The 56,126-nt window shown below is 65.3% G+C and carries 49 protein-coding genes and 6 tRNA genes (1 of these 55 only partly in view); 29 read left to right on the top strand and 26 right to left on the bottom strand.

Annotated elements, in window-relative coordinates; translation table 11 throughout:
* Positions 1-126: 126 nt before the first annotated feature.
* Both cobS and MTR65_RS05030 read right to left on the bottom strand, forming a co-directional pair.
* On the bottom strand, positions 127-1,104 hold the full coding sequence (gene cobS / locus MTR65_RS05035) for a cobaltochelatase subunit CobS (protein ID WP_413465125.1): 978 nt from the start codon (positions 1,102-1,104) through the stop codon (positions 127-129).
* 120 nt (positions 1,105-1,224) lie between these two features.
* Positions 1,225-1,962, bottom strand: a complete 738-nt coding sequence (locus MTR65_RS05030; RefSeq protein ID WP_243797745.1) for a winged helix-turn-helix transcriptional regulator — start codon at positions 1,960-1,962, stop codon at positions 1,225-1,227.
* Between the two features lie 206 nt (positions 1,963-2,168).
* Here MTR65_RS05030 and MTR65_RS05025 point away from each other — a divergent pair, with 206 nt between their 5' ends.
* Complete coding sequence (locus MTR65_RS05025) at positions 2,169-2,801, top strand: glutathione S-transferase family protein (RefSeq protein WP_243797742.1); 633 nt, start codon at positions 2,169-2,171, stop codon at positions 2,799-2,801.
* 30 nt (positions 2,802-2,831) lie between these two features.
* Positions 2,832-3,314 (top strand): GFA family protein, encoded by a 483-nt coding sequence (locus MTR65_RS05020; protein ID WP_243797740.1) that lies wholly within the window; start codon positions 2,832-2,834, stop codon positions 3,312-3,314.
* Positions 3,315-3,477: 163 nt separating this feature from the next.
* Here the strand turns inward: MTR65_RS05020 and MTR65_RS05015 are convergent, their stop codons facing one another.
* Positions 3,478-4,077, bottom strand: coding sequence for a J domain-containing protein (locus MTR65_RS05015; RefSeq protein WP_243797737.1), 600 nt, complete (start codon positions 4,075-4,077; stop codon positions 3,478-3,480).
* A gap of 40 nt (positions 4,078-4,117) precedes the next feature.
* Here MTR65_RS05015 and MTR65_RS05010 point away from each other — a divergent pair, with 40 nt between their 5' ends.
* From MTR65_RS05010 to MTR65_RS04985, 6 genes are all read left to right on the top strand, one after another.
* A complete protein-coding gene (locus MTR65_RS05010; RefSeq protein ID WP_243797735.1) occupies positions 4,118-4,390 on the top strand; it encodes a BolA family protein in 273 nt (90 codons plus the stop codon).
* 107 nt (positions 4,391-4,497) lie between these two features.
* Positions 4,498-5,154, top strand: a complete 657-nt coding sequence (gene hisG, locus MTR65_RS05005) for an ATP phosphoribosyltransferase (protein WP_039393002.1) — start codon at positions 4,498-4,500, stop codon at positions 5,152-5,154.
* Positions 5,154-6,443: a histidinol dehydrogenase gene (gene hisD, locus MTR65_RS05000; RefSeq protein WP_243797732.1), complete on the top strand. Its 1,290-nt coding sequence runs from the start codon at positions 5,154-5,156 to the stop codon at positions 6,441-6,443. Before hisG ends, hisD begins: the two co-directional genes overlap by 1 nt.
* Entirely contained in the window at positions 6,443-6,886 is a 444-nt protein-coding gene (gene nusB, locus MTR65_RS04995; protein WP_243797729.1) for a transcription antitermination factor NusB, read from the top strand. The genes hisD and nusB overlap by 1 nt, the downstream gene beginning before the upstream one ends.
* Positions 6,887-6,939: 53 nt before the next feature.
* Positions 6,940-7,899: a thiamine-phosphate kinase gene (thiL, locus tag MTR65_RS04990; protein WP_243797727.1), complete on the top strand. Its 960-nt coding sequence runs from the start codon at positions 6,940-6,942 to the stop codon at positions 7,897-7,899.
* 118 nt (positions 7,900-8,017) lie between these two features.
* The gene (locus tag MTR65_RS04985) at positions 8,018-10,120 is read left to right on the top strand and encodes a sodium-translocating pyrophosphatase (RefSeq protein ID WP_243797724.1); all 2,103 of its coding nucleotides are present in this window, start codon (positions 8,018-8,020) and stop codon (positions 10,118-10,120) included.
* Between the two features lie 16 nt (positions 10,121-10,136).
* Here the strand turns inward: MTR65_RS04985 and uvrC are convergent, their stop codons facing one another.
* Together uvrC and MTR65_RS04975 are read right to left on the bottom strand one after the other, a co-directional pair.
* A complete protein-coding gene (uvrC, locus tag MTR65_RS04980; RefSeq protein WP_243797721.1) occupies positions 10,137-12,080 on the bottom strand; it encodes an excinuclease ABC subunit UvrC in 1,944 nt (647 codons plus the stop codon).
* 76 nt (positions 12,081-12,156) lie between these two features.
* Positions 12,157-14,874 carry a TonB-dependent receptor gene (locus MTR65_RS04975; RefSeq protein WP_243797719.1) on the bottom strand — a complete coding sequence of 906 codons (2,718 nt, stop codon included), beginning with the start codon at positions 14,872-14,874 and terminating at the stop codon, positions 12,157-12,159.
* A 228-nt stretch (positions 14,875-15,102) separates the two neighbouring features.
* On the opposite strand from MTR65_RS04975, the gene infA reads away from it, so the two are divergent.
* The 9 genes from infA (at position 15,103) to MTR65_RS04930 (ending at position 24,361) form a co-directional block, all read left to right on the top strand.
* Complete coding sequence (gene infA / locus MTR65_RS04970) at positions 15,103-15,354, top strand: translation initiation factor IF-1 (RefSeq protein WP_039392992.1); 252 nt, start codon at positions 15,103-15,105, stop codon at positions 15,352-15,354.
* Between the two features lie 18 nt (positions 15,355-15,372).
* Positions 15,373-15,969 carry a Maf family protein gene (locus MTR65_RS04965; protein ID WP_243797717.1) on the top strand — a complete coding sequence of 199 codons (597 nt, stop codon included), beginning with the start codon at positions 15,373-15,375 and terminating at the stop codon, positions 15,967-15,969.
* Between the two features lie 7 nt (positions 15,970-15,976).
* Complete coding sequence (locus MTR65_RS04960) at positions 15,977-16,951, top strand: ribonuclease (RefSeq protein ID WP_243797715.1); 975 nt, start codon at positions 15,977-15,979, stop codon at positions 16,949-16,951.
* Positions 16,948-17,139 (top strand): DNA gyrase inhibitor YacG, encoded by a 192-nt coding sequence (gene yacG, locus MTR65_RS04955; protein ID WP_243797713.1) that lies wholly within the window; start codon positions 16,948-16,950, stop codon positions 17,137-17,139. The genes MTR65_RS04960 and yacG overlap by 4 nt, the downstream gene beginning before the upstream one ends.
* Before the next feature lie 98 nt (positions 17,140-17,237).
* Positions 17,238-17,313, top strand: a tRNA-Phe gene (locus MTR65_RS04950).
* A gap of 665 nt (positions 17,314-17,978) precedes the next feature.
* Complete coding sequence (locus MTR65_RS04945) at positions 17,979-19,061, top strand: efflux RND transporter periplasmic adaptor subunit (RefSeq protein WP_243797710.1); 1,083 nt, start codon at positions 17,979-17,981, stop codon at positions 19,059-19,061.
* Positions 19,062-19,067: 6 nt separating this feature from the next.
* Positions 19,068-22,280, top strand: coding sequence for an efflux RND transporter permease subunit (locus MTR65_RS04940; protein WP_243797708.1), 3,213 nt, complete (start codon positions 19,068-19,070; stop codon positions 22,278-22,280).
* Positions 22,277-23,719 carry an efflux transporter outer membrane subunit gene (locus tag MTR65_RS04935; protein WP_243797705.1) on the top strand — a complete coding sequence of 481 codons (1,443 nt, stop codon included), beginning with the start codon at positions 22,277-22,279 and terminating at the stop codon, positions 23,717-23,719. The genes MTR65_RS04940 and MTR65_RS04935 overlap by 4 nt, the downstream gene beginning before the upstream one ends.
* A gap of 129 nt (positions 23,720-23,848) precedes the next feature.
* Positions 23,849-24,361, top strand: coding sequence for a MarR family winged helix-turn-helix transcriptional regulator (locus tag MTR65_RS04930; RefSeq protein ID WP_243797702.1), 513 nt, complete (start codon positions 23,849-23,851; stop codon positions 24,359-24,361).
* 93 nt (positions 24,362-24,454) lie between these two features.
* On the opposite strand, the gene MTR65_RS04925 is transcribed toward MTR65_RS04930, so the two are convergent.
* From MTR65_RS04925 to cysD, 3 genes are read right to left on the bottom strand one after another with little or no spacing between them, the layout of a single operon-like run.
* A complete protein-coding gene (locus tag MTR65_RS04925; RefSeq protein WP_419145031.1) occupies positions 24,455-25,186 on the bottom strand; it encodes a 3'(2'),5'-bisphosphate nucleotidase CysQ in 732 nt (243 codons plus the stop codon).
* Positions 25,187-25,191: 5 nt separating this feature from the next.
* The gene (cysN, locus tag MTR65_RS04920; RefSeq protein ID WP_243797698.1) at positions 25,192-27,129 is read right to left on the bottom strand and encodes a sulfate adenylyltransferase subunit CysN; all 1,938 of its coding nucleotides are present in this window, start codon (positions 27,127-27,129) and stop codon (positions 25,192-25,194) included.
* Positions 27,129-28,139 carry a sulfate adenylyltransferase subunit CysD gene (gene cysD / locus MTR65_RS04915; protein ID WP_268739257.1) on the bottom strand — a complete coding sequence of 337 codons (1,011 nt, stop codon included), beginning with the start codon at positions 28,137-28,139 and terminating at the stop codon, positions 27,129-27,131. The genes cysN and cysD overlap by 1 nt, the downstream gene beginning before the upstream one ends.
* Positions 28,140-28,149: 10 nt before the next feature.
* On the opposite strand from cysD, the gene MTR65_RS04910 reads away from it, so the two are divergent.
* Positions 28,150-29,256, top strand: coding sequence for a helix-turn-helix transcriptional regulator (locus MTR65_RS04910; RefSeq protein WP_243797690.1), 1,107 nt, complete (start codon positions 28,150-28,152; stop codon positions 29,254-29,256).
* Between the two features lie 26 nt (positions 29,257-29,282).
* On the opposite strand, the gene thiE is transcribed toward MTR65_RS04910, so the two are convergent.
* The 6 genes from thiE to tkt all read right to left on the bottom strand — a co-directional run bounded on the left by thiE (position 29,283) and on the right by tkt (position 35,946).
* A complete protein-coding gene (thiE, locus tag MTR65_RS04905) occupies positions 29,283-29,936 on the bottom strand; it encodes a thiamine phosphate synthase (RefSeq protein ID WP_243797688.1) in 654 nt (217 codons plus the stop codon).
* A 142-nt stretch (positions 29,937-30,078) separates the two neighbouring features.
* The gene (locus MTR65_RS04900; RefSeq protein WP_243797686.1) at positions 30,079-30,990 is read right to left on the bottom strand and encodes a fructose bisphosphate aldolase; all 912 of its coding nucleotides are present in this window, start codon (positions 30,988-30,990) and stop codon (positions 30,079-30,081) included.
* Between the two features lie 266 nt (positions 30,991-31,256).
* Positions 31,257-32,456: a phosphoglycerate kinase gene (locus tag MTR65_RS04895; protein WP_243797683.1), complete on the bottom strand. Its 1,200-nt coding sequence runs from the start codon at positions 32,454-32,456 to the stop codon at positions 31,257-31,259.
* Positions 32,453-32,929, bottom strand: a complete 477-nt coding sequence (locus MTR65_RS04890; protein WP_243797814.1) for an MOSC domain-containing protein — start codon at positions 32,927-32,929, stop codon at positions 32,453-32,455. Before MTR65_RS04890 ends, MTR65_RS04895 begins: the two co-directional genes overlap by 4 nt.
* 5 nt (positions 32,930-32,934) lie before the next feature.
* Entirely contained in the window at positions 32,935-33,942 is a 1,008-nt protein-coding gene (gene gap, locus MTR65_RS04885; RefSeq protein WP_226636982.1) for a type I glyceraldehyde-3-phosphate dehydrogenase, read from the bottom strand.
* A 15-nt stretch (positions 33,943-33,957) separates the two neighbouring features.
* Positions 33,958-35,946 (bottom strand): transketolase, encoded by a 1,989-nt coding sequence (gene tkt / locus MTR65_RS04880; RefSeq protein ID WP_243797681.1) that lies wholly within the window; start codon positions 35,944-35,946, stop codon positions 33,958-33,960.
* A 213-nt stretch (positions 35,947-36,159) separates the two neighbouring features.
* Between tkt and MTR65_RS04875 the strand changes: the two genes are divergently transcribed.
* From MTR65_RS04875 to MTR65_RS04855, 5 genes are all read left to right on the top strand, one after another.
* Positions 36,160-36,387 carry a hypothetical protein gene (locus MTR65_RS04875; protein ID WP_243797678.1) on the top strand — a complete coding sequence of 76 codons (228 nt, stop codon included), beginning with the start codon at positions 36,160-36,162 and terminating at the stop codon, positions 36,385-36,387.
* Entirely contained in the window at positions 36,384-36,737 is a 354-nt protein-coding gene (locus MTR65_RS04870) for a cell division protein ZapA (RefSeq protein ID WP_243797676.1), read from the top strand. The genes MTR65_RS04875 and MTR65_RS04870 overlap by 4 nt, the downstream gene beginning before the upstream one ends.
* Positions 36,738-37,367: 630 nt before the next feature.
* Positions 37,368-37,628, top strand: coding sequence for a hypothetical protein (locus MTR65_RS04865; protein WP_243797673.1), 261 nt, complete (start codon positions 37,368-37,370; stop codon positions 37,626-37,628).
* Between the two features lie 232 nt (positions 37,629-37,860).
* Positions 37,861-38,457: a 5-formyltetrahydrofolate cyclo-ligase gene (locus MTR65_RS04860; RefSeq protein WP_243797670.1), complete on the top strand. Its 597-nt coding sequence runs from the start codon at positions 37,861-37,863 to the stop codon at positions 38,455-38,457.
* A 3-nt stretch (positions 38,458-38,460) separates the two neighbouring features.
* Positions 38,461-38,676 carry a DUF2842 domain-containing protein gene (locus MTR65_RS04855; RefSeq protein ID WP_243797668.1) on the top strand — a complete coding sequence of 72 codons (216 nt, stop codon included), beginning with the start codon at positions 38,461-38,463 and terminating at the stop codon, positions 38,674-38,676.
* 13 nt (positions 38,677-38,689) lie between these two features.
* Here MTR65_RS04855 and MTR65_RS04850 read toward each other — a convergent pair whose 3' ends face one another.
* From MTR65_RS04850 to thyA, 9 genes are all read right to left on the bottom strand, one after another.
* Positions 38,690-40,000: an Hsp70 family protein gene (locus MTR65_RS04850; RefSeq protein ID WP_243797666.1), complete on the bottom strand. Its 1,311-nt coding sequence runs from the start codon at positions 39,998-40,000 to the stop codon at positions 38,690-38,692.
* Positions 40,001-40,101: 101 nt separating this feature from the next.
* Positions 40,102-40,178 (bottom strand) — tRNA-Asp (locus MTR65_RS04845).
* 100 nt (positions 40,179-40,278) lie between these two features.
* Positions 40,279-40,355: transfer RNA gene (locus MTR65_RS04840), tRNA-Asp, on the bottom strand.
* A 100-nt stretch (positions 40,356-40,455) separates the two neighbouring features.
* Positions 40,456-40,532 (bottom strand) — tRNA-Asp (locus tag MTR65_RS04835).
* Positions 40,533-40,632: 100 nt separating this feature from the next.
* Positions 40,633-40,709, bottom strand: a tRNA-Asp gene (locus tag MTR65_RS04830).
* 357 nt (positions 40,710-41,066) lie between these two features.
* A complete protein-coding gene (locus tag MTR65_RS04825) occupies positions 41,067-42,398 on the bottom strand; it encodes a dihydrolipoamide acetyltransferase family protein (protein ID WP_243797664.1) in 1,332 nt (443 codons plus the stop codon).
* A gap of 4 nt (positions 42,399-42,402) precedes the next feature.
* Entirely contained in the window at positions 42,403-43,407 is a 1,005-nt protein-coding gene (locus MTR65_RS04820) for an alpha-ketoacid dehydrogenase subunit beta (RefSeq protein ID WP_419145030.1), read from the bottom strand.
* 44 nt (positions 43,408-43,451) lie between these two features.
* Positions 43,452-44,780 (bottom strand): thiamine pyrophosphate-dependent enzyme, encoded by a 1,329-nt coding sequence (locus tag MTR65_RS04815; RefSeq protein WP_243797658.1) that lies wholly within the window; start codon positions 44,778-44,780, stop codon positions 43,452-43,454.
* 135 nt (positions 44,781-44,915) lie between these two features.
* Positions 44,916-45,899, bottom strand: a complete 984-nt coding sequence (gene thyA, locus MTR65_RS04810; protein ID WP_268739256.1) for a thymidylate synthase — start codon at positions 45,897-45,899, stop codon at positions 44,916-44,918.
* A 125-nt stretch (positions 45,900-46,024) separates the two neighbouring features.
* Here thyA and MTR65_RS04805 point away from each other — a divergent pair, with 125 nt between their 5' ends.
* From MTR65_RS04805 to MTR65_RS04795, 3 genes are all read left to right on the top strand, one after another.
* Complete coding sequence (locus MTR65_RS04805; protein ID WP_243797655.1) at positions 46,025-46,369, top strand: hypothetical protein; 345 nt, start codon at positions 46,025-46,027, stop codon at positions 46,367-46,369.
* On the top strand, positions 46,366-47,901 hold the full coding sequence (locus tag MTR65_RS04800) for a methyl-accepting chemotaxis protein (RefSeq protein WP_243797653.1): 1,536 nt from the start codon (positions 46,366-46,368) through the stop codon (positions 47,899-47,901). The genes MTR65_RS04805 and MTR65_RS04800 overlap by 4 nt, the downstream gene beginning before the upstream one ends.
* A 98-nt stretch (positions 47,902-47,999) precedes the next feature.
* A tRNA-Pro gene (locus MTR65_RS04795) sits at positions 48,000-48,076 on the top strand.
* A gap of 67 nt (positions 48,077-48,143) precedes the next feature.
* On the opposite strand, the gene MTR65_RS04790 is transcribed toward MTR65_RS04795, so the two are convergent.
* Both MTR65_RS04790 and MTR65_RS04785 read right to left on the bottom strand, forming a co-directional pair.
* Positions 48,144-49,472, bottom strand: a complete 1,329-nt coding sequence (locus MTR65_RS04790) for a sigma-54-dependent transcriptional regulator (RefSeq protein ID WP_243797650.1) — start codon at positions 49,470-49,472, stop codon at positions 48,144-48,146.
* Positions 49,469-51,217, bottom strand: coding sequence for a sensor histidine kinase (locus MTR65_RS04785; RefSeq protein ID WP_243797647.1), 1,749 nt, complete (start codon positions 51,215-51,217; stop codon positions 49,469-49,471). Before MTR65_RS04785 ends, MTR65_RS04790 begins: the two co-directional genes overlap by 4 nt.
* Before the next feature lie 232 nt (positions 51,218-51,449).
* Between MTR65_RS04785 and MTR65_RS04780 the strand changes: the two genes are divergently transcribed.
* The 3 genes from MTR65_RS04780 to MTR65_RS04770 all read left to right on the top strand — a co-directional run bounded on the left by MTR65_RS04780 (position 51,450) and on the right by MTR65_RS04770 (position 55,358).
* Positions 51,450-52,793 carry a dicarboxylate/amino acid:cation symporter gene (locus tag MTR65_RS04780; protein ID WP_243797645.1) on the top strand — a complete coding sequence of 448 codons (1,344 nt, stop codon included), beginning with the start codon at positions 51,450-51,452 and terminating at the stop codon, positions 52,791-52,793.
* Positions 52,794-52,930: 137 nt separating this feature from the next.
* Positions 52,931-54,397, top strand: a complete 1,467-nt coding sequence (locus tag MTR65_RS04775) for an alginate export family protein (protein WP_243797642.1) — start codon at positions 52,931-52,933, stop codon at positions 54,395-54,397.
* Positions 54,398-54,644: 247 nt separating this feature from the next.
* On the top strand, positions 54,645-55,358 hold the full coding sequence (locus MTR65_RS04770) for a cistern family PEP-CTERM protein (RefSeq protein WP_213502269.1): 714 nt from the start codon (positions 54,645-54,647) through the stop codon (positions 55,356-55,358).
* Between the two features lie 77 nt (positions 55,359-55,435).
* Here MTR65_RS04770 and MTR65_RS04765 read toward each other — a convergent pair whose 3' ends face one another.
* Positions 55,436-56,126 carry the end of a tetratricopeptide repeat protein gene (locus tag MTR65_RS04765; protein WP_243797639.1) on the bottom strand. 848 nt of this gene lie beyond the right edge of the window, so only the last 691 of its 1,539 coding nucleotides appear in the window; the start codon falls outside the window, past its right edge — the gene reads right to left on this strand; the stop codon is at positions 55,436-55,438.

The raw sequence follows: 56,126 nt of genomic DNA, 5'->3' as shown, positions 1-56,126 counted from the left end.
GTATTTTTCACCATGCGGCCGACGCAATTGCGCCCCGGACCGAGAGGTTTCCCTCCCGCTCCGGGGCGCAATTGCGATGTATCTTTGTCTTTCAAAGCCTTTGCCGCACCAAGGTGCGGCCTAAGATCAGGCCTTGCCGACGACGCTTTCGGGAAGGTCGTTGCCAAAGACGCGCTGGTAGTATTCGGCCACCAGCATGCGTTCGGTCTCGTCGCACTTGTTGAGGAACGAGAGTCGGAAGGCGAACCCCACGTCGTTGAAGATCGCGGTGTTCTGCGCCCAGGTGATGACGGTACGCGGGCTCATCACGGTGGAGATATCCCCATTCATGAAGCCCTGGCGCGAGAAGTCCGCCACCTTGACCATCTGCGCGATGACTTCGGGGGCGACCTGCGTGACCTTCTTGCTCACGATGTCGACTTCGGTTTCCGACGGGAGATAGTTGAGGCCGACAACCAGATTCCAGCGGTCCATCTGGCCCTGGTTGATCTGCTGCGTACCGTGGTAGAGGCCCGACGTGTCGCCAAGGCCCACGGTGTTGGCCGTCGCGAACAGGCGGAAGTGCTTGTCCGGACGGATCACGCGGTTCTGGTCGAGCAGCGTCAGCTTGCCCTCGGTCTCCAGGATGCGCTGGATCACGAACATCACGTCGGGACGGCCCGCGTCATATTCGTCGAAGACCAGCGCGACCGGGTGCTGCAGCGCCCAGGGGAGCAGACCTTCGCGAAATTCGGTAACCTGCATGCCATTGCGCAGCACGATCGCGTCACGGCCGATAAGGTCGATACGGCTGATGTGGGCATCGAGGTTGATGCGAATGCACGGCCAGTTGAGGCGGGCTGCGACCTGTTCGATATGGGTCGACTTGCCGGTGCCGTGATAGCCCTGGACCATCACGCGGCGGTTATAGGCAAAGCCGGCCAGGATCGCGAGCGTGGTGTCCGGATCGAACACGTAGGTCTCGTCAAGATCGGGAACGCGCTCGTCCGCCTCGGAGAAGGCAGGCACCTTCATGTCGATGTCGATCCCGAAGGTTTCGCGAACATCAAGTTCGATATCGGGTGCGGCGAGCACGGTGGCTTCGCGGTTCTCGGCTTGGGTCATCGCTGTCTCTGTCATCGCGCTACCCGACTAAAGGACAGAGCACCGCACCGCAACATGCTTTGCACCGCAAAGGCTTTTTCCCGGTCCACCGGTGTCTGCCACCCGTCGCGGTACGAGTGATCAGTGTGTTTCGGGAACCGGTTGCGCAAAAAGTCCTGCGAAGCGGTCTGCCAGAGCCGGATCGCCCTCACAGCGCAGGCCCTTGTCCGGCACATCACGCTCCCCGCGCGAAAAAAGCACCTCGTGCAGATCGCGGGCACTTCGCGCCGTGAAGCGCAGGTCCGGTGCGCGCAAGGCCGCACCTCCGGGATGAATGGTCATGCCGGAAGCGCGAACGCGCGCGGCAAACCGCTGCTCGGCAATGTCGAAAGCGACCCAAAGATCGAGCTCTCCAAAGCGTTCGGGAACCAGCCAGGCCCGCAAGGCGAGCATCAAGGCGACCGGGGTTAGCGGGAGTTCATCGCCCTGCACTTCCCCGTCGTGGTGCGCCCAGCGCACAAGCGAGCACAGCACGTCCTCAAGCCCCTGCCCCCATTGCGTGAGCCCGTAGGCACGCGCGGAGACCGGAGGCGGCAGCAGGCAAGGCTGGACCACGCCACTAGCTTCCAGCGTCTCCAGCCGCTCGCTCAGGATCTTCGCCGAGAGCCCCGGCAAGGCCGCGCGAATCTCGTTGAAGCGCCGCGCCCCCAGCAGGAGTTCACGCGCGATCAGCAGTGACCAGCGCTCCCCCATGAGCTCCAGCGCCTGCGCAGCTCCGCAGCCATCCTGGTACCAGCGCCGGGCCTTGTGGGCCGGAGCCTGCGCCAGTGCTGCCCCCGACGCGCCATCCTTTTCCCGCGAGATGTCCTGAAGTCCCATGGTTGCAATTGGTAACTCTCCGACAGACGCGGACAAAACAGGACTGTCTCCGGATCGGAGCGAAAAGGTCCGCTTTACCCCCGCGATATCCCGGCACGTCCACACCTTCGGTCCGCCGCGAAGCGATTGACGGCAGGGGCGCCATGCCGCAGCTTGCCCGAGACGAGGCGTGGCGCCAGCTGTGCGCCGGGCAAGGAGAGCGGTTCTTGGCTGACTACACGTTCTACACCAATCCCATGTCGCGCGGGCAGATCGCGCGCTGGGCCCTGCACGAAGTCGAAGCCGACTACGATCAGGAACTGGTCGACTGGAGCGCCAAGAGCGCGGATTTCCTTGCCGCGAACCCGATGGGCAAGGTACCCACCCTCATCCATCACGCCAACGAAGGCCCGCGCGTGGTGAGCGAGGCCGCCGCCGTCTGCCTCTATCTTGCCGAGATGCACCCCGAAGCCGAACTGTTACCCGACGACACGCAAATGGCGGATTACTATCGCTGGACCTTCTTCTGCGCAGGCCCCGTCGACCAGGCCCTCACCGCCAAGGCGCTGGGCTTCAGCCCCTCCGATGCACGGCAGGAGGGCCTCGTCAGCTTCGGCAATTTCGAGCGCCTGATCGCAACGCTCGATCACCTTCTCGTAGACCGCATGTGGGTGTGCGGTGAGCGCTTCACGATGGCCGATGTCTACGTCGGCAGCTCGATCGACTGGGGGCTCAATTTCGGACTGCTACCCCCCAACGAATCCTTCGTCGCCTATACCGAGCGTTGCCAGGCCCGCAGCGCCTACAAGGAGGCCAAGGCCATCGACGGCGCGCTGATCGCCAAGTCCGACAAGGCATGAGACACCCGTCGATCAAGGGAGTGTGATGCCATGCTGAGCGGAGAGGAAGGCGGCTGCGACTGTGGCAAGGTGCGCTATCGGCTCGAAGCCGAACCCATCGTCACCAAGTGCTGCCACTGCCATGCCTGCCAACGCCAGACCGGCAGCGCCTTTGCCCTCAACCTTGTGATCGAAACCGTGCACATCACCCTGCTCGGCGAATCCCCCGAAGCGGTGGAAATGCCCACCCAAAGCGGCCACGGGCAGGCGAACTTCCGATGCCCCCACTGCCGCATCTCGCTGTGGTCCACCTTCCACCAGGCCGGAGACAAGGCGCGCTTCGTGCGGGCTGGCACCCTCGACAGCACGCACGCCGTGGTTCCCGACCTCCATATCTTCACCAAGGCCAAGCAGTACTGGGTCGTCATCCCGGAAGGCGCCGAAGCCTTCGAGGCCTTCTACCGCGGCAAGGACGTCCCGCGCGTCTTCGGCGAGGCCAATGCCGCACGCTGGAAAGCCGTGCTGGAGCGGTAAATCCAAGAAGTATGTTTCAAGGGGCCATCGCCCCTTGACCCCAGAATGGGCGACCTCACCTCTCTCGGCCCACGCAGCTGGTGAGAGGTGAGCTCGACGGTATGGGGAGCCCGAGGGCGATGACCCTCGGAAATCATTTCTTCACACTATCCTGAACTTGCCCTCAGGCGAAAGCCGCCGCCTTCTTGAGCAGGTTGTAGGCCTCGACCACCTTCTGCAGCTTTTCGGCGTGGCCGTGATCGCCGCCGTTCTGGTCGGGATGGTACTGACGCAGGAGGCGGGTGTAGCGCATGCGCATCGTCTTGCGGTCGACATCGAGTTCGAGGCCGAGCACCTTCAGAGCGCTGCGTTCGGCCACCGTAAAGCGGGCGTTGGCGCGCATCTCGTCCTGGACCTCGCTGCGGCGGCGCTTGACGTGCTGGCGGGCACGGGCCTGGATCGCCTCCAATGGATCGGAGAAATGCGCCCAGTGCGGCGCACCGTCGACCGTCTCATCAGGGCGGAAGGCGCGCGCGGTGTGCTCCCAGCCGTGCAGCGGGGACTGCGCGCGGAAGATTTCCTCGGCCTCCATCCCCTCGAAATAGTCGTAGCCCGCGTTGAACTCGCGCACGTGCTCAAGGCAGAACCACCGGTAGTCGCCCGGCCCGTCGAAACTGGGCGAACGCGAGCCCGGCGCGCGAAATTCGCCCGCCTCTTCACATCCCGGCCAGCTGCATTCGCGCCCGTCGGAATCGTATCTTCCATGAAATCTATGCTGTCTCACCCGCTTCAAGATGGGCGAAACAGTCGCTAAATGAAACCCCATGACCGGACCTATCGCCCAGGAAATCGCCCAGCGCCTGACCGCTGCCCTTGCTCCCACCCAGCTCGAGATCGTCAACGACTCGGCCCATCACGCGGGCCACATGGGCGATGACGGTACGGGCGAATCGCATTTCACGATCCATATCGAAAGTGCAGAATTTGCAGGCGTTTCGCGCCTCCAGCGCCAGCGCATGGTGAACGCTGCGCTGGGCGACATTCCCGGCGAGCGGGTCCATGCCCTTGCCATCAAGGCGCGCGCGCCCGGCGAGTGATCGCGTCCTGCGAATTTGCCTCGCGATTTTGGCGATGAGCGCCATCGCCAAAATCGCGGGCTTCTGCAGGTTGCCCTTTGGCCTGCGTGCGCCTAAATGCGCGCACCATGCCGACACCTTTGACCTTTGCCGTGCCCAAGGGGCGTATTCTCGATGAAGCTCTGCCGCTGATGGCGCGCGCAGGCGTTGTTCCCGACGCCGAGTTTCATGACAAGAAGTCGCGCGCGCTTTCCTTTGCGTGCGAGAACAGCGACATGCGCCTCATCCGCGTGCGCGCGTTCGACGTCGCGACATTCGTCGCGCACGGCGCTGCGCAGGTCGGCATCGTCGGCTCGGACGTGGTCGAGGAGTTCAATTACCCCGATCTCTACGCGCCGGTCGATCTCGATATCGGGCACTGCCACCTCTCGGTCGCCGAGATCAAGGGCGAGCAGACCGACACGCTGCCCTCGCACCTGCGCGTTGCCAGCAAGTATCCCAACCTCACCCGCCGCCACTTTGAAAAGCTGGGCGTGCAGGCTGAGGTCGTGAAGCTCAATGGTGCGATGGAACTGGCCCCGACGCTCGGCCTTTCCAGCCGCATCGTCGATCTTGTCTCGACGGGCCGGACCCTGAAGGAAAACGGTCTGATCGAGACGAGCAAGATCCTCGAGATCTCCGCGCGCCTCATCGTCAACCGCGCCGCGCTCAAGACCGACGAGCGCGTGGCCGCCCTCGTCGATGCCTTCCGCGCCGCCGTCGCGCGCGAGAAGGAAGCCGCCTGATGCAGCGCCTTTCCACCCGCGATCCCGGCTTCGAGGAGGCGTTCGCACGCGTCGTCGATGACCGGCGCGAAAGCGCGACCGACGTTGCCGCCGATGTCGCCGCGATCCTCAAGGATGTGCGCACGCGCGGTGATGCTGCGCTCGCTGAACTGACCGCGAAGTTCGACGGCCACGACCTGGATGCCTCAGGCTGGCAGGTCTCGGCGCAGGACTGCAAGGCCGCCTTCGACGCACTCGAACCCGACCTTCGCACCGCGCTCGAACTCGCCGCAGCGCGCATCCGCGCCTACCACGAGGCCCAGCTGCCCGAGAACCGCGACTACACCGATGCAGCGGGCGTGCGCCTGGGCGCGGTCTGGCGCGGGGTCGATGCCGCCGGGCTTTACGTGCCGGGTGGCCGTGCCGCCTACCCCTCCTCGATGCTGATGAACGCCATTCCCGCCAAGGTTGCGGGCGTGGAGCGCCTCGTCGTTGTCACCCCGACGCCCAGGGGCGAAGTGAATGCGCTGGTGCTCGCCGCCGCGCACCTCGCCGGTGTCGACGAAGTCTGGCGCGTGGGCGGTGCCCACGCGGTGGGCGCGCTTGCTTATGGCACCGAGCGCATTGCGCCGGTCGACGTCATCACCGGCCCGGGCAACGCCTGGGTCGCCGAAGCCAAGCGCCAGCTTTACGGCGTCGTCGGCATCGACATGGTTGCAGGGCCAAGCGAAATCCTCGTGATCGCGGATGGCCAGAACGATCCGGTCCACACCGCCGCCGACCTTCTCAGCCAGGCCGAGCACGACCCGACCTCGCAGTCGATCCTCATCACCGACGACGCCGCCTTCGCCGATGCTGTCGCCAATGCCGTCGAGAGTGAGCTCACGAAGCTGTCGACCGAAGGCACCGCGCGCACTTCGTGGAACGACAATGGCGTCATCGTCGTGGTCGAAAACTTCGACGAAGCGCCTGCGCTTGCCAATCGCCTTGCCGCCGAGCACGTCGAGATTGCCACCGACGATCCCGAAGCGATCTTTGCCAGGATCCGCCACGCAGGCTCGGTGTTCCTCGGGCGCATGACCCCCGAAGCGGTCGGGGACTATGTCGCTGGCCCCAACCACGTTCTTCCCACCGGGCGCCGCGCGCGCTTCTCCTCGGGGCTTTCCGTGCTGGACTTCATGAAGCGCACCAGCTTCATCCAGCTTGACGAAGCCGCCCTTGGCGCCGTCGGCCCCGCCGCCGTGGCGCTGGCCGAGGCCGAGGGTCTTCCCGCGCACGCCCGCTCCGTTTCCGTAAGGCTTGAAAAGTAATGTCCGGTTCCAAGAAATCGCGGGCTGCCGCCCGTCTCGCCGCCGTCCAGGCGCTTTACCAGTTCGACATGGAAGGCACGCCCCAGGCCAGCCTCCTCGACGAATTCCGCCGCCATCGCCTCGGCATGGAAATCGACGACGAGAAGTTCGCCGATGCGGACATTCCCTTCTTCGACGACGTGGTGAAGGGCGTGATCGCGCGCCGCGACGAGATCGACGAAGCGCTCTCGGCCAAACTGGCCGAAGGCTGGGCCCTTACCCGCCTCGACAAGACCATGCTGCAGATCCTGCGCGCCGGTGGCTACGAGCTGATGGCCCGCGCCGACGTGCCGACCGGTGCGGTCATCACGGAATACGTCGATGTCGCCCACGCCTTCTTCGACGAGCGCGAAGCCAAGTTCGTGAACGGCGTCCTTGACGCGGTCGCGAAGTCGGTCCGCTAAGCCCGCTACCCGGATTGACCGGAACCCCGCGTTCCGGTCTATCCTCTCATCCCATGAGCTCCGAAACCGCCTTCATCTCGGCGCTGCGCAACCTTGCCTCCAGCACCGCTGCGCGCGGATTGATGGACGATGCCGCCGTCCTGAACGTGGGCGGCGCAGACCTGGTCCTGACCATGGACACCGTGGTCGAGAGCGTGCATTTCCTCCCCGACGATCCGGCGCAGGACGTGGCTTGGAAGCTGGTCGCGGTCAACGCGTCGGACCTTTCGGCCAAGGGGGCATCCCCGCTCGGCTGCCTCTATTCGCACGCGCTGGGCGAGGACGCATGGGACACCGCCTTCCTGGAAGGACTGGCCGAGGCCTGCCGCCATTTTGCGCTACCGCTGCTGGGCGGCGATACCGTCCGCATGCCCGAGAGTGCGCCGCGCAGCTTTTCGCTCACCGCACTTGGCCAAGGCCCCAAAGGCACCGAGCCGCCCGCGCGCACGATGGCGCGCGTCGGCGATATCGTGTGGGTCAGCGGAACGATCGGCGATTCCGGGCTCGGCCTCGACATCCTCTTGGGAAAACGAACGGCAACCGGGCCAGAAGCGGACTGGCTGAAGGCGCGCTACCGCCGCCCCATGCCCCTCACCCCGCTCGGCCCGGCGCTTGCGCCCTACGTTCATGCGATGATGGATGTCTCGGACGGCCTCCTCGTCGACCTCTCGCGCCTGGCGGCCGCCAGCCATGTCGGCGCCCGGATCGAACTTGAAGCCGTGCCGCTGTCTTCGGCCTATGCGGCGATTGCCGGAACCACGCGCGAAGCCCGCATGAAAGCAGCCTGTGCGGGCGATGACTATGTCCTGCTTTTCACCGCGCCGCCGGAAAACACGGCCGACATCGAAGCGATCACCAAGGCCACGGGCGGCGCGGTTCATGCGCTCGGCGCGATCCAGGCCGAGGCAGTCCTGCGCCTCACCTGCGAGGGCACGGATATCCCCCTCCCGGCCCACCTTGGCTACGAGCACTGAGCCCACTCCCTGTGACAAGCAACTTGCCAGTTTCCCGGCACAGGCGTAGCTCTGAGAACACCTGAGCGGGCAAAACCCGCCGCAAGAACGATAATAACAGTGGGAAGGGGACAATCGCGTGAATGCACTCACGATTGCAATCGCCCTGGGTGGGATGGCGCTGATCTACGGCTTCGTCACCAGCCGGTTCGTGCTCGGCGCCGATGCGGGCAACACCCGCATGCAGGAAATCGCCGCCGCCATCCAGGAAGGCGCACAGGCCTACCTCAAACGTCAGTACACCACCATTTCCATCGTCGGCGTGGTCGTCGCCGTGATCCTCTTCCTGACACTGGGCGCGATTTCGGCGACCGGCTTCGTGATCGGCGCGGTGCTGTCCGGAACGGCGGGCTTCATCGGCATGACCATATCGGTGCGCGCCAATGTGCGCACCGCCTCGGCCGCACAGGACGGTTTGCAGGAGGGTCTTACCCTTGCCTTCCGGGCAGGTGCCATCACCGGCCTTCTGGTGGCGGGCCTTGCCCTTCTCGCGATAGCCGTCTTCTCCTGGTACCTGACCGGGCCCGCCGGCCATGCCTGGAGCGGCGAGGACCGCAGCGTCGTCAACGGCCTCACAGGCCTCGCCTTCGGGGCCTCGCTCATCTCGATCTTCGCGCGTCTGGGCGGCGGCATATTCACCAAGGCCGCAGACGTGGGCGCGGACCTGGTCGGCAAGGTCGAGGCCGGCATTCCCGAAGATGACCCGCGCAACCCTGCTGTCATTGCCGACAACGTGGGCGACAATGTGGGCGACTGCGCGGGAATGGCCGCCGACCTGTTCGAAACCTACGTCGTGACCGTGGGCGCGACAATGATCCTCACCGCGCTGCTGCTGGGCGATATCGGCCTGCAGCTCCCCTCGCTCATGGCGCTTCCGCTGCTGATCGGCGGGGCCTGCATCGTCACCTCGATCGTGGGCACCTTCTTCGTCAAGCTGGGCCGTAAGGCCAATATCATGGGCGCCATGTACAAGGGCTTCCTGGTCTCGGCCGTACTCTCCGTCCCGGCGATCTGGCTTGCCATCTCCTATGCCCTTGGCGGCATGGCGAGTGAGTTCCAGGTCGGCGCGCGCGAAGTTCATGGCTTCGACCTGTTCCACAGCGCGATGGTGGGCCTTGCCATCACAGGGCTCATCATCTGGATCACCGAGTACTACACGGGCACCGGCTTTCGCCCCGTCAAGTCCATCGCCAAGGCCTCGGTCACGGGGCACGGCACCAATGTCATCCAGGGCCTTGCGATAAGCCTGGAGGCGACGGCCCTCCCCACCCTGCTGATTGTCGCCGGGATCATCATGGCCCACCAGATCGCAGGCCTCTTGGGCATTGCCTATGCGGCGACCGCCATGCTGGCGCTGGCGGGTATGGTCGTGGCGCTCGACGCCTATGGGCCCGTCACCGACAACGCAGGCGGTATTGCCGAGATGGCGGGGCTCGATGACAGCGTGCGCGCCAAGACCGACGCGCTCGATGCGGTCGGCAACACGACCAAGGCCGTCACCAAGGGCTACGCCATCGGTTCGGCCGGCCTTGCCGCGCTGGTGCTCTTCGCCGCCTACACCACGGACCTGCGCGAGTTCTTCCCCGAACTCACCGTCGATTTCAGCCTGGAGAACCCCTACGTCATCGTTGGCCTGCTCCTGGGCGCGCTCCTGCCCTACCTCTTCGGCGCGATGGGCATGACCGCTGTCGGGCGCGCCGCGGGCGATGTCGTGCGCGACGTGCGCGAGCAGTTCAAGGCGAACCCGGGCATCATGACCCACCAGACCCGCCCCGACTATGCACGCACGGTCGATCTGGTCACCAAGGCCGCGATCAAGGAGATGATCGTACCTTCGCTGCTCCCGGTGCTGGCGCCCATCGTGGTCTATTTCGCGATCACGCTGGTGGCAGGCCGGGAGAACGGCTTTGCCGCGCTCGGCGCGCTGCTGCTGGGGGTCATCGTCGGCGGCCTGTTCCTCGCGCTGTCGATGACCTCGGGCGGCGGGGCCTGGGACAACGCCAAGAAGTACATCGAGGACGGCAACTTCGGGGGCAAGGGCTCTGAAGCCCACAAGGCCGCCGTCACCGGCGACACCGTGGGCGACCCTTACAAGGACACCGCCGGACCGGCCGTGAACCCGATGATCAAGATCACCAACATCGTCGCGCTCCTGCTTCTTGCCGCGCTCGCGGCAGGTTAGGCGCGCGCCGCTTCGATCACCCGCCGGGGTGGTAGAAATCGTAGATTGTGCGCGCCACGGCCGCACTGACGCCCGGCGCACGCTGCAGGTCTTCCAGGCTCGCCGCGCGCACCTTACCCGCCGTCCCGAAGTGAAGCAGCAGCGCACGCTTGCGCGCCGGGCCGATACCCGGGATCTCGTCGAGCGGGCTCGCCGTGATGGCGCGGCTGCGCTTGGCGCGGTGCGCCCCGATGACGTAGCGGTGAACCTCATCGCGCAGGCGCTGGAGATAGAACAGCACCGGAGAATTGACCGGCAGCATCTTCTCGCGCCCATCGGGGAAATGGAACACCTCGCGGCCCTCGCGCCCGTGGTGGGGACCCTTGGCGATGGCGATCAGCGTCACGTCCTCGACGCCCAGTTCCTCCAGCGCCTCCTTGACCGCGCTCATCTGCCCCTTGCCACCGTCGATCAGGACAAGATCGGGCCAGGTGCCGCTTTCACGGTCCGGGTCCTCCTCCATCGCGCGCCCGAAACGGCGGGTCATGACCTCGCGCATCATCGCATAGTCGTCGTTCGACTGCGCCTCGCGGATGTTGAACTTGCGGTACTGGTTCTTGATGTAGCCCTCGGGCCCCGCAACGACCATCGCGCCCAGGGCCTTGGTGCCCTGGATGTGCGAGTTGTCGTAGACCTCGATGCGCTGCGGGATCTCGGGAAGTTCCAGGAACTCGGCCATCTCGCGCATGACCTTGGCCTGCGTGCCGCGTTCGGCCAGCCGCCGCTCCAGGGCCTCGACCGCGTTGCGCGTCGCCTGTTCGATCAGGCGGCGGCGCGATCCACGCTGGGGGACCGAGATTTCCACCTTGTGCCCGGCCAGTTCGCGGAAGGCTTCGGAGAGCAGGTCGTTCTCGGGAACTTCGCGGTCAACCAGGATCACCTTGGCGGGCGGTACTTCCTCATAGAACTGGGTGAGGAAGCTCTGCAGCACCTGCTCGTCGGTAAGGCCCTCGGTGTGGGTCGGGAAGAAGGCGCGGTGGCCCCAGTTCTGCCCGCCGCGGATGAAGAAGGCCTGGATGCCGACCTGTCCATTGTTCACCGCCATCGCGAAGATGTCGGCGCTGTCGAGCCCCTCGGCGTTGATCGCCTGGCTGCCCTGGATGAAGGTCGCCGCGCGCAGGCGGTCACGCAGCATGGCGGCGCGCTCGAAGTCGAGCGCTTCGGCCGCCTCGGCCATCTGCGCTTCGATCTTGCGCTGTACCGCGTTGGATTTGCCACCCAGGAAGTCCTTCGCCTCGCGCACCAGTTCACCGTAGCCCGCCTCGTCTATGCGGCCCACGCACGGCGCCGAGCAGCGCTTGATCTGGTAGAGCAGGCAGGGACGATCACGACGTGCAAAAAAGCTGTCCGTACAGCTCCTTAGAAGAAATAGCTTCTGAAGCGCATTAATCGTGGTGTTGACCGATCCCGCGCTGGCGAAAGGGCCATAGTAGTTGCCCTTGGCCTTGCGCGCGCCGCGGTGCTTCATGATCCGCGGATACTCGTGATCGGCGCGCAGAAGGATGAAGGGGAACGACTTGTCGTCGCGCAAGAGCACATTGTAGGCGGGCCGGTAGCGCTTGATGAGCTGCGCTTCCAGGAGCAGCGCCTCGGCCTCGGAATTGGTCGTGACGATGGTCATCGAGCGGGTCTGGCTGACCATGCGCTGGAGACGCGAGGGCAGGCGTTCCCACTGCGTGTAGTTGGCAACGCGGTTGCGCAGCACACGGGCCTTGCCGACGTACAGGACCTCGCCGCGCGAATCCTGCATACGGTAGACGCCCGGGCGCGTGGGCAGCGTGCGCACGGTATCGCGGATCACCTCGACACCGGCTTCCAGGTCGGGCTTGTCCGACCCACGCACGGTGGAGGTGGCCCGATCCTCGTTGAAGCGTTCGGTGCCCTGGGGTGTTTCCGGAGTTCCGGCCGGTGTTCGCGACATGTCCTCCAGATAGGGGCACGGACGGCGCTTCTCCAGCCCCGTCCGCGTCCTATCCGCAGTTAAGCGGTGCCTGGCATCAGAACAGCTTGCGGAAGTCGATACCGATGACGCGCCCTTGCGGGTCGCGGTAGCCGCGCTGGTAGGCAATCGGGATCTCGCCCCCGGCATTGGTCACCTTCTGGCGCGAATCGAGGATGTTATCGACCGTAAAGGAGAGGCGCGAACCCTTGAGGAAGGGCATCTTCTGAACCAGGCTTTCCTTGCCCCCCAGGTCCACGAAGATGCGCAGGTCGAGCACGAAGGTGCTGCCAAAGCGCAGGTCCGAGCTGCCCGGCGCGCCGGTCCCGTTGACGTGTGCGGGCGCGCTCCATTCGCCCTTCAGGCGCGCGCCGTTGCCGTTGAGGAAAAACCCGCCCTCGGCCTCGATCGAATGGCGCGGCGTGCCGCCAGCGGCCAGCGATTCGCCCGACAGCTGGTCGAGCACGGGGCTGTTCGGGCCGATGCGCACGTCTTCGGACAGGCGCCAGGTGTGGTAGAGCGAGAGGTTCCAGCGCCCGCCCGGAGGACCGCGACGTGCGGGCGGCGGCGAGGCGGGCGCAGCAGCTCCTCCGGCGCGCGACGGCGGACCGTCCGAATTGCAGATCCGCTCACGCATCGCGGCGAGGCGTTCCTTGTCGATCGAGCCGTCTTCCTTGCGCAGACGCGCCAGCATCGGTTCGGGCAGCGCGGAAAGGTCAGGCTCCTGTCCTTCCGTGCACAGCGCCGCCTTGATCGCCTCGAAACGGGCCGGATCGAAGTTGCGCCCGCCGCCAGGACGACCAGGACCGCGCCGGGCTTCGCTGTTCTGCGCCCGCGCCGGAGCGCCTGCCGAGGAAGGCTCGTTAGCACCCAGACTGCCGCTGATGTTGAAGCCCCAGCGCACGTTCGAGCTCGACACCTTGTCGAAAGTCACCGGACGCTGATCGATGGCGATGAGCGAGCCATTCTGATCGCGCGTCACCCGGTCCGGGAACGCGGCCTCAATGGCAGGCGTCAGCAGCGGGAACGATTGCGAGACATTGTCCGAGCGGTTGCGGAAATACTCCAGGACCAGATTCGAACGGTCAAGGAAAGGCAGCTGCCAGTTGGCCGAGAGCTTGATGTCGCGCCGCTTTTCCTTGAGGAGATCCGGATTGCCCCCGCTCGTCGCGGTCACCAGCGCCGTTGTCGAATTGGTGAAGTCGTAGACCGAGACGTTGTAATTGACGATCTGCGGCGAGCCCAGCTGCGAGAGCGTGGGCGCGGCCTCTTCGCCGAGGTACGTCGCCTGGAGCGTCAGCGTCTCGGTCGGCGACCAGGAAAGACCCGCGGTCCAGTTGGTCAGCGTGCCGAAGTCGGAGAGGTGGTTGATCCCGGCCCCCAGGTTCAGCGAGAGATCGCCGATGGCATCGAGGAAATAGTTGTTCCGGCTCGTCAACGGCAGCGCCAGGTTTAGGCCCGCCGAGACATCGCCGCGCGTCAGGCGCACGGTGTCGAACTCGCTGCGGGTGTCATCGCTCAGCGTGCGCGAGTAGTCGTAGCCCGCCTTGAGCGTCAGGCTCGCATCCCCCGCCGGAAGGCTGACCGGGCGGCCCGACAAGGTGGCCAGCGAGGTCAGCGCCAGCGTGCGGTTGCGCGCGAAGTCGACGCCCGGGCCGGGAAGCTCGGGCAAGGCGCCCGCAATGTCGATATTGCCGGCAAGCGCATCGGCCTCGATCGCGCTCGTGTCGCGGCGACGGTCCACGCGGGTTGCGGTGTCGGTATAGGCTCCGTCACCAGTGATGCTGAGCTGCCAGCCGTCGATCTGCCGGTTGTAGCCCAGACCACCTTCGAACAGGTCGGTCGAGACCCGCCGCGCGAGCGGATCATCATACGTGCGGATCTCGGAATTGCCCGCGCCGTCGCTCAACGTGAACGTGTCGAGGCCCGAGAGCGAATTGGTGACTGTGCGCGTATAGGCGAGGTTCCCGGTGATCTGGCCGTTCATGCCCCCTTCGCCCAGGCCTTGCGTGACGGTGCCGTTGATTTCCAGTTCGGATTCGTCGCCCGCAAGGCTGCGGAAGCGGCGCGGATCGGGATCGCCCGCCACGGTCGGCATCTCGCCCGGCTCGCGCGCGATACCCCGCTCGTCCTCGGTCAGCATCGAGGTCTCGGTGAGCTTGGCCGACAGGTTGTAGCGGCGCGGACCCGAAACGCTGAAAATGCCGGTTTCCAGCTCATAATTGTCATAGCCGCCGCGCGTCGGACGGTTGTATTCGCCCGCGCCGGTTCCCGCCGCAAAGTTGTCCTTGAGGATCAGGTTGACGACGCGCTGGTCCGCCGAATAGCCGAATTGCAGCGCCACTTCCTCGGGCAGGACCTGCATCTGCCGGATGGCTTCGGGCGGAATGTTGCGCATCTCGCGCCAGCTGGTGATGCGCAGGCCGTTGACCAGCATCACCGGACGCCCGCCGCCGCGCCCACGCCCGCTTCCCGTCTGGGGCGAGATCGCGTCGAGCAGCTCGGCGATGGAGGACGCGCCATAAGCCGCGATGTCGCTTTCCTCGAAGGTCTGGATCGGCTCGTAGGGCGTATCGACAGCGCCGGGCAGCACGCTGCGGCCGGTCACGATGATCTCGTTACCGATGACGGCGTCGGAACCGAGCGCCCCGCCGAGTTCTTCCTCATCGTCCGTATTCGTGGCCGCGCTGCCCTGCGGGACCGACATGTCCTGGGCTGCGGCAAGTGCCGGCATCGAAACACTGGTGGCCAAGGCCAGAAGGTAGGTCAGTCGCAAACACTGTCTCCGTAAAGAAATTCGGCCTCTCCCTGTGACGTCCTGCTGCCGTTTCGGATGTGCTTCGACAAGCCTTCGCGCGGTATCACTTTGTCGCAAATTGTGGGTCCTGCGACAGGCCAATAAGTCCCGATTGGCCTTCTTGTTGCGTGAAGGCTTCCATTTTGGCCGGTTGATGGCTATGTCGCGCCGCAAACACCCTACAAAACGATTGGATATTGATCGCCAATGGCGAAAGAAGAACTTCTCGAAATGCGCGGCCGCATCGTTGAGCTGCTGCCCAACGCCATGTTCCGCGTCGAACTGGAAAACGGCCATGAGATCCTCGGCCACACGGCAGGCAAGATGCGCAAGAACCGCATCCGCGTGCTGGTGGGCGACGAGGTGCTGGTCGAACTGACCCCCTACGACCTGACCAAAGGCCGTATCACCTACCGCTTCATGCCCGGACGCGGCGGCCCCGGCGGCTACTCGTCCTGATCACCCAGTTGATCTGCCATGACCGTAACTGCTGACGCGGCGCCTGCGCCGCGCCTGGTCCTGGCCTCTGCCAGCCCGCGCCGCCGCGAATTGCTCGCGCGGCTCGGGGTGACACCCGACGCGATCTGCGCCGCCGACATCGACGAGACGCCCGCAAAGGCCGAGCTTCCGCGTGTCTACGCCCGCCGCATGGCGCGTGAGAAGGCGCTGGCGATTCCGGGCAGCGACGCCCACATCCTCGCGGGCGACACCGTGGTTTCCTGCGGCCGGCGCATCCTCCCCAAGGCCGAGGACGAGGCGACGGCTCGCGCTTGCCTCAAGCTGCTGTCGGGCCGACGCCACCGCGTCCTCAGCGCGCTAGCCTTGCGCCATCCCGATGGCACGCTGCACGAGCGCCTGAGCGAAACCGTGGTCCGATTCAAGCCCCTGACCACCGAGGAAATCGACGGCTACATCGCCAGTGGCGACTGGGACGGCAAGGCTGGTGGCTACGCCATCCAGGGCCGTGCCGAGGGCCTGATCGCCTGGATTCAGGGCAGCCATTCGGCCGTGGTCGGCCTACCCCTGTTCGAAGCCCGCGCCCTGTTGAAGGCCGCTGGCTTCGCCCTCACCTGACATTTCGATGCCGCGCTGGCTGATCGAGGACGGCATCGGCGAGACCCGCGCCGTCCTCGTCGAGGATGGCGAGATACTGGCCGCACGCCTGTTCCTCCCCGGTGAGACGCGCGCGGGCGCCATCATCGAGGCCAGGCTCGTCGCGCGCCAATCCGGTTCACGGCGCGGCACGGTGCGCCTGCCCTCGGGCGAGGAAGCCCTGATCGACGGACTTGAGAAGAGCGCCAGCGAGGGGGCACCCTTGCGTGTTGTCGTGACACGCAGCGCCATCCGCGAGGGCCGCCGCGTCAAGCGCATGCAGGTACGCCCGACCGACAAGGCGCTCTGCCCGCCGCCCACGCCGCGCGAGGAACTGGAACGCGATGGCTTTCCCATCGAGCAGGTGCGCCGCTTCCCGGACGATCCCTGGCCCGAGCTTGTACTTCAGGCTCTCGACGGACAGATCCCCTTTCCCGGCGGCACGCTCCTTGTCAGCCCGACCCCAGCGATGACACTGATCGACATCGACGGTGCCCTCCCCCCAGCCACCCTGGCCATGGCCGCCGTCCCCGCAATTGCCGCGTGCATCGGTCAATTCGATCTCAACGGGGCGATCGGCATCGATTTTCCCTCGCTCGAGCGCAAGGACGAGCGCCGCGCCGTCGATACGGCCCTGGCCGCAGCGCTCGACCACTGGCCTCACCAGTCCACGGCCATGAATGGCTTTGGCTTCGTCCAGTTCGTCGCCCGCTGCGAGGGCCCTTCCCTGTTGCACCGCGTGCACAACGATCCTGCCGCCGCCGGGGCACGCCTGCTGCTGCGCCGGGCCGAAGCCGTGAGCGAGCCGGGAATCCTCCTCCTTGGTGCCTCGAGCGCCGTGCGCGCCGCGGTGCGCCCCGAATGGGAAGAGGAACTTGCCCGCCGCACCGGGCGCTCGCTGCGCTGGAGCGTGGACGATGGCCTTGCCCTTGGCGGTGGTTTCGCGCAGGCCGTCGCATCATGACGACTCCCAAACGCACCTGCCCGATCTGCCGCAAGGCCCGGTCCGAGGAACATTCTCCCTTTTGTTCAAAGCGCTGCCGGGACCGCGACCTGCTGCAGTGGCTTGATGGCGGCTATGCCCTGCCGGGGCCTCCCGATCTTTCTTCGAGCGATTTGGCCCCGTTTTCCGGGGATCAGGAGGAAGATTGAAAAAACTTGCCAATTTAGGGCTTGCAACGAATCAATCCCTTCTTCATAGGCCCGCAACCAGCTGATCGGCGGTGAACGAAAACCCCGATCATGAAGATGCCCGAGTAGCTCAGTTGGTAGAGCATGCGACTGAAAATCGCAGTGTCGGTGGTTCGAATCCGCCCTCGGGCACCACTTCCCCATGAAGCTGGTGCAACGCTGAAAGCCTGAAAAAGCCAGGTAGATCAGCGCCTCATTTAAAATTTCAGATCGTATCTTTTCGGCGCGCGTCGTGGCGACCGGCACCTTTGCAAGCTGGAACAACTCGCCGATGTGAAGAGTTATTCACTTGGCTTGCAACCTCGATCCTTCGAGACTGCGATCCGTCGCGCGCCCTTTCCCGGGACACGCGGCGCGCGTGCCCGTGCCCGAGGCGGCTCCTCCTCCAAACCTCCGCTGTTTCGGCACGGGCGCGCAAAAACGCAGGCACCAGGCTCGCCTCCCCCTCCCGAACGCGCGCGAATACAGGGCACTTCGACACCGTCCCGGGTCCTCGGCAGACGCGAATTGTCGCAAGTTCTCCTCGCGCCAGAGCAGACATCTCGCCGCAAACGGCTGATACGCGGGAATATTCTGTTCGGACGCCGAATTCAGTCGTCACAAATTGTCGCACAGCGTCCACAAGTGCTTGCACTGCGCTACAATTCTTTCGATACGGCGCATTCCCCGCGACTGAGGTTACCGGCTTGTACTACTCCCCATTTTCGCATGCCTTCCACCATTGCAAACCGGCTCTTGCGGCCCTCATGCTCGCAAGTGTCGCGGTTTCCGGCTGTTCGCAGCAGGAGGCAGGCCCCGGAATGGGCGGGCGCGAAGTCGAAGTGGGGATCATCGAGGCCAAGCCCAGCACGGTGCCGATGCCGGTTTCGCTGAACGCACGCACGGTCGCCTACGAAACCTCCGAAGTGCGCCCGCAGGTAACGGGCGTGATCAAGAAGATCTACTTCACGCAAGGCTCCACCGTCCGGGCCGGACAACCTCTCTACCAGATCGACCCCAGCCTCTACCGCGCGGCCGTCCATGAAGCGGAAGCCAACCTCGCCAGCGCGAAGGCCACGGCTGAATCCGCCAAGGCTCGCGCGGCGCGTCTCAAGCCGCTCGCCGAGATGGAAGCTGTCGCCCGGCAGGACTACACCGACGCCAAGGCCGATGCAGGCGTCGCCCAGGCTGCCATCGCGCAGGCCAGCGCCGCGCTGGAGACCGCGCGCGTCAACTTGCGCTTCTCCACCGTCCCTGCCCCGATCTCGGGCACCATCGGGCGCAACCTGGTCACTGTCGGCGCGCTCGTCAGCGACAATCAGACCGAGCCGATGGCGGTGATCCAGCGCACCGATCCGATGTACGTCGACATGCAGCAATCGGCCTCCGAGCTTGTCGCGCTGCGCCGTCAGCTGAGCCAGGGCGGCGCGCAGCCCGGCAGCACCGAAGTGCGCCTCCAGCTCGACGACGGCACCGACTACGGATTGCCCGGCCAGGTCCAGTTCTCCGAAGTGACCGTCAACCAGGACACCGGCACGGTCACCTTGCGCGCGCAGTTCCCCAATCCCGAAGGGCTGCTGCTGCCCGGCATGTTCGCAACCGCGATCTTCGACCAGGCCCGCAACCCGGGCGCCTTCCTCGTCCCCCAGGGCGCCGTGCAGCGCGATTTCGACGGGACCGGGTACGTCATGCTGGCAGGGCCGGACGGTAAGGCGGTGCGCCGCAACCTCGATGCCGGGCGCACCTACAAGGAATTCTTCGTCGTCACCAAGGGCTTGAAGAAGGGCGACAGGATCATCGTGCAGGGCCTCAACGGCCTCAGGCAGGGCATGCCGGTCAAGGCCGTGGCGGCTTCGGAGCCGCAGCCGGTGGAACGCCCCAAGCCAGCCGGGCAGGGTCGCTAAGCCCCCATGTCACGGATCTTCATCGACCGCCCCATCTTCGCATGGGTGCTTGCCATCGTGGTCATGCTCGCCGGGCTTGGCGCGCTCATGTTCCTGCCCAACGAGCAGTATCCCGACATCGCGCCGACCCAGGTCAACATCAGCGCGACCTATACCGGCGCCTCGGCCGAAACAATCGAGAACAGCGTCACCCAGGTCATCGAGCAGAACCTGACCGGCATCGACGGCCTTCTCTATTTCAGCTCGCAGTCGAGCAACCGAGGCCGCGCCTCGATCAGCGCAATCTTCGCCAAGGGCACCGATCCCGACATCGCGCAGGTCCAGGTCCAGAACAAAGTCCAGTCGGCGCTCTCGCGCCTGCCCCAGGCCGTGCAGGCGCAGGGCGTGCGCGTCACCAAGTCGAACCCGGACCAGCTGATGGTCGTCTCGGTCTACGATTCGACCGGTAACCGTTCCAACCAGGACGTCTCCGACTACCTCACGTCCAACATCCAGGACCCGCTTTCGCGCGTCGAGGGCGTGGGTGAGGTCAACGTCTTTGGCGCACCGCACGCGATGCGCATCTGGCTCGATCCGCGCAAGCTCTCGGCTGTCTCGCTGATCCCGGCCGACGTCGTCTCGGCGATCCAGGCCCAGAACACCGAAGTCGCCGCAGGCAGCGTGGGCGATCTGCCCGCACCGGACGATCAGGCGCTGACCGCCACGGTCACGGCGGGCTCGCGCTTGCAGACCGCCGAACAGTTCCGGGCCATCGTGGTGAAGAGCAACCCCGACGGTTCGACCGTCACGGTGGGCGATCTTGGCCGTGTCGAAATGGGCGCGGAAAGCTATTCCGTCGTCACCAACTACAACGGTTTCCCCGGCGCGGGCCTGTCCGTCTCGCTCTCGCCGGGCGCCGACGCGCTGGCCACGGCGCAGCGGGTCAAGGCCAAGGTCGAGGAACTCGCGCTAAACATGCCCGAGGGCATCAAGTTCGAGTACGGCCGCGACAGCACCAAGTTCATCCAGCTTTCGGTCGACGAAGTCGAAAAGGCCCTGTTCGAGGCGATCATCCTCGTCGTCATCGTCATGTTCGTGTTCCTGCAAAGCTGGCGCGCGACGCTGATCCCGGCCATCGCGGTTCCGGTCGTGCTGCTGGGCACTTTTGCAATCTTCTACCTCATGGGCTTCTCGCTCAACACATTGACGCTGTTCGGCCTCGTCCTGGCCATCGGCCTCCTCGTCGATGACGCCATCGTCGTGGTCGAGAACGTCGAACGCCTGCTCGAGGAAAATCCGGGCATGAGCGCGCGCGACGCGACGCTGGAGTCCATGAAGGAAATCCAGGTCGCGCTGATCGCGATCGGCCTTGTGCTCTCGGCCGTGTTCATGCCGATGGCCTTTTTCGGGGGCTCCACCGGCGTCATCTACCGCCAGTTCTCGCTCACCATCGTTGCAGCCATGGTCCTCTCGGTGCTCGTGGCCCTCGTACTCAGCCCGGCGCTGTGCGCGCAGCTTCTCAAGGGCAAGAACCGGGCCCCTGATCGCAAGAAGACCTGGACCGAACGTCATTTGCCCTGGCTCGCACGCGCCTGGGAGAAGTTCCACACCTGGTTCAACCGCTCGTTTGACAGGATGAGCGATGCCTACGCGCGCCAGGTCGAGACCGTGGTCGCCCACAAGTGGCGCTGGCTTGCACTTTTCGCCTTTATCTGTGCGGGCACCTTCTTCCTGTTCCAGCGCCTGCCCACCGGGTTCCTCCCCAATGAGGACCAGGGGGACATCATGGTGCAGTGGCGCTTGCCCTCCGGCACACCGCGCTCGGAAACCGAAGAGATCCAGCACATCGTCGAGCAGTACTTCCTCAAGGAAGAAGCCGAAAACATCACCGGTCTGTTCGCCATCTCGGGCGGCGGTCCGGGCGGATCGGGTCAGAATGCCGGCTCCAGCTTCATCCGCCTGCGCGACTGGTCCGAGCGCACGCGCCCCGATCAGGCCGCGACCGCCATTGTCGCACGCGCCAACCAGGCCTTCGCCAAGCTGCGCAACGCGCAGGTCTTCGTCCTCGTGCCCGGCGCGATCCGCGGTCTTGGACAGTCCTCTGGCTTCACCATGGAGCTGCAGAACCAGTCGGGCCTGACGCGTGAGAAATTCCAGGAGGTGCGCGACCAGCTGCTCGCCGCCGCACAGGCCGACGAGCGCCTCTCCAGCGTGCGCCTCTCCGACCTTCCCGAGGTGTCCACGCTCAAGGTCGACAACAACATCGCCGCCCTCACCGCCTATGGCCTGACGCCCGCCAACGTGAATTCGACGTTGCAGACCGCCTGGGGTGGCACTTACGTCAACGACTTCATCGACAAGGGCCGCGTGAAGCGCGTCTACGTGCAGGGCGAACCGGATTCGCGCTCGCGCCCGGAAGACCTCTACAAGTGGTTCGTGCGCGGTTCGGACAACCAGATGGTGCCCTTCTCCGCCTTTGCGAAAACCAGCTGGTCAACCGCACCCAGTTCCACCTCGCGCTTCAACGGCCTGATGGCCTACGAATTCTCGGGCACGCCCGCCGATGGGGTCAGCTCGGGTACGGCGATGGACGTGATGGAAGAGCTCTCGCACCAGTTCCAGGGCATTTCGGTCGCCTGGGCGGGCTCGTCCTATCAGGAGCGCCTCTCCTCGGGGCAGGCGCCGCTGCTCTATGCGCTCTCGCTGCTGGTCGTGTTCCTGTGCCTTGCCGCGCTCTATGAAAGCTGGTCGATCCCGATTGCGGTGATCCTGATCATTCCGCTGGGCCTCCTCGGAGCGATCCTTGCGGTTACGCTGCGCGGGCTGGAGAACGACGTTTACCTGCAGATCGGCCTGCTCACAACGATGGGCCTAGCCGCGAAGAACGCCATCCTGATGATCGAATTTGCCGAACAGGCCGAGCGTCAGGGCATGCGCGTGATCGAGGCCGCGGTCGAGGCTGCGCGCATCCGCCTGCGCCCGATCCTGATGACGAGCTTCGCCTTCATCTTCGGCGTGATCCCGCTCGCGACCGCCTCGGGCGCTGGCGCCAACAGCCGCATCGCCATCGGCACCTCGGTGGTGGGCGGCATGCTGACCGCCACGATTCTTGCCATCTTCTTCATTCCGCTGTTCTTCGTGATCGTGCGCCGCAGCGTGCGCGACGGCCTGGCCGCGGTCCGCGCCCGCCTCGAAACGCGCCGCGAGAAGAAGTCCTCCAACGCAGGAGACGCGGCATGAGGCCGTCCATGCGCATCACCCGCGCGCGCCTGAAGCGCACCAGCGCCCTCCTTGCCGCTGCGCTGCTGGGCGCCTGTTCGATGGCGCCCAAGTACGTCCAGCCAGACAGCCCGGTGCCCCAGTCCTGGCCTGACGGTGAAGCCTACCGCGACACGGTGAGCGCCGAGCCGCGCCCGCTCACCTATGCCGAGGTCTTCGCGGACCCCGCGCTGCAGGGGCTGATCGCACAAGCACTGGAGAACAACCGCAACCTCCGGGTCGCGGCGGCCAATATCGCGGCCGCCCGCGCACAGGTGAAAGTAACCCGGGCCAACCAGTTCCCGGCCCTTGCCACCACCGCATCCGCCACCCACCAGGAAACGGGGGGCGGCTTTGGCCTCAACGGCTGGTCCTACGCCCTTCGCGCCGGCGTCTCGAACTTCGAGCTCGACCTGTTCGGGCGGCTCAAGAATGCCACCGCCGCGCAGGTCAACACCGCGCTTTCGACCGAAGCGGCCGCGCGCACCGTACAGCTGGGCCTTATTGCCGACATCGCGCAAGGCTGGGCCACTTACGCCGCGGACCGTGAACTGCTGCGCATCGCCGAAGACACCGCGCGCATTGCAGGCGAAAGCGTGCGCCTGACCCGGGCACGCCTCGAAGGCGGGATCGCGGCGCGCAGCGAACTGCGTCAGGCCCAGCAGGTGCTCGAAACCGCGCGCAGCGACCTTGCCGCCCAGAAGACCGCGCTTGCCCAGGACGTCAACGCCCTTCGCCTGCTCGTCGGCGCGGACTTCGACGAAAGTGCGCTTCCCGGCAGCATCACGCGCGTCAACGCCGCTCTTGCCGAAGTCCCGGCCAGTGCCGATACGACCATCCTGCTCAGCCGTCCCGATGTGCTGGAGGCCGAGTATTCCCTGCGTGCGGCCAACGCCAACATCGGAGTGGCGCGCGCACAGCTCTTCCCCACCATCTCGCTCTCGGCTCTGACCGGCTTTGCCGCGCAGTCGCTCTCCGGGCTCTTCGACGAGGCCTCGCGCTCCACCAGCTATGGCGGCAGCGGTGAATGGTCGATCTTCAACGCGGGCGGCCGCAGCGCCAATGTCGGCGTCGCCAAGGCCCAGCGCGATGCTGCGCTCGCAGCCTACGAAGGTGCGATCCAGACCGCCTTTCGCGAGACCGCCGACGCGCTCGCCGACCAGGGCACCATCGCCGAGCGTCTGAATGCGGCCACCAACTTCACCGAAGTCTCTGCCGACAACGCGCGCCTCGTCGAGGCGACCTACCGGCAGGGTATGGCCAGTTCGCTCGAGAACCTCGATGCCCAGCGCAGCCTCTATGCCGCGCGACAGGCCGAAGTGGGCATGCGACTTGCCCGCGCGGTCAATCGCATCACGCTTTACCGCGTGCTCGGCGGCGAGTGGGTGAGCCAGCCGCGCCCTGACGAGGCGACGAACTAGGCACCCGCCCATGCAATCGGCGCAGCGCGCGTCCACTTGACCCCGCGTGCGCGACACGCGATGGGCAGCGACGCACCGTGCGTGCCGCCTTGTCCCACGGGGCACAACAAGGGCGCACCTGCGCGGGCGATGCGCGACTACGAGGAACAAGACGTGAGCACCAATGCGCCGGATGCCAGCACCGGCAAGACCATGAAATCGCTGTTCACCGAGACAGATACGCTGCAGCGGCAGGTCGGCATCCGCCTTTCCGTCCTCGCCCGGTTGCTGCGCAACACCTTCGACCGGAAGGCCGCCTCGCTCCAGGCGACCCGCTCGCAATGGACGATGATCGCAATTGTCGCACGCTACCCCGGCTCGACCCAGCGCTGTATCGCCGAATATCTCGACATGTCCGAGGCCTCGGCCGGACGGCTGATCGACAAGCTGTGCCAGGAAGGCCTGCTGGAGCGCCGCACCAAGGAGGACGATCGGCGCGCGCGCGTTGTCTATGTAACCGAGGCTGCCGCCCCGGTACTCGGCGCTTTGGGCCAAGCCGCAACCGAGAACGAGGCTCAGCTCTTCAAAGGCTTCAGCGACGGCGAACTCGAACAGATGTGCGCGTTCATGGACCGCATCCACGCCAACGCCAGCGAAGGCTGAGCCCGTCCGGGCACCTCCGCTCTCCACCCCATACGCGAAAGGCCCGCCCCGGCTTCCCGGGACGGGCCTTTCGCGTTTTCATAGACATGGGTGTCAGAGGAAGGCCTTGACCTTCTCCAGCACCATATCGGCATGCTCCTTCCGGCAGATCAGCAGGTCGGGCATATATACGTCTTCCTGGTTGTAGACGAGCGGACTGCCATCGATGCGTGAGGCATGAAGGCCCCAACCCAGTGCGACCGCTGCGGGCGCGCAGCTGTCCCACTCGTACTGCCCGCCCGAGTGCAGGTAGATGTCCGCCTCGCCGCGCAGGATCGCCATGGCCTTGGCGCCGGCCGAGCCCATCGGGACGAGCTCGCCGCCGATGGCCTCGCATACGCCGGTCGCTTCCTTGGCGGGACGCGTACGGCTCACCACCATGCGCAGCTTCTCGGGCGCAGCCGGGATCTCACCCGGCTGATCCGAACGCAGCACCATGTCGGCCCCCGGAAGTGCGACCGCGCCCAGCGTCGGCACGCCGTTCACCGCCATGCCGACATGGACCGCCCAGTCGGCGCGCGCTTCGCCATATTCACGCGTGCCGTCGACCGGGTCGACGATCCACACGCGCTCCTTGGCGAGGCGCTCGGCGTTGTCCTTCTCCTCTTCGGAGAGAAGGCCGTCCTCGGCGCGCTGCTCGCGCAGCGCGTGAACGAGGAACTGGTTGGCCGTCTGGTCTCCGGCCTTGCCGAGGGACTTGCCCTCGAACATGCCGGATTCGCGTACCTCGATGAGGATCTTGCCTGCGACGCTGGCAAGATGGGCGGCCAGATCGCCGTCGGTCATCGTCATCAGACGTCTCCCAGCAGCGTGTCGACGATCAGATCCGCCGCCTCTTCAGGCGAGAGCTTGGTGGTGTCCACCCGGATTTCGGGATTGCGCGGAGCTTCATACGGACTGTCGATGCCCGTGAAGTTCTTCAGCTCACCGGCACGGGCCTTCTTGTAGAGGCCCTTCACGTCGCGCGCTTCGGCAACCTTGAGCGGCGTGTCGATGAAGACCTCAAGGAAATCACCCTCGGGCAGCATCGCGCGCACCAGTTCACGGTCCGCCTGGAACGGCGAGATGAACGCGGTGATCACGATCAGGCCCGCATCGGTCATCAGCTTGGAGACTTCGCCCACGCGGCGGATGTTCTCGATGCGGTCGCTCTCGGTGAAGCCCAGGTCCTTGTTGAGACCATGGCGCACGTTGTCGCCATCGAGCAGGAAGGTGTGCCGGTTCATCCGGTGCAGCTTCTTCTCGACCAGATTGGCGATCGTCGACTTGCCCGAACCCGACAGACCCGTGAACCACAGCACGGCCGGCTTCTGGTTCTTGAGGTCGGCGTGCTGCTTGCGGCTGATGTCGACCGCCTGCCAGTGGACGTTCTGCGAACGGCGCAGGCTGAAGTTGATCATGCCCGCCGCGACCGTCGCGTTGGTCATCTTGTCGATCAGGATGAAGCCGCCAAGCTGGCGGTTCTCGGTGTACGGCTCGAAGACGATCTGCTTGTCGGTCGTCATCTCGGCCACGCCAATGGAGTTGAGCTCCAGCGTCTTGGCCGCCAGCTCTTCCATCGTGTTGACGTTGATCTCGTACTTGGGTTCGGCAACCGAGGCCGACACCATCTGCGTACCGATCTTCATCCAGTAGGCACGGCCCGGAACCATCGCCTCGTCCGCCATCCACACGAAGGTCGATTCGAACTGGTCGGCGGTCTGCGGTGGCGCATCGGCGACCGAAATCACCGACCCGCGCGAGCAGTCGATCTCGTCCTCGAAGCAGATCGTCACCGACTGACCGGCCCCTGCCTCTTCCAGCTCGCCATCGAAGGTGACGATCTTGGAGACGGTGCTGGTCTTGCCCGAAGGCAGGACGCGGATCTTGTCCTTGGGCTTGACCACGCCGGTCGCAATCTGACCCGAGAAGCCACGGAAGTCGAGGTTGGGACGGTTTACCCACTGCACCGGCATGCGGAAGGGCTTGTCGGCGTCGTCCGAGGTCAGGACCTCAACGGTCTCGAGGTGCTCGATAAGGGGAACACCGGCGTATTCCGGGGCCTTGTACCAGGGCGTGTTCTCGGACAGCGTGGTGATGTTGTCACCCTTGTAGCCCGAGATCGGCATCGCCGTGAAGTTCTCGATGCCGATCGATTCGGCGAACTCGCGGTAGTCGGCGAGGATCTTGTCGAAAACCTCCTGGCTGTAGTCGACAAGGTCCATCTTGTTGACGGCCAGAACGATGTTCTTCACGCCCAGCAGCTTGCAGATGTAGCTGTGGCGACGCGTCTGGACGAGCACACCCTTGCGCGCGTCGATCAGGATGACGGCCAGGTCCGAGGTCGAGGCGCCGGTCACCATGTTGCGCGTGTACTGCTCGTGGCCCGGGCAGTCGGCGACGATGAACTTGCGCTTCTCGGTGTTGAAGAAGCGGTAGGCGACGTCGATGGTGATGCCCTGCTCACGTTCGGCGGCGAGGCCGTCGACGAGGAGCGCGAAGTCGATCTCCTGACCCTGCGTGCCGACCTTCTTGGAGTCGTTCGCGAGAGCATCGAGCTGGTCCTCGAAGATCATCTTCGAATCGTAGAGGAGGCGCCCGATCAGGGTCGACTTGCCGTCGTCCACGCTGCCGCAGGTGATGAAGCGCAGCATGGTCTTGTGTTCGTGCTGGTCGAGATAGCTGTCGATGTCTTCGGCGATCAGCTTGTCGACGACATATGCGGACTCTTTGGTCTCGATATCGGCCATCAGAAGTACCCCTGCTGCTTCTTGACTTCCATGCCGGCGCCGCCGGCATCCTTGTCGATCACGCGGCCCTGCCGCTCACTGGTGGTGGTCAGGAGCGTCTCCTGGATGACTTCGGTCAGCGTCGAGGCTTCGCTCTCGACCGCGCCGGTCAGCGGGAAGCAGCCGAGCGTGCGGAAGCGGATCGACTTCTCGGTGATCTCGGGCATGTAGCCCAGGACCTTCTCGAGGCGCTCGGGATCATCGGCCATGAACAAGCCACCCTCCCACTCGAAGGTCGGGCGCTTGTCGGCGAAGTAGAGCGGCACGATGGGGATGTTCTCGAGGCGGATGTACTGCCACACGTCGAGCTCGGTCCAGTTCGAGATCGGGAAGACGCGGATCGATTCGCCGCGTGCCTTCTTCGCGTTGTAAAGGTTCCACAGCTCGGGACGCTGGTTCTTCGGGTCCCAGCCGTGCGAGGAGGTGCGGAACGAGAAGATACGCTCCTTCGCGCGGCTCTTTTCCTCGTCGCGACGGGCTCCGCCGAACGCGGCGTCGAAACCGTACTTGTCGAGCGCCTGCTTCAGCCCTTCTGTCTTCCACATGTCGGTGTGAAGCGAGCCATGGTCGAAGGGGTTGATGCCCTTTTCCTTGGCCTCAGGGTTGTTGTAGACGAGCAGCTCCATGCCCGACATCTCGGCCATCTTGTCGCGCAGGTCGTACATGGCCTTGAACTTCCAGGTCGTGTCGACGTGGAGCAGCGGGAACGGCGGCGGCGAGGGGTAGAAAGCCTTGCGCGCAAGGTGGAGCATCACCGCGCTGTCCTTGCCCACCGAGTAGAGCATGACCGGCTTGTCGGCCTCGGCGGCGACCTCGCGGATGATCTGGATGCTTTCCGCTTCCAGCCTTTCAAGATGCGTCAGTTTCTTCATCGAACTCCCTCTTCGAGCCGTACGCGTCCCCCGGGCGACAGCGCCTGGGGACGGGAATAGCCTGAACTTACAGGGATGACAGCGGCGCGAACCCCCCATATGGGAGGGTATGGCCCTGACAAGCTCCGACGAGACGGATCTGTTGCTCCCGCTGCTGGGTGCGATGCGCGAAACGCCGCGCTTTTCCACGTTCCTGGAACGCCTGCGGCGGCGTACCGGTGCGCGCTACATTGCCCTTCTCACGCGCCAGGGTGCACTTGGCAAAGCACCAATCACCGAATTTCATGCCGGAGATCCTCTTCCGACCGGAAGTCCCGTGTCGGGCAGCTCGGCCCTGTTCGACCTCGACCGCGCGCACTACGACAGCCTGCGGCCCGGACGTGTCTATGCGCTGGGCGAACTGGTCGACCACGACCCCGTGCTCAAGGCCCAGCGCTGGCGCGAACTGCGCGACCTTGGCCTGGCCGACGAACGGATCGTGCGCATCCTTGCCGACACCGGTCTCGATGCCTGGCTGGTGCTCGCGCGCACGAGTCCGTGCAGCGCGAGCGACAGCGCCCTGCTCTCAAATCTGGCTCCCTATGTTGCCGAGGCACTGCGCTCGGGCCGGGATCTCGACGCCGCGCGTGACAGTGCCCGGATCAACGCGGCCGGCATGGCGCGCTCGGGACATGGCTGGATGACCTTCGATGCCGAAGGACGCCTCGTCGACCTCAGCGGGCAAACGCAGGCCTGGTGGAGCGCGCGTTACGGCCAGCCCCCGCGTATCGGGGAGCGCCTGCTTGGCCTGGCGCGTCCGGCCGAACGCGCCCTGCTCACCGCCATCGAGGAACTCGCGCAGGACCAGACGGCGCCGCCGCGGCCTGTACTTCTGAGCGACACGCCGCAGGTCGAAGCGCTGGTGCAACGCCTCGCGCTCGACGATGCTCAGGCACCCGCGAACACGGCGCGCTTTCTCGCCGTCTTCGCCCTCCCCCACGCGCCGTCACGCGATGCCCAGGCGCGCCTGACGGCCCTCCACGCCCTGCCCCCGCGCGAGGCCGAACTGGCCCTGAAACTGTCGGAGGGGCTCAGCATCGCCGAAGCTGCGCAGGCCATGGGCCTGACCGTCGAGACGGCGCGCAATTACTCCAAGCGCATCTACGCCAAGCTGGGCGTGCGCGGAAAAGCTGAACTGGTGCGGCGGATCCTGGAGGGGACAGCGCACATGACCTGATCGGCCATGCGCGCCGGGATAGCCTATCAGGCCGGGGTCATGCCCTCGGCGATGGCCTTGGTGAACGCGGCCACAGCCTCAGCCTCATCGCCGTTCCAGACCGCACCTGAAACCGCGATGAAGTCCGCGCCCTTGCGGACCAGATCCACGCAATTTTCAGGCGTGATGCCACCGATGGCGACGCACGGGATCTCGAAGATCGCCTGCCACCATTCGAGCAGGTCCGTACCCGCGACGTGCTTGGTTTCCTTCGTCGTGGTCGGGAAATACGCCCCGAAGGCTACGTAATCCGCGCCCGCATCGCCCGCTTCCATGGCGAGGTGACGGCTGTCGTGGCAGGTCACACCGATCTGCGCATCCATGCCCAGCGCCTTACGCGCTTCCTCGACGGTGTCGTCATCCTGGCCCAGATGCACGCCATCGGCCTTGAGGCGCTTGGCGAGGCTGATCGAATCGTTGACGATGAAAGCGACGCCCCGCGCGGCACAGATCGCCTGCAACGGCTCAGCCAGGCGCACCGCCTCGTGCTGGTCGATATCCTTCACGCGAAACTGGAATGCCGCGACGTCTCCCGCGTCGAGCGCACGCTCCAGGCGCTGGGGGAAGTCACCCCCCACCTCCAGCGGCGAGATCAGGTAGAGCTGCGTGGGTTCGCGTTCGAAATCGGTGTCGTCGGTCATGGCCTGTCCCTTAGAAAAATCCGCTCGCCAAGGGAAGCCGCCTCACGACAGGAGAGGCAAGGCGAAACGAAACGGGGCGCCTTCCCAGAGGAAAGCGCCCCGCATATCCGGTCACGGCGCGCCAAGCGCGCCAGAGTCGTGATCAGGCGGCGGCGGCAGCCGCGACCTTCTGGGTCGAGCCCTTGTAGATCGCATTGATCGCCTCGCCGAGCGCGGCGTCGAACTCATCGTCGCTCATCTGCGCGCGCAGTTCGGACAGCAGTGCTCGGCTGAAGCTGGCGATGATGCCCTTGTTCTTGGCCAGTTCGACACAGGCTTCGTCGCGCGAGAAACCACCCGAAAGCGCCACCACGCGCAGCACCTTGGGGTGATCGACGAGCGCGTCGAACGTGCCCGGCACGACCGGCAGCGAGAGCTTGAGCATGACCTTCTGGCCCTCGGGCAGCGCGTCGAGGTTCTTGAGGATTTCCGCGCAGAGGATCGCGTCGCACTCGGCGCGCGTCTCGCTCTTGATGTTCACCTCAGGCTCGATGATCGGCATCATGCCGTGCGAGATGACCTGCGCGCCGATATCGAACTGCTGCTTGACGACCGCGGCGATACCTTCGGCATTGGCCGAGTGGATCACCGAACGCTCCTTCGTACCGAAGACGCCAAGCGCCTTCGAGCGTTCGAGCAGCGCGTCGAGCGTGGGCATCGGCTTCATCAGCTGCACGCCCTTGGCTTCGTCCTCGAGGCCCTTGTCGATCTTGATGAAGGGCACGATGCCCTTGGCGATCAGCGCGGACGGGGTCGGCACGCCGCCCACGGTTCCGTCCATCGTGCGCTCGAACAGGATCGCGCCGATGACCTTCTCACCGGTGAGCACCGGCGAGGAGATGATGCGGCTGCGCATCTCGTGGATGAGGCCGAACATCTCTTCTTCCGAGCCCCAGGCATCGTCCTCGATACCATAACCCTTGAGCGCCTTGGGGGTCGACCCGCCGCTCTGGTCGAGCGCGGCGATAAAACCGTCACCGTCGGCCATTTTGGCCGTCATTTCCGAAACCTGCATAAAACTCCTCCTCAAGTCATGCGTCGTGTGGATGGCAGGCTAGAGCCCGCCTGAGAAATTCGCAACTGCGGCAAAGGTGCCGAGATGTATCTTGGGGATACAATAATCCCGAACCAGACGAGATAGGCCTGACGAACGGTGAATGGCCCGATTGGCGAAGCGGGATGCCCAATCCACGCCTCCTCGTGGACCCGGTCAAACTTCGCTCCGCGCCTTTGCTGCAGCGCAGGATGGTGGGCCGCCGCATTACCAGCGGCCCGATTTGCTTAGGCCGAGAGTGCAGCGACGCCCGGCAGTTCCTTGCCTTCCATCCATTCCAGGAAAGCACCGCCCGCAGTCGAGATGTACGAGAAGTCCTCGGCCACCCCGGCATGGTTCAGAGCCGAAACGGTGTCACCACCGCCCGCAACCGAAGTCAGCGTGCCCTCGATGGTAAGCGCGGCAGCCGTGCGGGCCAGCGAGACGGTCGCGGCATCGAAAGGCTCCATCTCGAACGCGCCGAGCGGGCCGTTCCAGACGAGCGTGCGGCAGGTCTTGAGCGCGTCGGCCAGCGCCTCGACGGCCAGCGGCCCGGCATCGAGGATCATCTCATCGCCTGCGACTTCATGCACGTTGCAGGTGCGCAGTGATTCCGGGTTGGCCGCAAATTCCTTCGAGACCACGACCTCGTACGGCAGGTGCACGGTGCAGCCGCTGGCCTCGGCGTTGGCGAGGATGTCGGTGGCGGTGTCCAGCAGGTCGTGTTCACACAGCGACTTGCCCACGTCCACGCCCTTCGCGGCAAGGAAGGTGTTGGCCATGCCACCACCGATCATCAGGTGATCGACCTGAGTGACAAGGTGCTTGAGCACGTCGAGCTTGGACGAGACCTTGGCGCCGCCCACGACCGCCGCGACCGGCTTCACCGGAGCGCCCAGCGCCTTGTCCAGAGCTTCGAGCTCGGCCTGCATCGAGCGCCCCGCGTAAGCGGGAAGCACGTGGGCGAGGCCTTCGGTCGTGGCGTGCGCGCGGTGCGCGGCCGAGAAGGCGTCGTTCACGTAGAAATCGGCATTGGCCGCAATCGCCTTGGCCAGTTCGGGATCGTTCGCTTCCTCGCCCTTCCAGAAACGGGTGTTCTCGAGAATGGCGACATCGCCGCCCTTGAGGATACCCACCGTCTGCGCGACGACGTCACCCGCGATCTCGGGCACGAACATCACTTCCTTGCCCAGCACCTTCTCGACCGCGCCCACGACCATCGAGAGCGACATCTGCGAGTGGCGCTCGCCCTTGGGGCGGCCGAAGTGGGCCAGCAGCAGGACCTTCACGCCCTTGGCGCACAGGTCGTTGATGGTGGGCACTGCGGCGCGAATGCGGGTGGCGTCCGTCACAAGGCCGTCCTGCATCGGCAGGTTCAGGTCCACGCGCACCAGCGCGACCTTGCCAGCTACATCGCCAAGGTCATCCAGAGTCTTGAAAGCGCTCATCTAACTATCCTCACCTCGTCACCGACGGAGACGGGTCCGTCGCGTATGACCCGGCCCAGCACGCCGCCGCGCCAGTCCGGCGTCAGCGCGGTCATGAGCCCGGGCGCTATCTCGTCCATGCGGCTGCATGGATCGCATTCCAGGGTTGTCTCGATCCGGCAGGTCGGCCCGATCGCGAGCACGCGGCCCGCTTCACGCGGGAGACGCAGGCCCGCCACACACAGGTTCGCCCGGCGCGCATACCAGGGCAGTTCCATGCCCGGCATGAGCCCCAGGTCAGCCATCGCCGCCTGCCAGCTTTCGGCCTCGATCAGCGCCACCTGGCGGCGCGGAACCTTGCCCTCACGTGCAACGCCGCGGGAATCCCCCTGGATTCCCGCGGCGATTGTCACTTCGGCCTGCGGCACGGTCTCCATGGGCGCGCGCGAACGCGTTCGCCGCGCAATGCCCTGGAGCGTGCCGAAAGCCGACATCACGTTCAGAGGAACTTCGCCATCGCTCCTGCGGTGTCGAGCATGCGGTTCGAGAAGCCCCACTCGTTGTCGTACCACGACACGACGCGCACGAACTTGCCTTCCATGACCGCCGTTTCCAGGCTGTCGACCGTCGACGAAGCCGGGTAGTGGTTGAAGTCCGAGGAGACCAGCGGCTGGTCGGTGAAGGCCAGAACGCCCTTCATCGGACCTTCGGCCGCGGCCTTGAGTGCCGCGTTGATCTCTTCAACCGTCGTGTCCTTCTGGGGCACGAAGCACAGGTCGACGAGGCTGACGTTCGGGGTCGGCACGCGCACCGACGAACCGTCGAGCTTGCCCTTCAGTTCCGGCAGCACGAGACCGACCGCACGGGCAGCGCCAGTGGTGGTCGGGATCATGTTGGCGGCACCTGCACGGGCGCGACGCAGATCCTTGTGCATCTGGTCGAGCATGCGCTGGTCGTTGGTGTACGAGTGGATCGTGGTCATGAAGCCACGCTCGATACCGACGGTGTCGTTCAGCACCTTGGCAACCGGCGCCAGGCAGTTGGTGGTGCACGAGGCGTTCGACACGACGATGTGGTCGGCCGTCAGCGAATCGTGGTTCACACCGAAGACGACGGTGTTGTCGACGCCCGTGGCCGGAGCCGAGATCAGCACGCGCTTGGCACCGGCGTCGAGGTGGGGCTGCGAGGCCTCCTTCGACTGGAAGATGCCGGTGCACTCGAGCACGATGTCGATGCCCTGCGCGGCGTGCGGCAGGTCACCCGGGTTGCGCTCGGCGGTCACGGCGATTTCCTTGCCGTTGACGATGATCTTGCCTTCGCCGGCCTCGACCGTGCCCGGGAAGCGCCCGTGCGTGGTGTCAAAGCCAAAGAGGAGAGCGTTCGACTTGGTGTCGGCCAGGTCGTTGATCGAGACCAGTTCCAGACCGCAGTCGGGACGTTCGAGAATAGCGCGGGCCACAAGACGCCCGATACGTCCGAAACCGTTGATCGCAACCTTGGTCGCCATATTCAAATCTCCTCCTTAGACGCTAAGCTTTTCGAGGACCTTGGGAACGATCGAAGCGGCCGAGAAGCCGAAGCGAGCGAACAGATCCTTGGCCGGGGCCGACGCGCCGAAACGGTCCAGACCGATATTGAGGCCGCCATTGCGGCTTGTCGCGGTGTAGCGCTCCCAACCCATCGTCGTGCCAGCCTCGATCGAGACCTTGAGGATCGAGGGATCGTGGGGCAGCACTTCGTGCTTGTAGGCCTCTTCCTGCGCGTCGAAGAGTTCCATGCACGGCATCGAGACGACGTCCGCGCCAATGCCCTGGGCCTGGAGTTCGTCGCGCACGGTGCAGGCCAGTTCGACTTCCGAACCGCTGGCGATGAGGATGACCTTGCGGTCCCCTTCCGCCGCGCGCAGCGTGTAGGCACCGCGCGCCGAGAGCATTTCGCCCGACTTACGCAGCTGCGGCAGGTTCTGGCGGGTCAGCGCGAGGACCGAGGGCGTTTCCTGGGTCTGCAGCGCAATGTTCCAGCACTCCGCCGTCTCGATCACGTCGGCCGGACGGAAGACGTTGAGGTTCGGGATCAGGCGCAGCGACATGACCTGTTCCACCGGCTGGTGGGTCGGACCGTCTTCGCCAAGACCGATGCTGTCATGGGTCAGCACGTAGATCGCGCGAACCTGCTGCAGAGCCGAGAGACGGATCGCGTTGCGGCAGTAGTCCGAGAAGATCAGGAACGTGCCGCCGTAGGGGATCACACCGCCGTGCAGCGCCATGCCGTTCATCGCCGCGGCCATGCCGAATTCGCGGATGCCGTAATAGACATAGCGACCGGCATAATTCTCGGCCGTGAACGGTTCCTGGCACTTGGCCTTGGTGTTGTTCGAGCCGGTAAGGTCGGCCGAACCGCCGATCATCTCGGGCAGCGCCGGGGCGAGCACGTTGAGGCAGTTTTCCGAAGCCTTGCGGGTAGCGACGTTGGCATCGCCTTCCAGCCAGCCCGCGAAGGTCCTGGCGACGTCCTCGGTGTCGGGCAGTTCGCCGGCCATGCGGCGGCTGAACTCGGCCGCCTCGGGGTTGGCGACCTTGCGCGCTTCCCAGGCCTCGCGCGCCTCGGCGCCCTTGGCACCGAGCGAACGCCAGTCGGCGAGGATGTCCTCGGGGATCACGAAGGGCTCCGCGCTCCAGCCCAGGACTTCGCGAGCTGCCGCGATCTCGTCCGCGCCGAGCGGCGAGCCGTGTACGCCCGATCCACCCTGCTTGTTGGGCGCGCCCTTGCCGATGACGGTCTTGCAGGCGACCAGCGAAGGCTTGTCCGAAGCCGCGGCCTCGGCCAGCGCACGCTCGATATCGGCGAAGTCGTGGCCGTCGCACGAGAAGACGTCCCAACCCGAGGCGCGGTAGCGCGCGGGGATGTCTTCCGAGGTCGACAGGCCGGTCTTGCCGTCGATGGTGATGTCGTTGTCGTCCCACAGGACCTTGAGCTTGCCCAGGCCCAGCGTACCGGCAAGGCCGATTGCCTCGTGGTTGATGCCTTCCATGAGGCAGCCGTCGCCGGCGATCACCCAGGTGTTGTGGTCAACGAGGTCATCGCCGAAGGTCGCGTTGAGCTGACGCTCGGCCATCGCCATGCCGACCGCCATCGCCAGACCCTGGCCCAGCGGACCGGTGGTGCATTCCACGCCTTCGAGCAGGAAGTTCTCGGGGTGGCCCGCGCAGGGGCTACCCATCTGGCGGAAGTTGCGGATGTCCTCGATCGTCGGGCTCTCGTACCCGGTGAGGTACAGCAGCGAATACATCAGCATCGAGCCGTGACCCGCCGACAGCACGAAGCGGTCGCGATCGGCCCACTGCGGGTTCTTCGGATCGAACTTGAGGTGCTTGGCGTAGAGAACGGTGGCAACGTCGGCCATGCCCATCGGCATGCCGGGGTGGCCAGAGTTCGCCGCCTGGACCGCGTCCATGGAAAGCGCGCGAATGGCGTTGGCCATCGGCGCGAGGCGGGCGGGGGCAAGGGTCATCAGACTGGCTCCGGAAAACGGATTATTACACTATGATTCGGACTTGCCGACCCCCTTTAGGGCAGGCCGCACCGTCGTCAAGTTCAGCACCGCGGAAATGCGCCGTCCAGCCCATTCCTGGACATGCGCATAATCGCCCTGCAATACAGGCTGGCTTGTGAACAAACGCGCCGAGACGATTGCGTTCTGCGACAAGTGCGATAGCGAGACACCATGGAAGAGACAGAAACTGTCCTGCCCGCGCCGTCCGCCGAGACGGGCGAGGCCCCCGACGCCTCCCCCCTTGTCCGGATCGAAGCTGCCCTTGCCCGGATCGAGAGCGCCTGTGCACGCCGCCTGCGCGCGGAGGACGCCCTCCTCCAGCGCCACGGCGCGCTTCGCACCCGCGTCGAGGAGACGCTGGGCGAGCTCGACACGCTGATCGAAGGGAGCGCACCATGAACAACGTCGAACTGGTCATCGGCGGACGCGACTTCCTCGTCGGCTGCGGTCCGGGCGAGGAAGAACATGTCCGCGCGCTCGGCAAGGTCATTGCCGACAAGGTCGACGCGGCCAATGCGCGCGGGCTCTCGGAAGCGCGCATGCTCCTGTTCGCCGCCCTCCTGCTCGCGGACGAGAACGACGAACTGAAGCGCAATGCCGGCGCCGCCGTGACGCCGGCTCCCGCGGGCACCGAGCCCCCTGCCCCGGCTCCCGAAGAGACGGCGCGCCTCGCGCGGATTGCCGAAAAGATGGAAAAACTTGCCGACCTGCTCGAGACGCCACTTGAGGATGGGCCCAAGGATCTCTAACTAGGCGCGTGACGGGATCTGCCCGGCACGAGCCGTTCGAACATCCCTGAGGCTATAAGCAATCCTAGGGGGCTGTCCCTGCCCGGACCGTGGTCCGACGTACATGGCCCCCACCTGACGTTGAGGCGTCAGAGGAGTTCTAGGAAAACGACCCATGGTGGACCCGTCACCGTTTTCCCCCGATCCGATCCGATCATTCGCCTGAGCGCATGGCCGCAACCATGCGCGGCAACATCTCAGGAATCGAAGCCGCCCCCTCTCACCGCTTCGGTGTTGCACTGCGCTGTCCGTCCGCAGCCCGGGGCAGGATAAAAGTGATTAACGGAAAAAAATCTCGCCTCTCCTCTTGGACAGAGCGCCAACTGCGCCCATCGGCGGGCAACGTCATGCAATGGCAGCACCCACCGCACCTGGAAACCCTAATGCACCGTAAACTTTCTCGAAAATCCGGCCCACTGCTTGGTTAAAGCCGCGAGAAATCCTTCATAAGGCAATAATATCCATAGTTAATATTAAGTTACTTCGATTGACGGCTTCCGAAACATACGGTGCAATCGATTACCCCAACACGTATCGAGACATAAGATTGGTTGGGTTAGTCGCTAAACCTATAAAATCGGAGACTACTTGATGAAGAAAGCCACTACGGCCATGCTTGTCGCAGCATGTTCACTCGGTGTCGCAACCCCCGCTCTGGCTGGCACCCACGCCGGTGACGCCACGTTCGCAACCTCGTCGATGAAGAGCGCAGCTCTGGATTGGGCCGCAAACCAGGCACAGGGCGCCCCCGGAAAGGGCAAGGGCAAGGGCCACACGAAGGGCAAAGGCAAGGGCCATGGCAACGGTCGTGGCAAGGGCCACATCCACGACTACAAGTCCAACGGGTGCTGAGACACACTAATCCAATCCGGAAATCCGGATGAGTCTTGAGTGAGAGGAAAGCCTGAAAGGCACCCTGGAGACGGTCGCACAAGGCCGCCGGGTGCCGACCGCAAGCTGGTCAGGAGCAACGCGCCCACACAAGCACCATGCCCTGCCACACCACCATTGTTGCAAGGCCTGGCCTGCGCTAGTCCCGTAGGACGCCCTCGCCTCCCGCGAGCGGCGCGCAGGAAGACGTTTGATGGTATCCCCTCCCAGCTTGACCGATGCGAAGGCCCTCCTGCGCAGGCAATTCCGAGCAGCGCGCGCCGAACACGTGGCCGGCCTGCCTGAAAACCTGCGCGCACTGATTCTCAATCGCCCCCCGGCCCCGGTCAGCGACATGATCCCGGAGGGAGCGACCGTTGGCCTCTATTACCCGCTCGGCCCCGAAGCACCTTCGCTGGGGTGGGCGCGCTGGTTTGCCGAGAACGATCGCCAGGTCGCGCTTCCCCGCTTTGCCGCGCGCAGCGCCGCCATGGAATTTCGCGAATGGGCCAACCCCTTCGACGAGGAGGCACTGGAAGAAGGGCCCTACCGCATGCCCCAGCCGACCGGCACCGCTGCCTTTGCCGCTCCGGATATCGTCGTCGTGCCGCTGATAGCCTTCACGCAGGACGGGCATCGCCTGGGCCAGGGTGGCGGACACTATGATCGCTGGCTTGCGGCCAACCCGGGCACGAAAGCGATTGGACTTGCCTGGGACTGCCAACTGGCTGACGAACTGCCGGTTGAATCGCACGACCAGCCGCTCAGCGCCGTGGTCACCCCCACGCGCATCTACCATGGGGCGGACTGAGACATGCGCGAAACTCCGACCTGGCGCATTCCCGTGGGCGTACTGGCGCTGTGTGCAGCCCTGCTAGTCTATGGAATCCTGATCGCGCGCTATGTGCACCCGGTGATCGCGGACTGGCACGCGCTTCTCCAGCTACCGGTCTACATCGTACTCGGCATCATCTGGATCTTTCCACTGAAGCGCTACCTGGCGTGGATGGAAACCGGTCGCTGGGGCTGAGGCCCCAACACACTCAGATATCGTCGCGCGCGGCCCACTGCGCAAGGTCGCCCGACTGCCCGATCATCGCGAGGCCATGCGCGATCGAGGTCAACTCGTCGCCGCTGGCCAGGCGTTCCTCCCCGAAGCGCTGAGCGAACAGGCGCCGCACGGCCGGGATCAGCGAAGATCCGCCCGTCAGGAAGACATGGTCGATCTGCTCGGGCGCCTGGGCGGCGCGGGCCAGTGCCTCGTCGACTGTCTCGCCAATACGGGCAAGGTCGGGTGCGATCCAGCTCTCGAATTCGGCGCGCGTCACTTCGGCGTGGATACGCAAGTCCTCGCTCTCAAAATCGAGCGCGGCCTGCTCCTCCCCGGACAGGGCGCGCTTGAGAGCGCCAACCGCCTCGTAAAGACCGAAGCCGAGCTCATTTTCGATCACGGAGATCATGCGGGCGATCGAGTCCGGATCGGTCGCATTCTGCTTCAGCTTGCCCAGCTGCTCGAGCGTGCGCTTGTTGCGCATCATGGCGAGGCGCGACCAGTCGGCGAAATCGGTGAAGTGCCCCGGCGGGATCTCCAGCACCTTGTCGAAGGACCGGTACGTACCGCCCTTGCCCAGCTGCGGCAGGACGAGGTTGTCCATGATGCGGTAATCGAAGCGGTCCCCGGCAAGGCCGATACCGGCCGCAGCAAGCGGCGTGCAACGCTGCGCCGCCCCCGGCGCTTCGACCCGCACGATGGAAAAGTCGCTCGTACCGCCGCCGAAGTCCGCGACCATGAGCGTTGCCGGTTCGGTGAGGCGCGAGGCAAAGCTGAAGGCCGCCCCTACAGGCTCATAAACATAATGCACCTCGCGCCCGAGGCTCGCGAACATCGCGTCGTAGCGCGTGCGGGCCAGCTGCGCATCGGCGCGCGCGCCGACATAGCGCACCGGACGCCCGACCACGACGCGCTCGGGCAGATCCCGCAGAGCATCTCCCGCGTGCGCCAGGAGGTGATCCAGAAAGACCTTGCCCATGTCCTCGAAGCGGTAGCGCTTTTCGAAGATGCCCGCGGTTTCGAACGCAGGGTTTGCCGCCACCGACTTGAAAGACTGAATAAAGCGCGAACCTTGCGGAAACTCGAGGAATTCCTCGATCGCCCAGGGGCCCGCCTCATGGGCAAGGCCACCGCGCACGCCCTCCTCCTGCCAGAAGCACAGCGCCGAGCGGAAGACCGAGCTTGCGCCCGACGGCGCGGCAAAGCGGATCATCTCCCCTTCGGTCTCGCTGCCCGCCAGCGCCATGACGGAATTGGTCGTGCCAAAGTCGATACCCAAGGTCGGGCGCGCGCTGTCCACCATCGCGAAATAAGGTCCTGTGCCGAAATCTACGCCGAAAAGGAAAAAGGCCGGGTGTTACCCCGGCCTCTTGCGCGCTGTATGGCCACTTTCGGTAAGGAAAGTGGCGCGAGTGACGGGACTCGAACCCGCGACCTTCGGCGTGACAGGCCGACACTCTAACCAACTGAGCTACACCCGCGCAGCGATGGAACAAACGGTTTCCCGAGCATTCCTATGTTTTCCTCCGGTTTCCCGGAAAGACCCCGTCCAGCCGAGGCTGGAACGAAGCAACTCCCAAGTGGCGCGAGTGACGGGACTCGAACCCGCGACCTTCGGCGTGACAGGCCGACACTCTAACCAACTGAGCTACACCCGCGCAGCGATGGAACAAACGGTTTCCCGAGCATTCCTATGTTTTCCTCCGGTTTCCCGGAAAGACCCCGTCCAGCCGAGGCTGGAACGAAGCAACTCCCAAGTGGCGCGAGTGACGGGACTCGAACCCGCGACCTTCGGCGTGACAGGCCGACACTCTAACCAACTGAGCTACACCCGCGCAGCGATGGAACAAACGGTTTCCCGAGCATTCCTATGTTTTCCTCCGGTTTCCCGGAAAGACCCCGTCCAGCCGAGGCTGGAACGAAGCAACTCCCAAGTGGCGCGAGTGACGGGACTCGAACCCGCGACCTTCGGCGTGACAGGCCGACACTCTAACCAACTGAGCTACACCCGCATACTTGGGCGGTGCGTCCGCTTGGGAGCCGCGCATCTATGACGGGGAGGCCACCCTGTCAACGGAATTACACCGGCCGATGCATTTTTTTCTGCCCTCTCCCGGGCGCCCCCGGCAAGGCCCGCAGAAATGCGTGGTTGGCGCGAGAAATGGGCGGACGAAAAAATGGCGAAGCCGGTTTCATCGCGCCCTCCATCCCGCATCGAAGCGGATGGAGGGAGGCCCCAAGAATTCAACCAAACTTCTGTTTTCAAAACCAAATAACGCGAAAAATGGGGGATTTCCGCGACATTCAGCGTGCTACAAAATTTTTCGCGAACACGAATCACAAGCTCTGCGTGATTCGTGTTCGCGCCCTTACCCGGCGAGGATGAGCGCCGGAGCCTCGATCAGAGCCTTGAGGTCCTGCGCAAAGCTGGCCGCGTCCCACCCATCGACGACACGGTGGTCGCAGGACATCGAGATGTTCATCGTCTTGCGCTTTTCGATCCGCTCCGTCCCGCTGGCATCGGTCACGAACATCGGGCGCTCGACAATGCGGTTGGGGCCGATGATGCAGACCTCGGGGCGGTTGATGACCGGCGTCGTCGCGACCCCGCCCTTGGGGCCGAGTGAGGTGACGGTGATGGTCGAGCCGCTCAGTTCACCGGACGCGGCCTTCCCTTCCCGCGCAGCCTCGGCCAGCCGGGATATCTCGGCGGCCAGTTGCCACAGGTTGCAGCCCTGTGCATCGCGGATGACCGGTACCATCAGGCCCGAGGCGGTCTGCGCGGCCATACCCAGATGCACCGAACCGTAGCGCGTCACCACGCCTGCCTCATCGTCATAGTGCGCGTTCAGCATCGGGTACCTGGGGATCAGCTTGCAGATCGCCGCGATGAGGAAGGGAAGCATGGTCAGCTTGGGCCGCTCGCCGCGCCCTGCGTTCAGTTGCGCGCGCGTCTGCTCCAGTGCCGTAACGTCGTATTCCTCGACATAGGCAAAGTGGGGGATGTGGCGCTTGGAGGCGGCCATGTTCTCGGCGATGCGGCGGCGCAGGCCAATGACGCGCACCTGCTCATCCTCGCCCGTGCGCCCCGCTGGCTGAAAACCTCCGCTCGCGTTGTAGGAGAGAAAGGCGTCGAGATCGCCGTGGCGCACGCGCCCGTCCTCGGCCGGGCGGACCTCGTCCAGATCGATGCCAAGGTCCGCTGCCCGCTTGCGCACCGCCGGGCTGGCAAGGATACGCCCGCCATCAGCCTGTGGGGCAGCCTTCGGCCTGGAGGCCGTTCGCGGCGGAGCTGGAGGCGGCGAGGGCTCCGGGGACATCGATGCGCCTTCCGGCTCAGGCCGAGTATCCGCAACCGGCGCCGGTTCAGGTTCCGGCTCCTTCGCCTCGACCGGCTCCTCGACCGGCGCCTGCACCTTCTCGGTCTTCGCGGGAGCCTCCTCCCGCGCGTTGCCCGCGCCTTCGACTTCCAGCACGACGAGCGGCGATCCGATGGCCACCATCTCGCCCGCCTCGCCCGCGATCTCGATGACAGTGCCCGTGACCGGGCTCTCCATCTCGACCGTGGCCTTGTCGGTCATCATGTCGGCCAGGCGCGCGTCCTCCTCGACATGATCGCCTACTGCGACGTGCCAGGCGACGATCTCGGCTTCGGCAATCCCTTCCCCGATATCGGGAAGACGGAACGTGTAACGAGCCATGGGATCACTCCTTCATCAGGCGGTCGACCGCATCGCCGATGCGGACCGGGCCGGGGAAATAGGCCCACTCCAGGCTGTGCGGGTACGGGGTGTCGAAGCCGGTCACGCGCTCGATCGGGGCTTCGAGATGGTAGAAGCAGCGCTCCTGGACGAGGCTGACGAGTTCGGCGCCAAAACCCGAGGTGCGCGTGGCCTCATGGATGACGAGACATTTCCCCGTCTTCTGAACAGACTTTTCCACAGCCTCGATGTCGAGCGGCCAGAGCGTGCGCAGATCAAGGATCTCGGCATCGACGCCCTTTTCGGCGAGCACCGCCTCGGCAACGTGGACCATGGTGCCATAGACCAGCACCGTCATCGCCGAACCCTCACGCACGGTGCGCGCCTTGCCCAGCGGGATGGAATAGTAGCCTTCTGGCACCTGCCCGCCGGGATAATTCTTCCAGGTCTTGCTCGGGTGGTCATAATAGCCGTCGAAGGGGCCGTTGTAGATGCGCTTGGGCTCGAAGAAGATGACGGGATCGTTGTCCTCGATCGCCGCGATGAGGAGCCCCTTGGCATCGTGCGGGGTGGACGGGATCACCGTCTTCAGGCCTGAGACGTGGGTGAAGAGCGCTTCCGGGCTCTGGCTGTGCGTCTGCCCGCCGAAGATGCCCCCGCCAAACGGCGAGCGCACGGTGATCGGCGCAGTGAACTCGCCGGCCGAACGGTAGCGCAGGCGCGCGGCCTCTGAAATCAGTTGGTCGAGGCCGGGGTATATATAGTCGGCAAACTGGATCTCGGGCACGGGGCGCAGACCATAGGCCGCCATGCCGACCGCCGCACCGATGATGCCGCACTCGTTGATGGGGGTGTCGAAGACGCGCATCTTGCAAAACTTGGCCTGAAGTCCCGCCGTTGCGCGGAACACCCCGCCGAAATAGCCCACGTCCTCACCGAAGACGACGACGTCCGGATCGTGGCCCATCATCACGTGCAGGGCATCGTTGATGGCCTCGATCATGTTCATCGGCCGGGCCTCGCCCTCCTGCAGGCTGACGGCGGTTTCCTCGATCATGCGCCCTCTCCTTCCTCGACCGCGCCCGAACCCCTTGCATCTGGCCACTTGGCCTCGCGCTCGCGGATGGCCTGCTCGGCCTGCTCGCGCAGGTTCCATGGCAGGTCCTCGAAGACGTCCTCGAACATCGTATGGAACGGATGGTGGAAGCCGTGGCCGAGCACGCCGTTCTTCTCCGCCGCCTTGGCCGCCGCCTTCACCTCTTCGGCCACCTCCCGGTCCATGGCCGCGTGGCGCTCGTCATCCCATTCGCCAAGGGCAATGAGATGGCGCGCAAGACGCATGACCGGATCGCCCAGCGGCCATTCCTCGCGTTCGTGCGCGGAACGGTAGGCGCTGGGATCGTCCGATGTGGAATGGCCTTCGGCGCGGTAGGTGAAGTGCTCGATGAGGGTCGGCCCCTTGTTGGCCCGCGCGCGGTTGGCCGCCCACTGCGTCGCCGCGTAAACGGCAAGCGCGTCGTTGCCATCGACCCGCAGCCCCGCAATACCATAGCCCACCGCGCGCGCCGCGAAGGTCGAACGCTCCGCCCCGGCGAAGCCGGAGAAGCTGGAGATCGCCCACTGATTGTTGACCACGTTCAGGATCACCGGCGCGTTGTAGACCGCCGCAAAGGTCATCGCGGCGTGAAAGTCGCCTTCCGCGCTCGAGCCTTCGCCCACGAAGCTGGTCGCAATGCGCGTGTCGCCCTTGATCGCGCTCGCCATGGCCCAGCCGACGGCCTGCGGGAATTGCGTCGCCAGATTGCCCGAGATGGTGAAGAAGCCATAGTCGCGCGCCGAGTACATGATGGGGAGCTGACGCCCCTTCAGCCGATCGGCCCGGTTCGAGTAGATCTGATTGACCATCTCGACGAGAGGATAGTCGCGCGCGATCAGGATTCCCTGCTGGCGGTAACTCGGAAAGACCATGTCATCGCCCGCCAGCGCATAGGCATGGGCGACCGAGACCGCCTCCTCGCCGGTACACTTCATGTAGAAGCTGGTCTTGCCCTGCCGCTGCCCACGGTACATCCGGTCATCGAAGGCGCGGGTCAGCGCCATGGTGCGCAGGATGCGGCGCAGTGTTTCAGGATCGAGGCGCGGGTCCCAGGGACCAACCGCGCGGTGCTTGTCGTCGAGCACCCGCACCATGCCCAGCGTCGCGGGCATTGTCTCGCGCGCTTCGCAGGCCTCGTCGAAGCGGGGAAGCTCGCCGGCCCCCGGAATATCGAGCCAGGAATAGTCGACCGGATCGCCCGGCCGGAAGCGCGGCTCGGGCACATGCAGCTCAAGCGGCGGCAGGTTGCCGCGCGGCATGCCGATTCGTCCCGTCTGGTCGACCATCACGTTCTCTCCCGTCGTTTACGGACCGTGAGAACAGGCGCCTGCGGTTATCTTTTGCAGTGCATCAAAATTCCACGGTTAAGTCAGAATATTTCAAACCGTGGCAATGTCAATCAATCGCTCGCGAAACCCGATCTAGACCGCGACAGGCGCGGCGATATGGGCCTGGGGCGCGTAGCCGGTGACTTCGAAATCCTCGATCGTATAGTCGAAGATCGAGGCCGGGCGGCGCGGGAAGGTCAGCGTCGCGTCCCCGGCAGGTTCACGCGCAAGCTGCTCTTCCACCAGCGCTCCGTGGTTGAGGTAGAGATGGACATCACCTCCTGTCCAAACGGCGTGACCCGGCTCGAGGTTGCATTGCTGGGCCATCATTCGCGTCAGCGCGGCGAGCGACCACATGTTGAAGGCAAAACCCAGCCCCAGATCGCAGCTGCGCTGGTAGAGCAGGCACGAGAGCTTACCGTCCGCGACATGGAACTGGTAGGTCTTGTGGCACGGGGGCAGCGCCATCGAATCGAGTTCGGCGACGTTCCACCCCTCGATGATGTGCCGGCGGCTGCCAGGATTGCTTTTCAGGCTTTCGACGACCTGCGCAACCTGGTTGATGCCCGCCCCTTTCCGGAACAGGCCCTCACCCACCGGCTCGTAGGTGGGCCAGTCAACCCACTGCTTGCCATAGACCGGGCCGAGATCTCCCCACAGCCACGCGAAGGTCGCATCCTCGACGATGCGCTGCGAAAACGCTTCGCGGGTAATGGCATCACCGGTCTCGCGGCGGTAGCGCTCAAGCGGCCAGTCGGTCCAGATCTGCACGTTCTGCGCACACAGCTTGCGAATATTGGTGTCACCGGTCAGGAACCACAGCAGTTCGCGCGTGGCCGTCTTCCAATAGACCCGCTTGGTGGTGAGGAGCGGCATTGCGCCCCCCGCCAGATCGAAGCGGATGGTCGCCCCGAAGACCGAACGCGTGCCCACGCCTGTGCGGTCCACGCGTTCATCGCCATGCTCCCAGATGTGGCGCATGAGATCGAGATACTGCCACTCCCAGTGGCGCGGACGGGCCTCACCCTGAAGGGAGGCGGGAGCGGTCGGCTTGGCAGGGGACAGAGTCTCGGTCATCCGCTTGGCTCTATAGCAACAGTCCAGCCCCGCCAATTGCCGAAAGTAACCTGCTCGAGCCTTCGGCATCTCTACGTAAGCAACCCTTTGCGCGACGGAAAAGCGCCTGCGTGCATGAAACGCACATGCAAGTCCGCCTGCCCGCCCCCCTGCGCAAAGTCCTACCCGGCCCCATGGCCGTGCAGGCCATCCTTGCGCTGGGCGTCCTGCTCATCGCGCTGTCCCCAGCCTCGCGCGGGACGGCGCTCTACCTTCCTCTGACCACCACGAGCCCGGCGCGCACCGTTGCCTGGTCGCGCACGCACGGCGCCGCGCTCGTTGCGCCAGGCCCCTACCGCGGCTCCTTCTTCGTCCGGGTGCCCGCGGGCAACCTCACGGGCGAGGCCCTGCAAAGCGGCGCACTCCTCTTCGCCGTGCCGGAATTTCTCTGCGGCAGCCCTGCCCAAACCAGACTGGCTTTAGAACCATGAACGAACTCAACGAACTGCGCCGCAAGGGCGCGCTGTCCCTGGTCGCCCTGGGCTGGGCCTACGTCCTGATCACGATCGGGGGCACCTTCTTCGCGGAAACCGGCTTCCTCCCCCCGGTACTCGCCATCGTGGTTTCCATCGTCCCCACCATGCTCGCCCTGCAACACCCCGAGGGGCAGCAGATGCGCATGGTCCTGGGCTTTACCTCGCCGATCTATCCCGCGATCCTGCTGTGGCAGTGGACCGGCAGCCACTGGATGATCGACCTCCACATGACGATCTTCGCCTCGCTCGCAACGCTCATGCTGATTGCCGACTGGCGTCCAGTCCTGCTTGGCGCGGGTGTCGCGGCGGCCCACCACCTGCTTGCCAACTTCCTGGCCCCCTCGCTCGTCTTCCCGGACGGACCGGATTTCGCCCGCGTCCTACTTCACGCCGTCATCGTCGTCGCGGAAACGGCCGTTCTCGTGATCATCGCCCGTGACTTTGAAAGATTGGTCGTAGAACAGGCCTCCGCCGAAAGCGCGCGAGCGCGTGCCGAGGAAATCGCCGAAGAGGAACGCGCCCGCGCCGCCCGCGAGCAGCAACAGGTGATTGACGAGATCGGCGAGGGCCTGCGCGCCTTTGCCGGCGGCGACCTGTCGCGCCGGATCGCCAACGCCTTCCCCAAGAGTTACGAAGCTCTGCGCAACGACTTCAACGGCGCGGCGAGCGATCTCGACCGGATCGTGCGCGACGTCACGCGCTCGGCCGGGCAGATCGAGACCGGCTCGCTCGAGATCCGTTCCGCGACCGACGATCTGGCCCTGCGCACCGAGCAACAGGCCTCGACGCTGGAGGATATCGCCAACACGCTGCGCCAGCTCAATATCACCGTCTCGGACAACGCCACCTCTGCGCGTGATCTCCAGGCCAATGTCTCGAAGGCCCGCAACGATGCGCTCAGCGGCAGCGAAGTGGTGGAGAGCGCGGTTTTCGCCATGAGCGAGATCGAGCGCTCGGCCGACGAGATCGGCAAGATCATCACGCTCATCGACGGCATCGCCTTCCAGACCAACCTTCTTGCCCTCAACGCGGGCGTCGAAGCGGCGCGCGCGGGCGAGGCGGGCAAGGGCTTCGCGGTCGTCGCCACGGAAGTGCGCGCGCTCGCCCAGCGCTCGGCCGACGCGGCCAACGACATCAAGGCGCTGATCGACACCTCGGGCGAGCAGGTCGCACGCGGGGTCAAGCTTGTCGGCCAGTCGGGCGAATCGCTGATGACGATTGTCTCCGGGATCGCCGAGATCAACGAGGCCATCGAACGTATCGCCTCGGTCTCGCAGGACCAGGCGGGCGAAATCGGCCGCATCAACGAGCGTGTCGGCCGCCTCGATTCCGCCACACAGCAGAATGCCGCGATGGTCGAGGAAGGTACGGCCGCAGCCCGTCACCTCTCCAGCGAAGCCGAAGCCATGGCGCGCCTGGTTCAGCATTTTCAGGTTTCCGCAGAAGGACATGGCGGAAATCTGGGCGGAATGCGTCAGGCCGCGTAAAAAGCGGAACGAAAATTGAATTTTTCCCTTGCCAGCCCCGAACACCCCCTATATAGGCGCCCACCTGCCCGGGGCGCTTCGGCGCTCCAGACATCGGTCGGGGAGTAGCTCAGCCTGGTAGAGCACTGTCTTCGGGAGGCAGGGGCCGGAGGTTCGAATCCTCTCTCCCCGACCACTAAAAAAGCCCAGCGGAAACGTTGGGCTTTTTTAATGCCTGGCGTACGCGCAGGCGCCTTTCCCCTTCAGCTTCCCCCTTTCTTGAGGCTTGGCAGATCGATGCCGTGCTTGGCGACCTTGTAATAGAAGGTCTTGCGCGGCAGGCCGAGCGCGCGGATGGCCGCGCCGATCTCGCCGCCTGTGGCGCGCACTGCCTGGACGATCTCGCCCCGCTCGAAGGCATCGACCCGTTCAGCAAGGCTTGCCTGTTCACCGTCCAGCGCAACGCTATCGCCCCCTGCATCTGCTCCAGCCGGGTCTCCGACGAGATCCATGACAAATAGTTCGGCAAAGTTGCGCAGCTCGCGCACGTTGCCGGGCCAGTCATGCGTGGCGAGGCGCGTGCGCACGGCGTTGGACAAGGGCGGCACATTGCGCCCGAGACGCTGCGCGCAAGCCGCGGCAAAGCGCGCGAACAGGAGTGAGACATCCTCGCGCCGCTCGCGCAGGGGCGGCAGCACCAGCCGCATGGCCGCCAGACGATAGAACAGGGCCGGCTGCACCGGCATCGCCTCGCCCTCCTCGAGCGGCAGGCTTGTCGCGATGACCCGGAAGTCCAGAGGAACTTCGTTCGGGCCGGATTCGACACTACGCTTCTCGACGAAGGAGATCAGGCGATCCTGAAGCCGCGGCGGCGCGCGGTCGACATCGTCGAGATAGAGCGTCCCCCGGTCCACCGCGAGGATTGCTGGATCACTGGCCGGACCGAAAGTGCGTGTTATGAGCGCCTCGTCCATTCCGGCACAGGGAAGCGGCAGGAACCGCCGCCGCGAACGCTTGCCCGAGCGGTGAATGAGGCGCGCAAGCAGATCCTTGCCGGTCCCGGTCTCGCCTTCAATGAGGATGTCGATGTCCGCATTGGCGAGCATCGGGATCATCTCGCGCAGGCGTCGGATCGATGGGCTCTGCCCCAGCAGGACGGGGGCCGCCTCGTCGCCTGCAAGCGCGCGCAGCTGCCGATTCTCCAACGCCAGTTCGCGCGCCCGGATCGCGCGCGCGCAGACCGTCACCAGCCCATCGGGATCGAAGGGCTTGGTAAGAAAGTCCCAGGCCCCGGACTTGAGCATGTCGACCGCCATGTCGACGTCGCCGTGCCCGGTGATGAGCACGACCGGAAGTTCGGCATCGCGCTCGCGCAACGTGCGAAACAGGTCGATCCCGGAGATCCCGGGCATGCGCACATCGGTCACGACCACGCCTGGCCAATCGGCATCGAGCACGTCGAGCGCGGATTGGGCGCGGTCGAACAGCGTCACTTCGAAGCCCGCGAGCTTCAGAAGCTGCGCGGTCGAACGCGCAAGGTCTTCATCGTCCTCGACCAGGGCAATGCGGTTTACAGGTGCGGCCTCGCTCATCGGGCAATCCTCAAGATCAGTTCAAAAGCTGCGCCGCCCTGCCCCTGCGCCGAGGGCAAGGCGCCGCGCGCCATCAGGCAGCGTAGTGAGCCACCGAATTCGGCGGCAATGTCCTGCGCAATGACAAGCCCAAGGCCCAGCCCCTCATCCCGGCTCGTCGCGAACGGTGTGAAGAGCTTCTCGGCCACCTCATCGGCAATCCCGGGCCCGTTGTCGCGGACGACCACGGCGACCTGCCCCTGCGGGCGATCCACCTTGACCTCGATGACGATCCTCGGATCCGAATGCCCGCCTAGAGCATCGAGTGCGTTTTGCAGGAGATTCACGAGAATCTGCTCCACCCGGACCTTGTCCCCCGCCACCATCAGGTCTGCGGGCAGATCGGGGATCACCGCATCGACGTGGTCGAGCCGGTCGCGCAGAAGAAGCTCGGCCCCGTCCAGGACCTCGGCCAGCGCGCACTGCGTACCCCCGACGGTCTTCTTGCGGGCAAATCCGCGCAGCTGGGCGGTCACGACGCCGATACGCTCGGCCAATCGGTCGATCGCCCCCAGGTTCTCGGCCACCTGTTCGCTGTCCCCGCGCTCCAGGAAGACCTTGGCGTTCGAAGCGTAGTTGCGGATCGCTGAGACCGGCTGCGCTGTCTCGTGCGCGACGCTGGCGCTGACCTGCCCCAAGGTGGCCAGCCGATTGGCGAGCCGCAACTCCTCGCGCAGCTGGGCAGCCCGGCTCTCGACCTGGGCACGCTGCTCCATCTCCTCGCGCAACTGGGCCGTGCGCGCGACAACCGCGCTTTCCAGTTCCAGCGTACGGGCGCGCCGGCGTCGGCTGCGCAAGAGAAGCCAGAGAACGAAGAGGCTCACGACCAGAGCCGCGCCACCCGCGGTCACACCCACCAATCGGGCCTGCCCCGCGACCGCCCCCTTTGCGGGCAGAAGCAGGAACAGCTGCCAGCCCTCGTTTCCCCCGGGCGTATCGATCCGGACGAAAGGCCCCTCGCGCCCCGGCACCTCGAGCAGGCCATCGCGGCGCTGGGCCCAGGGGCGCGGATGGATCGCGTTTGCGCCGCTGTCACGCTGGGTCTGCGCCCGCTCCTGCGCATCAAGTTGGCGCGTGGCTGCAAAACGCCAGGCCGGGCGGCTGGTCACGAAGATGACGCCCATGGGGTTGGTCACGAAGGTGATCCCTCCGGCCTGTCGCCACTGGTCCTCGATCCAGTCAAACTCGAGCTTGACCACGACCGCCCCCCCGCCGCGCGTGCGCTGGGCAAGGTAGAGCCCCGGCTTGCGACTGACCGTGCCCAGCGCGAACTGCCGTCCCGCCCCCGAATCCTGCGCCTCGCGGATGTACCGGCGGAAACTGTAGTTCGAGCCCACGAAGCTATAGGGCTTATCCCAGTTGCTGGCCGCAATCGCGCGCCCGTCCCGGTTCACCACATAGATGGCCGAAGCGCCCGTCGTCTGGGCGAGCTCTTTCAGCTTCCCATTGAGAACCGCCACCGCCGCATCGCTCTCACCGCGCTCGGCCGCGATCACGTCGCGGTCATCGGCAAGCGCGAGCGGCAACAGCCGATAGCGCGCCACTTCACTTTCGATCAGCGCCTGGCGTATCCGGGCATCCGCCTCCCCTGAAACCAGCAGGGCATCGAGAGCGCGCTCGCGGGCGAGATACCCAGCTCCCAGCCCCACCAGCAGCGCCAGCACGAAGCAGCCCAGAACGGGCAGGAGGGAGTTGAAGCGAATCATCCCTGTCTCAATACGCGGCGCGTGCGTCATGTGCAATTTCCGACACATTTGCAGGCATTGCATGCAATTTTCGCCACAGAAACATTCTGGAAACGCCCCCAAACCCCTGTAAATGCGTCCATTTAACGCAAGCACGATTGCGCTGGCCCCGCATCCCCCGAGCGGGCAATTCCTTGCACCAAGTTGCGAGGAGGCGAAGTCTCCCGCTTGCGAGAGGACGAAAAGGTACACCATGCATAGCCCCTCCCCCACCATGCCACAGGCCGGGTCGCGCCGCCGCTGGTACACGCATCTCTATGTCCAGGTGATCGTGGCCATTGCCGCGGGCGTGGCGCTCGGGCACTTCGCCCCGCAGACCGGCGAAGCCTTCAAGCCGCTTGGCGATGCCTTCATCAAGCTGGTGAAGATGGTCATCGCCCCGGTCATCTTCCTGACCATCGTGACCGGCATCGCCTCGATGCGCGACTTGCGCGCGGTGGGCCGGGTCGCGGCCAAGGCCTTCGCCTACTTCCTGACCTTTTCGACGCTCGCGCTCATCATCGGCATGATCATTGCCAACGTGATGCGTCCAGGTGACGGGCTCAACATCGACCCGTCCTCGCTCGACGCGGCCGCCGTCGCCTCCTATTCCGAGAAGGCGCACGAGACCTCGCTCGTCGGCTTCCTCACCTCGATGATCCCGGACACGTTCCTGTCCTCGATGACCCAGGGCAACATCCTGCAGGTTCTCGTCATCGCCATCCTGTTCGGCGTTTCCCTGGCGGGCATGGGCGAACGCGGCGACAAGCTGCTCTCGATCCTCGAAGACGTCTCGGGCGTGTTCTTCCGCCTCGTTTCGATCGTGATGAAGACCGCTCCCATCGGTGCGTTCGGCGCGATGGCCTTCACCATCGGCAAGTACGGTGTGGGCAGCCTTGCCAACCTCGCCGAGCTGGTCGCGCTGTTCTACATCACCTCGCTGCTCTTCGTCGTGGTCGTGCTCGGCACGGTGGCCCGCTTCGCCGGCTTCTCGATCTTCGCGCTCATCCGTTACCTCAAGGAAGAGCTGCTGCTGGTCCTGGGCACCTCCTCCTCGGAAAGCGCCCTGCCCTCGCTGATCGCGAAGATGGAAGCGGCCGGCTGCCCCAAGACCATCGTCGGCCTTGTCGTTCCCACCGGTTACTCGTTCAATCTGGATGGCACCAACATCTACATGACGCTGGCGGCCCTGTTCATCGCCCAGGCCTGCGGCGTGGACCTGACCCTTGGCCAGCAGATCCTGCTGCTTGCGGTGGCCATGCTGTCCTCCAAGGGCGCGGCGGGCGTCACTGGCGCCGGGTTCATCACGCTGGCCGCCACGCTCTCGATCGTCCCTTCCGTGCCAGTTGCAGGCATGGCGCTGATCCTGGGTATCGACCGCTTCATGTCCGAGTGCCGCAGCCTCACCAACTTCGTGGGCAACGCAGTGGCGACCGTCGTCGTCTCGCGCTGGGAAAAGTCGCTTGATCCCGCAGCCTTCCGCGCCGCCATCGCCAGGAGCGGGCGCGCCCCGGCCGATCCCGATGCCGCCGCGGCCGCCCTCACCGCAGCCGAATAAGACCACGACCATGACCGCATTCCACACCTGACATAGCGGGAGGGACCGCACGGCGAAAACGGCAAAGCTGACGCACGTAGCGCCCCTCCCTTCCCCTCCACAGCCCTTCGGGTCGCACCACACAAGAGCTGAAATCCATGACCATCGACAACCGGCCGCTTATGGCCGCTGCCCTCGGCTGCGCGCTGTGCGCGAGCCCGGCTCTTGCCCAGAGCAGCACCGAGCGCACGCCCTACCCGCCCGCAGCCAATGGCGAGGGCCGCGTCACCAACGCCTACGCCACCGCGCGCTGGTCCGAGAACTGGAGCGCGCCGGGCGAGGCGCGCGAAATCGACGATCCGCTCGACCGTCTCAAGCACATCCGTCTCGACAGCGACGACGACATCTACCTGACGCTGGCCGGTGAAATGCGCCTGCGCACCAACTTCACCAGCAACCCGGGCCTTGTGAAGGGCGAGCACCAGCGCCACGACATCCTGCGCGTGACCGGCGGCGCCGACCTGCATCTGGGCGAACACGTGCGCCTCTACGGCGAGCTCTCGCACGCCGACAGCAGCGGCCACAACATCGGCACGCCCTCGGTCTATCAGGAGAACGATCTCACCGTGGAGCAGAGCTTCGTCGAGGTCACGGGCACGCTTCGCGGCCTGGATCTCGGCGCACGTTACGGACGTCAGATGTTCTATGATGGCTCGAAAATGCTTGTCAGCCAGCGCGACAACAACGCCATCCACTACACTCAGAACGGCCTGCGCCTGTGGGCGCGCGGCCGGGACGTCAGGGTCGACCTGTTCGACTTCAAGCCCACCGCTTACGGCCGGCAGGGCACGGGCGATGACCGGATCAACGACGAGATCCGCTTCAGCGGCGTGACCGTGGGCACCCAGCTTCCGCGCGACCTCTTGGGCGGATCGAAGCTCTCCTTCGATCCCTTCGTGTGGCGCCTGCGCCGCCGTGAGGCAGCCTGGGTCGGTACCGTCGGGCGCGAAGAGCGTGTCTATGTCGGCGCCCATGCCTGGGGCGATATCGGCCCGGTCAACATCGACTGGACGGTCAACCACCAGTCCGGCAGCTTCGAGGATCGCGCGATCGACGCCTGGCAGGTCTTCCTGAGCCAGACGGTCGCCCTGGGCGCGCAGAAGGGCGCGCCGCGCGTCGGCTTCAACTTCGATTACGCCAGCGGCGGCGGCGGCAACGAGGACGGTCCCGGTGCAGGCGAGATGCGCAACGCGATCTCGCCGCACGGCGCCAACACGCCCTTCAGCCACCACCTGTTCCTGACTGCCAGCAATCTGGTCGAGGTCGCCCCGACCCTGTCACTGAGCCCAGTCAAATCGGTGAAGATCCTGGCCGATTACAGCTTCGCCTGGCGCGCAACGACAGGCGATGCGATCTACCGCGCCAACACCCGCCCATTGGCAGGCACGCAGTTCTCGACGTCCCACAAGACCGCCGAGATGCCGCGCCTGCAGGTGCAGTGGAACATCTCGCCGCGCGTGGGCATCACCGCGCGCTACGAACATGTCTTTGCAGGACCGGCCTTGCGCGAAGCCGGCTACGGCGATTCCGACTTCTTCGGAACCTGGATCAGCCTGCGCTTCTGACCCCACCTCGCGAATTCCTCCCGTATGCGCGTCAACTATCCTGACAGACGCGCATACGGCTTGCCCCGTATTCATCATGACCCTTCGAAGGGCACGTCCCCCCCCCAATTTCGGACGAAACAATGTCGGGAATGTTTACAACTGGCCGCAAGTGTTAACTAATTAACGCAACAAATCCGTAGATGGCACGATCTTTGCCTCTTCTCTTTCGGTTCTTCTGCGGGAGAACGGGAGAAAGGGGAAAGTCATGAAGAAGAGCATATGCGGCCTTGCCGCGCTCGTAACGGGATTGGCGGTACAACCCGCCCTTGCCGACGAGATAACCCTCTCGGATGCCGACGTCGGGTCGGAATACACCCTCATGTACGACGGGTTTTCCGATGGCTCGACAATCGATGGCCTCACCGCCAGGATCCGGCTGACGCTGACGGGCATTTCGGGCAACGACTACATGTTCGCCTACAATGTCTCGAACACCACCTCGGCACCGGTCACCGGATCGCGCATCTCCGGTTTTGCCTTCAACACCGACCCCACGATCTCCGCAGCCTCGAGCACGGGCGCCTTCAGCTACACGACGCTGAATTCGACCTACCCGAACGGCATCGGCACGGTCGACGTCTGCTTCAAGGATGCCTCGACGGGCAGTTGCGCGGGCGGCGGCGGCGGCGGCATCGAGCTTGGCGGCAGCGGTGACGGCACGCTGACCCTCTCGTTCGCGAGCCCCACCGACACGCTCTCGCTCAGCGACTTCTACGTGCGCTACCAGTCGATCACCGGCGTATCGGGCGTCACCTCGGCAAGCGGCGCGGGCACCGTCTCCTCGACCAGTGGCGGCTCGGACGTTCCCGAACCGGGTATGCTGGCACTCTTCGGCGTTGCCCTGATCGGCCTTGCCATCAACCGCCGCCGTGCGGTCGTGGCCCGCGGCAGCCTTCGCCCAGCCTACGCGATGGCCTGAAGGTCAGATCCGGACCAGACAAAAGAGGGCTCGTCGCAAGACGGGCCCTCTTTTCGTATCCGGCCTATGTCGCGTGATCAGGTTCCCTTGCGGGCGGAAGCCAGGTGCCCCGCAATCGTGGCGTTGTCGGGGGCCTTCTTCGCGGCCGCTTCGAGCAAGCGCAACCCGCGCGCATGATCGCTCTCGGTTTCCACCAGAAGCCAGCCCGCCGTATCCATGACCGAGGCGTTTTCCGGCGCGGATTCCAGCGCCCGCAGCGCAAACGCGACCCCCTCCTGCCTACGCCCGAGGCGGCTCTCCGCCAACGCCAGATTGTTGAGAAAAAGCGGATTGGTACCATCGGTGACGGCGAGGAGGCTCTTGTAGAGCGCGCTCGCGTTCGCCCAGTTGCCCGCCTTCATCGCGGTGTCGGCCTCGGCCAGCTGGGCCGCGAGCGCCTGAGGCGAAGGCGCGCGCGCCCTCTGCGCGGCTTGCGCGGCATCGCCCCGCCCAGCTCCCTTTGCTGCCTCGGCATAGAGGCGCCGGTCACTGGCGGACGCGGTGGACTTCGCAACCAGCGGTTCGAGCGTTGCAAGCGCGCCGGCAAAGTCCTTCTGCGCGATCTGGATACGGGCGAGTTCGCGCCGCGCCGCGACATTGGATGGGGTCCGGGTCAGCACGGGCTGCAAGGCCGCGCGCGCCTGCTCGTCCTGATCGAGCTCCACCAAGGCGCGGGCATAGAGGATCGCCGCCTCGTCGCGCGTGCGCACGACCTCGGAACGGGACTGC

It is taken from the genome of Novosphingobium mangrovi (genome assembly GCF_022818885.1).
Lineage (GTDB): Bacteria > Pseudomonadota > Alphaproteobacteria > Sphingomonadales > Sphingomonadaceae > Novosphingobium > Novosphingobium mangrovi.
This window is presented reverse-complemented; position numbering and strand designations above follow the sequence as displayed.

What these genes read in the sequence shown, in the direction of transcription:
- MTR65_RS04895 (WP_243797683.1), bottom strand. Translation starts at nt 32,456, where the DNA reads ATGAGCGCTTTCAAGACTCTGGATGACCTTGGCGATGTAGCTGGCAAG.
- cysN (WP_243797698.1), bottom strand. Translation starts at nt 27,129, where the DNA reads ATGGCCGATATCGAGACCAAAGAGTCCGCATATGTCGTCGACAAGCTG.
- MTR65_RS04785 (WP_243797647.1), bottom strand. Translation starts at nt 51,217, where the DNA reads ATGATTCGCTTCAACTCCCTCCTGCCCGTTCTGGGCTGCTTCGTGCTG.
- MTR65_RS05020 (WP_243797740.1), top strand. Translation starts at nt 2,832, where the DNA reads ATGCTGAGCGGAGAGGAAGGCGGCTGCGACTGTGGCAAGGTGCGCTAT.
- MTR65_RS04790 (WP_243797650.1), bottom strand. Translation starts at nt 49,472, where the DNA reads ATGAGCGAGGCCGCACCTGTAAACCGCATTGCCCTGGTCGAGGACGAT.
- MTR65_RS04775 (WP_243797642.1), top strand. Translation starts at nt 52,931, where the DNA reads ATGACCATCGACAACCGGCCGCTTATGGCCGCTGCCCTCGGCTGCGCG.
- MTR65_RS05030 (WP_243797745.1), bottom strand. Translation starts at nt 1,962, where the DNA reads ATGGGACTTCAGGACATCTCGCGGGAAAAGGATGGCGCGTCGGGGGCA.
- MTR65_RS04870 (WP_243797676.1), top strand. Translation starts at nt 36,384, where the DNA reads ATGAACAACGTCGAACTGGTCATCGGCGGACGCGACTTCCTCGTCGGC.
- MTR65_RS04930 (WP_243797702.1), top strand. Translation starts at nt 23,849, where the DNA reads ATGCGCGACTACGAGGAACAAGACGTGAGCACCAATGCGCCGGATGCC.
- thyA (WP_268739256.1), bottom strand. Translation starts at nt 45,899, where the DNA reads ATGACCGAGACTCTGTCCCCTGCCAAGCCGACCGCTCCCGCCTCCCTT.
- MTR65_RS04770 (WP_213502269.1), top strand. Translation starts at nt 54,645, where the DNA reads ATGAAGAAGAGCATATGCGGCCTTGCCGCGCTCGTAACGGGATTGGCG.
- MTR65_RS05010 (WP_243797735.1), top strand. Translation starts at nt 4,118, where the DNA reads ATGACCGGACCTATCGCCCAGGAAATCGCCCAGCGCCTGACCGCTGCC.
- MTR65_RS04855 (WP_243797668.1), top strand. Translation starts at nt 38,461, where the DNA reads ATGCGCGAAACTCCGACCTGGCGCATTCCCGTGGGCGTACTGGCGCTG.
- infA (WP_039392992.1), top strand. Translation starts at nt 15,103, where the DNA reads ATGGCGAAAGAAGAACTTCTCGAAATGCGCGGCCGCATCGTTGAGCTG.
- MTR65_RS04965 (WP_243797717.1), top strand. Translation starts at nt 15,373, where the DNA reads ATGACCGTAACTGCTGACGCGGCGCCTGCGCCGCGCCTGGTCCTGGCC.
- hisD (WP_243797732.1), top strand. Translation starts at nt 5,154, where the DNA reads ATGCAGCGCCTTTCCACCCGCGATCCCGGCTTCGAGGAGGCGTTCGCA.
- MTR65_RS04805 (WP_243797655.1), top strand. Translation starts at nt 46,025, where the DNA reads ATGCAAGTCCGCCTGCCCGCCCCCCTGCGCAAAGTCCTACCCGGCCCC.
- MTR65_RS04900 (WP_243797686.1), bottom strand. Translation starts at nt 30,990, where the DNA reads ATGCAGGTTTCGGAAATGACGGCCAAAATGGCCGACGGTGACGGTTTT.
- MTR65_RS04945 (WP_243797710.1), top strand. Translation starts at nt 17,979, where the DNA reads ATGGGCGGGCGCGAAGTCGAAGTGGGGATCATCGAGGCCAAGCCCAGC.
- cysD (WP_268739257.1), bottom strand. Translation starts at nt 28,139, where the DNA reads ATGGGGGGTTCGCGCCGCTGTCATCCCTGTAAGTTCAGGCTATTCCCG.
- gap (WP_226636982.1), bottom strand. Translation starts at nt 33,942, where the DNA reads ATGGCGACCAAGGTTGCGATCAACGGTTTCGGACGTATCGGGCGTCTT.
- MTR65_RS04820 (WP_419145030.1), bottom strand. Translation starts at nt 43,407, where the DNA reads ATGAACATGATCGAGGCCATCAACGATGCCCTGCACGTGATGATGGGC.
- MTR65_RS04960 (WP_243797715.1), top strand. Translation starts at nt 15,977, where the DNA reads ATGCCGCGCTGGCTGATCGAGGACGGCATCGGCGAGACCCGCGCCGTC.
- MTR65_RS04825 (WP_243797664.1), bottom strand. Translation starts at nt 42,398, where the DNA reads ATGGCTCGTTACACGTTCCGTCTTCCCGATATCGGGGAAGGGATTGCC.
- MTR65_RS04875 (WP_243797678.1), top strand. Translation starts at nt 36,160, where the DNA reads ATGGAAGAGACAGAAACTGTCCTGCCCGCGCCGTCCGCCGAGACGGGC.
- MTR65_RS04940 (WP_243797708.1), top strand. Translation starts at nt 19,068, where the DNA reads ATGTCACGGATCTTCATCGACCGCCCCATCTTCGCATGGGTGCTTGCC.
- MTR65_RS04815 (WP_243797658.1), bottom strand. Translation starts at nt 44,780, where the DNA reads ATGGTCGACCAGACGGGACGAATCGGCATGCCGCGCGGCAACCTGCCG.
- thiE (WP_243797688.1), bottom strand. Translation starts at nt 29,936, where the DNA reads ATGACCGACGACACCGATTTCGAACGCGAACCCACGCAGCTCTACCTG.
- tkt (WP_243797681.1), bottom strand. Translation starts at nt 35,946, where the DNA reads ATGACCCTTGCCCCCGCCCGCCTCGCGCCGATGGCCAACGCCATTCGC.
- MTR65_RS04860 (WP_243797670.1), top strand. Translation starts at nt 37,861, where the DNA reads ATGGTATCCCCTCCCAGCTTGACCGATGCGAAGGCCCTCCTGCGCAGG.
- MTR65_RS04780 (WP_243797645.1), top strand. Translation starts at nt 51,450, where the DNA reads ATGCATAGCCCCTCCCCCACCATGCCACAGGCCGGGTCGCGCCGCCGC.
- MTR65_RS04910 (WP_243797690.1), top strand. Translation starts at nt 28,150, where the DNA reads ATGGCCCTGACAAGCTCCGACGAGACGGATCTGTTGCTCCCGCTGCTG.
- MTR65_RS04800 (WP_243797653.1), top strand. Translation starts at nt 46,366, where the DNA reads ATGAACGAACTCAACGAACTGCGCCGCAAGGGCGCGCTGTCCCTGGTC.
- thiL (WP_243797727.1), top strand. Translation starts at nt 6,940, where the DNA reads ATGAGCTCCGAAACCGCCTTCATCTCGGCGCTGCGCAACCTTGCCTCC.
- cobS (WP_413465125.1), bottom strand. Translation starts at nt 1,104, where the DNA reads ATGACCCAAGCCGAGAACCGCGAAGCCACCGTGCTCGCCGCACCCGAT.
- nusB (WP_243797729.1), top strand. Translation starts at nt 6,443, where the DNA reads ATGTCCGGTTCCAAGAAATCGCGGGCTGCCGCCCGTCTCGCCGCCGTC.
- MTR65_RS04890 (WP_243797814.1), bottom strand. Translation starts at nt 32,929, where the DNA reads ATGTCGGCTTTCGGCACGCTCCAGGGCATTGCGCGGCGAACGCGTTCG.
- MTR65_RS04935 (WP_243797705.1), top strand. Translation starts at nt 22,277, where the DNA reads ATGAGGCCGTCCATGCGCATCACCCGCGCGCGCCTGAAGCGCACCAGC.
- MTR65_RS04850 (WP_243797666.1), bottom strand. Translation starts at nt 40,000, where the DNA reads ATGGTGGACAGCGCGCGCCCGACCTTGGGTATCGACTTTGGCACGACC.
- hisG (WP_039393002.1), top strand. Translation starts at nt 4,498, where the DNA reads ATGCCGACACCTTTGACCTTTGCCGTGCCCAAGGGGCGTATTCTCGAT.
- MTR65_RS04925 (WP_419145031.1), bottom strand. Translation starts at nt 25,186, where the DNA reads ATGACCGACGGCGATCTGGCCGCCCATCTTGCCAGCGTCGCAGGCAAG.
- uvrC (WP_243797721.1), bottom strand. Translation starts at nt 12,080, where the DNA reads ATGTCGCGAACACCGGCCGGAACTCCGGAAACACCCCAGGGCACCGAA.
- MTR65_RS04865 (WP_243797673.1), top strand. Translation starts at nt 37,368, where the DNA reads ATGAAGAAAGCCACTACGGCCATGCTTGTCGCAGCATGTTCACTCGGT.
- yacG (WP_243797713.1), top strand. Translation starts at nt 16,948, where the DNA reads ATGACGACTCCCAAACGCACCTGCCCGATCTGCCGCAAGGCCCGGTCC.